Source organism: Micromonospora sediminimaris (genome assembly GCF_016863575.1).
Lineage (GTDB): Bacteria > Actinomycetota > Actinomycetes > Mycobacteriales > Micromonosporaceae > Micromonospora > Micromonospora sediminimaris.
Window position 1 is genome coordinate 56850 of record NZ_BOPD01000026.1, and the last position, 57671, is coordinate 114520.

56 protein-coding genes (1 of these 56 only partly in view) are annotated in these 57671 nt (G+C 66.9%); 29 read left to right on the plus strand and 27 right to left on the minus strand.

What is annotated here, in order from left to right; all coding sequences use genetic code 11:
- The 4 genes from Vse01_RS20815 to Vse01_RS20830 form a co-directional block, all read left to right on the plus strand.
- Positions 1-336, plus strand: the 3' end of a protein-coding gene (locus Vse01_RS20815) for a DNA-methyltransferase (protein WP_093407837.1). Its footprint begins 762 nt before the window's first position; only the last 336 of its 1098 coding nucleotides appear in the window; its start codon lies beyond the left edge, outside the window; its stop codon occupies positions 334-336.
- Between the two features lie 188 nt (positions 337-524).
- Positions 525-944 (plus strand): hypothetical protein, encoded by a 420-nt coding sequence (locus Vse01_RS20820; RefSeq protein ID WP_139233192.1) that lies wholly within the window; start codon positions 525-527, stop codon positions 942-944.
- Positions 941-2041 (plus strand): tyrosine-type recombinase/integrase, encoded by a 1101-nt coding sequence (locus tag Vse01_RS20825; protein WP_093407831.1) that lies wholly within the window; start codon positions 941-943, stop codon positions 2039-2041. The genes Vse01_RS20820 and Vse01_RS20825 overlap by 4 nt, the downstream gene beginning before the upstream one ends.
- Before the next feature lie 431 nt (positions 2042-2472).
- Positions 2473-2943 carry a hypothetical protein gene (locus Vse01_RS20830; RefSeq protein ID WP_093407829.1) on the plus strand — a complete coding sequence of 157 codons (471 nt, stop codon included), beginning with the start codon at positions 2473-2475 and terminating at the stop codon, positions 2941-2943.
- A 188-nt stretch (positions 2944-3131) separates the two neighbouring features.
- On the opposite strand, the gene Vse01_RS20835 is transcribed toward Vse01_RS20830, so the two are convergent.
- Together Vse01_RS20835 and Vse01_RS20840 are read right to left on the minus strand one after the other, a co-directional pair.
- A complete protein-coding gene (locus Vse01_RS20835; RefSeq protein ID WP_198413216.1) occupies positions 3132-3383 on the minus strand; it encodes a hypothetical protein in 252 nt (83 codons plus the stop codon).
- Between the two features lie 648 nt (positions 3384-4031).
- Positions 4032-5351 carry a hypothetical protein gene (locus Vse01_RS20840; protein WP_093407825.1) on the minus strand — a complete coding sequence of 440 codons (1320 nt, stop codon included), beginning with the start codon at positions 5349-5351 and terminating at the stop codon, positions 4032-4034.
- Between the two features lie 340 nt (positions 5352-5691).
- Here Vse01_RS20840 and Vse01_RS20845 point away from each other — a divergent pair, with 340 nt between their 5' ends.
- Positions 5692-6171: a YfbM family protein gene (locus tag Vse01_RS20845; RefSeq protein WP_093407823.1), complete on the plus strand. Its 480-nt coding sequence runs from the start codon at positions 5692-5694 to the stop codon at positions 6169-6171.
- A gap of 91 nt (positions 6172-6262) precedes the next feature.
- Here Vse01_RS20845 and Vse01_RS20850 read toward each other — a convergent pair whose 3' ends face one another.
- On the minus strand, positions 6263-6535 hold the full coding sequence (locus Vse01_RS20850) for a hypothetical protein (protein WP_093407820.1): 273 nt from the start codon (positions 6533-6535) through the stop codon (positions 6263-6265).
- Positions 6536-6656: 121 nt separating this feature from the next.
- A complete protein-coding gene (locus Vse01_RS20855) occupies positions 6657-6827 on the minus strand; it encodes a hypothetical protein (RefSeq protein ID WP_198413215.1) in 171 nt (56 codons plus the stop codon).
- Between the two features lie 285 nt (positions 6828-7112).
- On the opposite strand from Vse01_RS20855, the gene Vse01_RS20860 reads away from it, so the two are divergent.
- Both Vse01_RS20860 and Vse01_RS20865 read left to right on the plus strand, forming a co-directional pair.
- Entirely contained in the window at positions 7113-7643 is a 531-nt protein-coding gene (locus tag Vse01_RS20860) for a pyridoxamine 5'-phosphate oxidase family protein (RefSeq protein WP_093407814.1), read from the plus strand.
- Between the two features lie 286 nt (positions 7644-7929).
- Positions 7930-8289: a hypothetical protein gene (locus tag Vse01_RS20865; RefSeq protein WP_093407812.1), complete on the plus strand. Its 360-nt coding sequence runs from the start codon at positions 7930-7932 to the stop codon at positions 8287-8289.
- A gap of 271 nt (positions 8290-8560) precedes the next feature.
- Here the strand turns inward: Vse01_RS20865 and Vse01_RS20870 are convergent, their stop codons facing one another.
- Positions 8561-9184: a hypothetical protein gene (locus Vse01_RS20870; RefSeq protein ID WP_093407809.1), complete on the minus strand. Its 624-nt coding sequence runs from the start codon at positions 9182-9184 to the stop codon at positions 8561-8563.
- Between the two features lie 9 nt (positions 9185-9193).
- On the opposite strand from Vse01_RS20870, the gene Vse01_RS20875 reads away from it, so the two are divergent.
- Both Vse01_RS20875 and Vse01_RS20880 read left to right on the plus strand, forming a co-directional pair.
- Complete coding sequence (locus Vse01_RS20875) at positions 9194-9910, plus strand: hypothetical protein (RefSeq protein ID WP_093407807.1); 717 nt, start codon at positions 9194-9196, stop codon at positions 9908-9910.
- Positions 9911-10076: 166 nt separating this feature from the next.
- Positions 10077-10859, plus strand: coding sequence for an ATP-grasp domain-containing protein (locus tag Vse01_RS20880; RefSeq protein WP_232511351.1), 783 nt, complete (start codon positions 10077-10079; stop codon positions 10857-10859).
- Positions 10860-10978: 119 nt separating this feature from the next.
- Here Vse01_RS20880 and Vse01_RS20885 read toward each other — a convergent pair whose 3' ends face one another.
- From Vse01_RS20885 to Vse01_RS20895, 3 genes are all read right to left on the minus strand, one after another.
- Positions 10979-11638 carry a hypothetical protein gene (locus Vse01_RS20885; RefSeq protein ID WP_093407802.1) on the minus strand — a complete coding sequence of 220 codons (660 nt, stop codon included), beginning with the start codon at positions 11636-11638 and terminating at the stop codon, positions 10979-10981.
- Positions 11613-12011 carry a PadR family transcriptional regulator gene (locus Vse01_RS20890; protein ID WP_093407799.1) on the minus strand — a complete coding sequence of 133 codons (399 nt, stop codon included), beginning with the start codon at positions 12009-12011 and terminating at the stop codon, positions 11613-11615. Before Vse01_RS20890 ends, Vse01_RS20885 begins: the two co-directional genes overlap by 26 nt.
- A gap of 309 nt (positions 12012-12320) precedes the next feature.
- Positions 12321-12683 carry a cyclic-phosphate processing receiver domain-containing protein gene (locus Vse01_RS20895; RefSeq protein ID WP_093407797.1) on the minus strand — a complete coding sequence of 121 codons (363 nt, stop codon included), beginning with the start codon at positions 12681-12683 and terminating at the stop codon, positions 12321-12323.
- A 385-nt stretch (positions 12684-13068) separates the two neighbouring features.
- Here Vse01_RS20895 and Vse01_RS29440 point away from each other — a divergent pair, with 385 nt between their 5' ends.
- The 3 genes from Vse01_RS29440 to Vse01_RS29825 all read left to right on the plus strand — a co-directional run bounded on the left by Vse01_RS29440 (position 13069) and on the right by Vse01_RS29825 (position 15982).
- Positions 13069-13566, plus strand: a complete 498-nt coding sequence (locus Vse01_RS29440) for an IS110 family transposase (RefSeq protein WP_232511350.1) — start codon at positions 13069-13071, stop codon at positions 13564-13566.
- Between the two features lie 17 nt (positions 13567-13583).
- Positions 13584-14123 (plus strand): transposase, encoded by a 540-nt coding sequence (locus tag Vse01_RS29445; RefSeq protein ID WP_232511349.1) that lies wholly within the window; start codon positions 13584-13586, stop codon positions 14121-14123.
- A 1052-nt stretch (positions 14124-15175) separates the two neighbouring features.
- The gene (locus tag Vse01_RS29825) at positions 15176-15982 is read left to right on the plus strand and encodes a PD-(D/E)XK nuclease family protein (protein WP_373870696.1); all 807 of its coding nucleotides are present in this window, start codon (positions 15176-15178) and stop codon (positions 15980-15982) included.
- Between the two features lie 785 nt (positions 15983-16767).
- Here the strand turns inward: Vse01_RS29825 and Vse01_RS20910 are convergent.
- Positions 16768-17979 carry an ImmA/IrrE family metallo-endopeptidase gene (locus Vse01_RS20910; protein WP_093407792.1) on the minus strand — a complete coding sequence of 404 codons (1212 nt, stop codon included), beginning with the start codon at positions 17977-17979 and terminating at the stop codon, positions 16768-16770.
- Positions 17980-18296: 317 nt separating this feature from the next.
- On the opposite strand from Vse01_RS20910, the gene Vse01_RS20915 reads away from it, so the two are divergent.
- On the plus strand, positions 18297-19130 hold the full coding sequence (locus Vse01_RS20915; protein WP_139233190.1) for an IS5 family transposase: 834 nt from the start codon (positions 18297-18299) through the stop codon (positions 19128-19130).
- A gap of 24 nt (positions 19131-19154) precedes the next feature.
- Here Vse01_RS20915 and Vse01_RS20920 read toward each other — a convergent pair whose 3' ends face one another.
- On the minus strand, positions 19155-19727 hold the full coding sequence (locus tag Vse01_RS20920; RefSeq protein WP_093407789.1) for a hypothetical protein: 573 nt from the start codon (positions 19725-19727) through the stop codon (positions 19155-19157).
- Positions 19728-20748: 1021 nt separating this feature from the next.
- Between Vse01_RS20920 and Vse01_RS20925 the strand changes: the two genes are divergently transcribed.
- Positions 20749-21924 carry a hypothetical protein gene (locus Vse01_RS20925; RefSeq protein WP_170863523.1) on the plus strand — a complete coding sequence of 392 codons (1176 nt, stop codon included), beginning with the start codon at positions 20749-20751 and terminating at the stop codon, positions 21922-21924.
- A 382-nt stretch (positions 21925-22306) separates the two neighbouring features.
- On the opposite strand, the gene Vse01_RS20930 is transcribed toward Vse01_RS20925, so the two are convergent.
- The 8 genes from Vse01_RS20930 to Vse01_RS20960 all read right to left on the minus strand — a co-directional run bounded on the left by Vse01_RS20930 (position 22307) and on the right by Vse01_RS20960 (position 28537).
- Positions 22307-23170: an EcsC family protein gene (locus Vse01_RS20930; protein ID WP_093407784.1), complete on the minus strand. Its 864-nt coding sequence runs from the start codon at positions 23168-23170 to the stop codon at positions 22307-22309.
- 59 nt (positions 23171-23229) lie between these two features.
- Complete coding sequence (locus Vse01_RS20935) at positions 23230-23994, minus strand: hypothetical protein (RefSeq protein WP_093407782.1); 765 nt, start codon at positions 23992-23994, stop codon at positions 23230-23232.
- Between the two features lie 305 nt (positions 23995-24299).
- Positions 24300-24707, minus strand: a complete 408-nt coding sequence (locus Vse01_RS20940; protein WP_093407779.1) for a VOC family protein — start codon at positions 24705-24707, stop codon at positions 24300-24302.
- Positions 24708-24824: 117 nt separating this feature from the next.
- The gene (locus Vse01_RS29830) at positions 24825-25409 is read right to left on the minus strand and encodes a DUF6308 family protein (RefSeq protein WP_373870694.1); all 585 of its coding nucleotides are present in this window, start codon (positions 25407-25409) and stop codon (positions 24825-24827) included.
- A gap of 137 nt (positions 25410-25546) precedes the next feature.
- Complete coding sequence (locus tag Vse01_RS20945) at positions 25547-26575, minus strand: tyrosine-type recombinase/integrase (RefSeq protein ID WP_232511348.1); 1029 nt, start codon at positions 26573-26575, stop codon at positions 25547-25549.
- The gene (locus Vse01_RS20950) at positions 26572-26898 is read right to left on the minus strand and encodes an AbrB/MazE/SpoVT family DNA-binding domain-containing protein (RefSeq protein WP_139233188.1); all 327 of its coding nucleotides are present in this window, start codon (positions 26896-26898) and stop codon (positions 26572-26574) included. The genes Vse01_RS20945 and Vse01_RS20950 overlap by 4 nt, the downstream gene beginning before the upstream one ends.
- Before the next feature lie 193 nt (positions 26899-27091).
- On the minus strand, positions 27092-27580 hold the full coding sequence (locus Vse01_RS20955) for a hypothetical protein (protein WP_093407774.1): 489 nt from the start codon (positions 27578-27580) through the stop codon (positions 27092-27094).
- 135 nt (positions 27581-27715) lie between these two features.
- Positions 27716-28537, minus strand: coding sequence for an IS5 family transposase (locus Vse01_RS20960; RefSeq protein WP_093407772.1), 822 nt, complete (start codon positions 28535-28537; stop codon positions 27716-27718).
- 841 nt (positions 28538-29378) lie between these two features.
- On the opposite strand from Vse01_RS20960, the gene Vse01_RS20965 reads away from it, so the two are divergent.
- The 3 genes from Vse01_RS20965 to Vse01_RS20975 are packed head-to-tail and all read left to right on the plus strand — an operon-like array spanning position 29379 to position 32012.
- A complete protein-coding gene (locus Vse01_RS20965) occupies positions 29379-30437 on the plus strand; it encodes a relaxase (protein WP_232511347.1) in 1059 nt (352 codons plus the stop codon).
- A 49-nt stretch (positions 30438-30486) separates the two neighbouring features.
- Positions 30487-31521: a hypothetical protein gene (locus tag Vse01_RS20970; RefSeq protein ID WP_139233187.1), complete on the plus strand. Its 1035-nt coding sequence runs from the start codon at positions 30487-30489 to the stop codon at positions 31519-31521.
- Entirely contained in the window at positions 31518-32012 is a 495-nt protein-coding gene (locus Vse01_RS20975; protein ID WP_093407766.1) for a DUF4913 domain-containing protein, read from the plus strand. Before Vse01_RS20970 ends, Vse01_RS20975 begins: the two co-directional genes overlap by 4 nt.
- Positions 32013-32287: 275 nt before the next feature.
- On the opposite strand, the gene Vse01_RS20980 is transcribed toward Vse01_RS20975, so the two are convergent.
- Positions 32288-32842, minus strand: coding sequence for a helix-turn-helix domain-containing protein (locus tag Vse01_RS20980; protein WP_093407764.1), 555 nt, complete (start codon positions 32840-32842; stop codon positions 32288-32290).
- Between the two features lie 315 nt (positions 32843-33157).
- On the opposite strand from Vse01_RS20980, the gene Vse01_RS29835 reads away from it, so the two are divergent.
- Positions 33158-33313 (plus strand): DUF6011 domain-containing protein, encoded by a 156-nt coding sequence (locus tag Vse01_RS29835; RefSeq protein WP_373870695.1) that lies wholly within the window; start codon positions 33158-33160, stop codon positions 33311-33313.
- 3 nt (positions 33314-33316) lie between these two features.
- On the opposite strand, the gene Vse01_RS20985 is transcribed toward Vse01_RS29835, so the two are convergent.
- From Vse01_RS20985 to Vse01_RS21015, 7 genes are all read right to left on the minus strand, one after another.
- Positions 33317-36349 (minus strand): AAA family ATPase, encoded by a 3033-nt coding sequence (locus Vse01_RS20985; protein WP_093407761.1) that lies wholly within the window; start codon positions 36347-36349, stop codon positions 33317-33319.
- 126 nt (positions 36350-36475) lie between these two features.
- Positions 36476-36775 carry a hypothetical protein gene (locus Vse01_RS20990; RefSeq protein WP_093407759.1) on the minus strand — a complete coding sequence of 100 codons (300 nt, stop codon included), beginning with the start codon at positions 36773-36775 and terminating at the stop codon, positions 36476-36478.
- Positions 36776-36864: 89 nt separating this feature from the next.
- Positions 36865-39609 (minus strand): AfsR/SARP family transcriptional regulator, encoded by a 2745-nt coding sequence (locus Vse01_RS20995; protein ID WP_170863522.1) that lies wholly within the window; start codon positions 39607-39609, stop codon positions 36865-36867.
- A gap of 289 nt (positions 39610-39898) precedes the next feature.
- Positions 39899-40390, minus strand: coding sequence for a toll/interleukin-1 receptor domain-containing protein (locus Vse01_RS21000; protein WP_093407754.1), 492 nt, complete (start codon positions 40388-40390; stop codon positions 39899-39901).
- Between the two features lie 9 nt (positions 40391-40399).
- Positions 40400-43126, minus strand: coding sequence for a tetratricopeptide repeat protein (locus tag Vse01_RS21005; RefSeq protein ID WP_093407751.1), 2727 nt, complete (start codon positions 43124-43126; stop codon positions 40400-40402).
- Positions 43123-43248: a LuxR C-terminal-related transcriptional regulator gene (locus tag Vse01_RS29840; RefSeq protein WP_093407748.1), complete on the minus strand. Its 126-nt coding sequence runs from the start codon at positions 43246-43248 to the stop codon at positions 43123-43125. The genes Vse01_RS21005 and Vse01_RS29840 overlap by 4 nt, the downstream gene beginning before the upstream one ends.
- Before the next feature lie 302 nt (positions 43249-43550).
- Positions 43551-43721: a hypothetical protein gene (locus tag Vse01_RS21015; RefSeq protein WP_170863521.1), complete on the minus strand. Its 171-nt coding sequence runs from the start codon at positions 43719-43721 to the stop codon at positions 43551-43553.
- A gap of 104 nt (positions 43722-43825) precedes the next feature.
- Between Vse01_RS21015 and Vse01_RS21020 the strand changes: the two genes are divergently transcribed.
- The gene (locus tag Vse01_RS21020) at positions 43826-44725 is read left to right on the plus strand and encodes a toll/interleukin-1 receptor domain-containing protein (RefSeq protein ID WP_170863520.1); all 900 of its coding nucleotides are present in this window, start codon (positions 43826-43828) and stop codon (positions 44723-44725) included.
- Here Vse01_RS21020 and Vse01_RS21025 read toward each other — a convergent pair.
- A complete protein-coding gene (locus Vse01_RS21025; protein ID WP_093407737.1) occupies positions 44694-45512 on the minus strand; it encodes a hypothetical protein in 819 nt (272 codons plus the stop codon). The genes Vse01_RS21020 and Vse01_RS21025 overlap by 32 nt on opposite strands.
- Positions 45513-45557: 45 nt before the next feature.
- Between Vse01_RS21025 and Vse01_RS21030 the strand changes: the two genes are divergently transcribed.
- The 10 genes from Vse01_RS21030 to Vse01_RS21075 all read left to right on the plus strand — a co-directional run bounded on the left by Vse01_RS21030 (position 45558) and on the right by Vse01_RS21075 (position 57342).
- Entirely contained in the window at positions 45558-46970 is a 1413-nt protein-coding gene (locus Vse01_RS21030; RefSeq protein WP_093407734.1) for a hypothetical protein, read from the plus strand.
- Complete coding sequence (locus Vse01_RS21035) at positions 46958-49120, plus strand: hypothetical protein (protein WP_093407732.1); 2163 nt, start codon at positions 46958-46960, stop codon at positions 49118-49120. The genes Vse01_RS21030 and Vse01_RS21035 overlap by 13 nt, the downstream gene beginning before the upstream one ends.
- 78 nt (positions 49121-49198) lie before the next feature.
- Positions 49199-50653: a WD40 repeat domain-containing protein gene (locus Vse01_RS21040; protein ID WP_093407729.1), complete on the plus strand. Its 1455-nt coding sequence runs from the start codon at positions 49199-49201 to the stop codon at positions 50651-50653.
- Positions 50654-50788: 135 nt separating this feature from the next.
- On the plus strand, positions 50789-51946 hold the full coding sequence (locus Vse01_RS21045; RefSeq protein ID WP_139233186.1) for a polymorphic toxin-type HINT domain-containing protein: 1158 nt from the start codon (positions 50789-50791) through the stop codon (positions 51944-51946).
- A 20-nt stretch (positions 51947-51966) separates the two neighbouring features.
- Entirely contained in the window at positions 51967-52425 is a 459-nt protein-coding gene (locus Vse01_RS21050) for an SMI1/KNR4 family protein (RefSeq protein ID WP_139233185.1), read from the plus strand.
- A gap of 299 nt (positions 52426-52724) precedes the next feature.
- The gene (locus Vse01_RS21055) at positions 52725-53900 is read left to right on the plus strand and encodes an IS701 family transposase (RefSeq protein WP_093408105.1); all 1176 of its coding nucleotides are present in this window, start codon (positions 52725-52727) and stop codon (positions 53898-53900) included.
- Positions 53901-54945: 1045 nt separating this feature from the next.
- Positions 54946-55488: a hypothetical protein gene (locus Vse01_RS21060; RefSeq protein WP_139233183.1), complete on the plus strand. Its 543-nt coding sequence runs from the start codon at positions 54946-54948 to the stop codon at positions 55486-55488.
- Between the two features lie 259 nt (positions 55489-55747).
- The gene (locus tag Vse01_RS21065; RefSeq protein ID WP_093407718.1) at positions 55748-56059 is read left to right on the plus strand and encodes a transposase; all 312 of its coding nucleotides are present in this window, start codon (positions 55748-55750) and stop codon (positions 56057-56059) included.
- Entirely contained in the window at positions 56056-56982 is a 927-nt protein-coding gene (locus Vse01_RS21070; protein WP_093407715.1) for an IS3 family transposase, read from the plus strand. Before Vse01_RS21065 ends, Vse01_RS21070 begins: the two co-directional genes overlap by 4 nt.
- A gap of 111 nt (positions 56983-57093) precedes the next feature.
- Positions 57094-57342 carry a hypothetical protein gene (locus Vse01_RS21075; protein WP_232511346.1) on the plus strand — a complete coding sequence of 83 codons (249 nt, stop codon included), beginning with the start codon at positions 57094-57096 and terminating at the stop codon, positions 57340-57342.
- The last annotated feature ends 329 nt before the right edge of the window (positions 57343-57671 follow it).

The following is a 57671-nucleotide window of genomic DNA, read 5'->3' on the forward strand; positions in this document are numbered from 1 at the left end:
AGCAACACGGCCCGCAACAACCTCCTCGCCAACGGGCGCGCCCACCGCAGCCACCACCCCCGAGGCAAGAGCCCAGGATCAGTTTGCTCGATTCCCACCCGCCCCTTCCGGGAAGCGCACTTCGCCGTCTACCCGATCGACATACCCCTACGCGCCATCATCGCCGGCTCTCCGCCCGGCGGTGTCACCCTCGACCCGTTCAGCGGCGCCGGCACCACCGGCCTCGCCGCACTGCAACTCGGCCGTACATACATCGGCATCGACATCAACGCCGGCTACCACGACATAGCCCTCGACCGAATCGATACGCCGCGACAGCACGGCAGGCATCCGTGACCGGCCGCTCCCAGCCCACCCAAACCGTCAAGCGGCCCGATGGCATCACAGACGCGAAAACCCTTCCGACCCGAGGAGCGTTGAAGGGGAAGGCCGTAACTGGACCGGACGTCGCTCCGCTGGACAGAGGTTTCGTACTGCACGAACCACTGCCGCATGGGCGGAACGCTGTTGGTGTAGGTCGGTTCGTGCAGGCATCCGCCGGCGAATACCTACAACCGTCACCGGCGCTGCCGATTCCAGCGCTTGTGGACACTGAGCGCGGAACTGACGTCCGCTGCGTAGTCACACCAGTCGACCGCGATGGACGGCTTGCCGATCGATCCGTACTTGCGTTCATGGGTTGGCGCGCAGGGCAGGCGGTGATGTTCGTGAATGAATTTGGCCTGATTGTCGTCGCCCGCACCAGTGGCAACGGCCGAGTCGACCGGCGCGGCCATCTGCGACTTCCGCTCGCCGTCCGCCGCAGATGCGGGATCGTCACCGGAGACCGGGTGCTGGTCACCGCAAACCGGCAGCGCAACGAACTACTGGTGATTCCGATGGCCGCAGTGGACGCCATGGTTGTCCTCTACCGCCAGCCAGACGACAGCCAGGCGCGACGATGACCACGCCGATGGATCACCGCAATGCACAGTTGGAGACACTGCGGAGTCTGCTCAAGCAACTGGGTATCACCCCTGAGCAACTGCTCACCGAGACGACGGCGGCGTCGGTGGCGGTGCCGACGTTCGAGGAGTACGTCGGCCAGGTTGCCGAGGCTGTCTCACCCGGTACCCGCCGGGTCTACGGCTCGTACTGGCGACGCATCTGCCACCACTGGGGCAAACGGCGAATCACCGAGCCGACGCCCCTAGAGATCAAACGGCTGGCCGAGAACATCCGCAGCGATGTGGTCGTGCGCCGCAACACGCGCGGTGGCCGTACCGCAGCCGAACACCTCATCGCCGCCATGCGCTGCATCTACCGGCATGCGGTCATGGATGGGCTGATCCGGGAAGCCGACAACCCCGCCGCCAAGGTGGCCAAGCCCCGCCGGCTGGCCAGCATCCGCCGTGCTGTCCCGGAGGCGCAGCTGGCTGAGATCATCCACATCGCCACGACCACCGGCAACGACCCACGCCTGGATGGCCTGCTGATCCGACTGCATCTGGAAACCGCCTGCCGCCGCGGCGGGGCGCTGGCGCTGCGCCCGCGAGACCTGGATCCGGACCAGTGCTTGATCTACCTACGAGAAAAGGGCGGCACCTTCCGCTGGCAGCCGGTCTCACCGCCCCTGATGCAGCACCTGCTGGCACACCACGCCGAACGTGGCGATGATGACCGCAACGGAAGTCTGCTGCGCTACCGAAACGGCCGACCGTTGACCTACCGCCGTTACGACCATCTGTGGCAGCGCATCGGCGCTCACCTGCCCTGGGCTGCGGCGCAGCAGGTCAGCACCCACTGGCTGCGCCACACCACCCTCACCTGGGTCGAACGCACCTTCAGCTACGCGGTAGCCCGCGCCTACGCCGGACACGCCGGCAGCAACGGCGCCAGCACAACCATGACCTACGTACGCGCCGAAATCCAAGAAATCGCCACCGCCCTCGCCGGCCTCACCGGGGAGCCGCACCCGCTGGCCACCTCCGGCACCAGCATCCACGATTCGCCAAGGGTCCGCCTCGCCACCTTGACAAGCCCACCTGGCGACATTGAGTAACGGGCCGCGCGATGGTATCCCCGGCCGCGGCGCGATGATCGGGCCTGTTGGCACAGGAATGCCTACCGCCATCGCTGCGGTCATCATGATCCACCGGGACGAGCGCCGCGCACGCCAATAAGGAACACCGCCTCCACCACCGTCGCCGGCACAGGACCCGCTGTCGGCGTACAGGTTCGAGTACAGAGGTAGGTGCGACCGGAATTGCAACACACGCCGAGATGAGCCGCCACACGACGAATGGCACCTCGACCGGGCGGCGGTCCAAGTCGGTGGCGTTGCGTGAGGGCTTGCTGAGCCCAACCGATCCCGCGACGTGCGGATCTGCCGATGAGCGGAAGCCGACGGACTGGCTGTCTGCACGGCGCCGGATCTACCCCTGTACCCGCCGGCCGACTACGGTGCCGTCGGATGGGTCATAGGCTCGCCGGGTGACGGACGAGGAGACGACGGAACGTGTCATTGATCGCCTGATCCTGGCGTTGGCGGCGCAACTTGACAGGTCGGGGGGACCGGCCCTGGCGGCCGGTGCGGCCGAGGCGCTCGCCGACGTGAGCAGAGCCGAGGCCGATGTTATCTTCGGCCAGGCGGGCCATTTGGTTCATTACGGCACAGACACCGAACCGCTGAAGGCTCTTATCCACGCGATCACGGCCATCCAACGCGATGAGGCTCCGGCGGATGCCGCGGTCAAGCCGGGTGACGACGTGCGACTCGTGGGTGAAGTGCCGGAGAGTCTTGCCGGCTATGACGAGGCGTGGCTGCGCGAGACCTCGTTCGTCGTCCGCTACGTCGACAGGAACGCGATGGTCGGCGTGCAGCCGGACCTGACCGAGGATTACGTGATCGCGACGGTGCCGGCCGCCAGCGTGGAACCCGTGCGAACGGAGAGCGCTCCGTAGCATCGCCGCATCCGCTCAGATACGACTGTCGTCCATGCGTCCGGTGGATACGTCGGCGACAAGACAGCCCGGGCGCCTCGACCGAGGCCGGGCCGCGCGGTCGCGGTCGTAGGTCTTCGAAGGGGTGAAGCGAACGTCGGTAATCCTTGCGCCTCGGGGCGATGAAGGGAAGCGGCTGGTGTGAGGCCCTACATCGAGCCACTGGTGTTCTGGATCAGCTGCCGGAGTACCTTGAGGGTCGTGACGTAGTCTGCGTCATCGATGCCCTTGTGGATGTGGGCTCGGATCGCCGGTGCATGTCGCTTGAGGCTGAGGCGGGCCTCTTCCCCTGCTTTGGTGATCCATAGCCTTCCTTCTTGGTCGCGGATCAGCCATCCGCGCTCCAGCAGAGCCTCGGCTTCGGCGTCCAGATCGTCTTCGGCCCTGAGGTACGAGCTCATCGCCTGCTGGAGTTCAGGGATGGTCAGCCCGCCGCCATCCGGCAGGAGGTCGTTCTTGGAGAGGTTGCGAAGCAGCCAGAACTGAGGCTGAGTGAAGCCGTGTTCGGCATGTCGAGCTCGGGTGAAGGCGATGGGCGACTCATAGGCAACGCCGGTCCAATAGGCGGCAGGCTAACCTGCAAGTTCGGCGTCGGACAGCTGTTGCTCCACAGGGTCTACCTCCGGTGGTGAGCGGTTGAGAACGAAAGGTAGAACTTCAACCTTGGTTCAGATCAAGAGCATGGCCGGAATGACTGGGTGGTCGGGGAGGGCACCCGGACCTCCGCCGACCGAGCGCTGCCTGCGGGTGGATTGCACCCGCCGAACTCGGTGGGGCTTACCAGGCATGCTGATCATCGGCGTCGGAGTAGGCGGCTGGGCGTACTGATTCCCGGCGCCATCGAGGAACATGTACAGCCGGAAGCAGAACTCGTCCCGGCGCTACCAATGGTCGTGCCGCGCATCGTCCAAGGCCAGACGCACGGATCTGGCGAGTCGTTTGCCGCCGAAGGTAACCCCGGCCCTCGATCTGGCCGATGAGCGGATGGCCGCTCCGGTACTCGCCGTAGAGGCCGCCCTTGCGGAGCGATTCATGGTGATCTTGCGCCTTCAGCTTGAGTTGAGGCGTGCGTTTGCGGCCCGACGCACGGATGCCTCTTCAATAGGGTCGTCGCGTAGCGTGAGCAGCCAGCGTCGTGTCTGGTCGGCAATCGGGGCGTGTTGAGCGGCCAACAGCCGGACATCCGTCTCGCAGTCGAGGAGGTAGGACGGCAGCGCGGCTGTCGTCTTGTCGGGATCGAGGAGCAGCAGGCTGCGTAGGTAGCTGCCTCGCTCGTAACTGTGTGGCGATGCCCGGGTCAACCAGCGCAACCGGCGGATCAGGGCTGCCCGCACGTCGGCGTGAGGGGCTGATGAAGAGCTGGCGAGAATCCTGGCCAGGCCCTCGGTGAGCCGGTCGTGGCCGCACCACTCGTCGGTGAGCCGGTCGAGTGCGGCGCGGATCGCCGGGATGTCCTGCTCGTCGCCGTGTTCCGCGAGGAGATGCGCGGCAGCGTCAAACAGCGGGTGCTCGGTGTCGACAGCCCAGCCTCGTGCAGCCGAGAGGACCTGCGGGCCGAGGACCCGGAGCGCACCGAACAGGCCGGCTTGCCGTTCGGCCGCCAACTGCTCGACCGCGTCGAGCAGTTCCGGTACCGGCCGTGCATTGCGACGGATCTGGTGCAGTGCGGATACCTTCACGGCACGGCCGGTGTCCGCCGCTCGCAGGAGCGCGACCAGTTCGGCATCACTGGTGGCCGAAAGATCGACCGGGCGATCTCGAGCATCCTGTCGGCTGCGCTGAGCGGTGTTCAGCACAGTGTCGATCCTCGGATCCCGACCCCGCCAACACAGCCACGGCTCAGAGGTTGGCAGCACCTCGGCCGCATCTTCGGACCTGATACGCCTGGCCGCGGTCTCCCACAGGTCATCCCACCACTCCGCCGGCCAGCTGCAGGCCAGCGTGGAGAGGGCATCGATCCAGCGGACGCCGTCGCGGATATATCCTCGCAGCGTCTCGGTTGCCTGCGTGTTCCCTCTGCGGGCGAGCACCTCCAAGATGCCGACGGCAAGGTTGAACTGGTTGTCATGATCGGTCGGGTCCGCTTGAGGCCAGGCACGGTACGGGCCGCAGGCGCGAAGCTGCGTGACCAGTGGGGCCGTGTCGAGGCGCAAATCGTGCAACAGCCGGGCCAGGTATGTGTAGCGATCGTCGACCTGCCAGTCCCACCGGGTGTCGCGACCGGTGCAGGTGTAGACCAGGTGTCCGTGATCCGGCTGATCCTGCAGCCAGGCCGCCGCGGCACCCTGGCCGCGCTGCAACGCGCCCAGCCCGGTGCGGTACGGCGCATAGTGCCACTCGTGCGCGCAGTCGTCGTCTTCACATCCCATCACGAACAGAATGAGACCGGCGGGCTGCTCCGCTCCACCGAATTCGTTGCGATGAGCAGGGTACGCAGCACAACTCCCTACGTAGGGGCCCAATGACCACGCTCGCGAGAACGGAGCCAGGTGCTCTCGTCACGCGAAAATCGGCGCCACGTTGTTGGCCGAGCCTTGGCAGGGCGGCAGGTCAGCCACGACGCAGACACTCCACGTCAGCACAAGTTCAGGTTTGCTGCCCGCGAGTGCACGGATTTGCCGCGGACCGAGCGCGGCCGCCCTTGCTGCTCCTTCGTGCCGTGGTCCGAGGTGAACCTCCGCAACCTGAAGATCGGCATAGGATCTCTGCGTGTTGGGAGTGCACTTCGCGATCACGCCGGAGCAGGAGCGGTCGCTGCTCGCGGCCGGCGACAGCGACGCGGTTGACGAACTTATCGAGGAGATCGAGGAGTCGTGGGCCGAGGACGGCCTGAGGGTCGACACCGACAAGGCATGGGACGGCATCCACCGGTGCCTGACCGACGGCACCCTCGAACCTGACGGTGGTGAGTATCCGTTGAGCCATGCGGTGCTCGGCGGGCGCCGGCTGCACGACGAGTACGTCGTGGTCTACCGCACGGTGGACGAGGCCCGGGACGTGGCCGCCGCTCTGCAGTCCGTCGACCAAGGCCAGCTGCGCCAGCGGTTCGACGCCATCGACGACCCCGACTACCGCGGTGCCCTCGACGACGCCGACTTCGACTACACCTGGGACAACTTCGTCGAGGTGCGGGCGTTCTACCAGCGGGCCGCGGCCGCGGGGCGTGCCGTGGTCTTCACCGCCACCTGAACTGGGCACTGATCTGCCGCCAAGGCGGGCACTGAGGAAACCGCGCCCTTGAGGCAGCCTTCCCGTAGCTGGTCGACGGGAGAGCCGACTGTCAACGACCGGTCGCGACGATGGTGGTCAGCACCAGCAGGACGCCGATCGTGATCTGTGCGCACAAGGCACCGAAGAAGAGCTTCGGGTGGTTGACGAACAGGCGAAGCGCTCGGGATGGTCCCGGCAGCGTTCTGCCTGCTCGTAGCCGGCGCTTGGTCCACAGCCGCAGGACGACGTTTCCGAGGGCGAACGTCAGGAACAGAACCCCGAGGACCCCGAGCGGAGCCTGCAGTGATGCGTCTGCGGAGTTGCTCAGGCCAATGGGGAGCACAGCCCGACGCTCGCACGACTTTCGATCCCTGTAAAGATCATCAGTCCGTCACCGTCGCTTATCGACGGACGGCGGCGTCCGTCCTGACGATCGACGTGGGCTGGCTGACCGCTGTACTGCGTTACCGCTTCTGTGCTCGGTACTTCCGGAGCAGCGCCGTGATCTTGGTGTAGTCACGGGCGCCGTTCAGCTCGTTGAGCAACTCGTCTGGGTAGAGCTCATAAAGGTCGCCCCACCACCGGCGAGCCCGGTTGTCCCAGATCCGGTAGCCGCCCTCAACGCCCCTCGCCAAGTACCTTCGCCTCGCCACCGCTGGCAAGGTAGCAAAGTCGTTACCCGACCGCATGCGGTTTGCGGCCACCCAGCTCGGCACGCTGATCTGCCGCAGAGCGTGCGCGTCGCCGGCCGGGAGCCATTCACGTCGCCCAGGCTGCCGTGCGGCCCGCTGGCGTCCGCAAGCCAGGTGAAGAAATATGACGCAAGGTGTCAGGCTTTGGGTGGAGCATGGGTTCATCGGCCGGCGCCGGTGACAGGCGCGGAGCGCGGCGCAGATAGATGCGGAAAGACAAAGGCCTCCATGCGCGAAACCCCAGAAGATCTCGACAGGCTCCAAGCCCTTCTTGACGCCTCCCTCGCCGGCTCCACCTCCCACCTCCGCTCGATCAACACCACCGCGCGCACACTGAACGCGAAGCAGCTCACCCAGGTTCTCACCGGCATGTGCACCCTCGCTCTGTCCAGCGTGACGGCGAAGGGTGAGCCGCGGATCAGCGGTGTCGACGGGCACTTCCTGCGAGGCAAGTGGTACTTCGGCACGGCGCCCGACGCCGCCAAGGCGCGCCACCTCGCGGCGCGACCCGCCGTCAGCGCCGCCCATATGCGCGGTGAGGACCTCGGCGTCTTCACGCACGGCAAGGTGGAGATCCTCAACCCCCGAAACGGCGACCAGGCCACCGACTGGCCGGACGTGCTCGCGTACGTGAAGGACTTCTACGGCGACGACCTCTTCGACTGGGACAACGACGTGGTCTACTACCGGCTGCATCCGCACTGGATGACCGTCTACGCCCCAGACATCGCCAAGCTCACCGTGGCGTCCCAGCCCTGATCCACAGCACCGGCCAACCGCACGCGTCCAAGAGCCGCTTCGTCCACCGGAGATCGGGGAGCAACGGGGGGAGCAGCCGGGTGCGCTGAACAGCTCTGCACCGCGCCCAACTCGTCGAATGGCACTCAACTGCTCCCACCATGACCGGCGGGTTCTCGCTTCTGCAGGTCAGAGTCGGCGCAGCGTCCCGCTAGCCTCCGAAGTGGTCAAACCGACGGCAGTATCGGGTTGGGCCCTATACGGCGCCTGTTTGACTGGTGATCCCTGATTGAGGAGGTTTCGGTAAATGGATAACTCGTCGTATCGCGAGAAAGTTGCCGTGGTTAGGAGGCGTAAGTCATACCGCTTGCTGGTGCTTTCGTGGCGCGTGGCATTTCTGGCTGTGGGTGCGGGCGCGGCGGTTATAATCCTGCGCGAGAATAACTTGATCGGCCATTCGATGCTAATTGCTTTTGCGGTGCCGATCATAGTGGTCTTCTGCGTCTCGTTCATCGTGGTGATCGTCGTAGGGGCGATTGATTCCGCCCACTCCTCGATCAATCCTCTGGGAAGAGGGTTGATTCAGCGGCAGTTGCGATTTAGTTGCATGTTTCTCTCAGATTTGTTTACCCTTTCGTGGAGGTGGTCCAAGAATTCTGATGAGTGACGTGGGGTTATGTCGTCGGTCAGCAGCACCGCTGCCATGAACGGCTTCTTCTCCTACAGCCACGATGGCTCTCCGGTCTTACAGATCGTGCGCAACGATCACTGGCGACTGGTGTCGCCACTGGGAAAGCTACCCGGGTTGCAGCCCGATGATGGCTCCATCAGTCACACCCCGCATCCGTCTATGCCGCGCGGAAAGTGACTACGACGACGCAGCGTCCGCAGCTATCCGGATCTGCCGCCGAGCGGGCGGCGTTGCCTGCGGTGCTCCGTCAGTAGTGGCTGAAGACCTGGCGAACCGTGATGCCGAGCACGGTCGACACTTGCGCTGCCTCGTCGGGCGACAACCAGCCACGGCCTGGATCGCGAACTTGAAGTTCGAATCGCGCAAAGGCGGCTGGCCAGTAGTACTCCAAGTCGTTGAGCGAAACGGTGGCGCTGCAGCACGGTGTCACAGCGTCCAATGTTGCAAAGCGAGTGGCATAGGCATCGTCCATGCGCTCCTGCCACCAGTCGGAGTCCAGCGGAGCCGCGCAGACCGGGCAGCCGACTGCCTCGAAGTTGACGCCCTGGTCGATGAACGTAACCTCGGCGTACCGGCAGGCGACCAGCTCTCCCGCACCCGGACACATCGCCGAGACGACCTCGGCCGCAGCATCCGCGGCGTCCTGGGCCGGCACCCAATCTGGCACGGTCGGCACGACACGAAGGAGACTTTCGCTCACGCCCATATCCTGTACCAGCTGACGCCAAGCCGATATCCGCACATGCCGCTGATGGGGCGTCGGGAGGAGGTAGACCTTGTAGGTCCAAGAGCGCGGATGGTGCTGCAGAGCTGAGAACCTCGATCTCGAGGGCGTGCCCTGCGGCTTCTTCATGGTGGCGATCAGGGGCATGATTGCTTCGTGCAGGGCTGGACCGATGGTGACCTTGAGACGGAATTCGAGCAGCGGCTCGATGAGCTCCTGGCGGAGTTCTGCCCGGGCTGGCGGCATCCAGAGTTGCCTGAGCCGTATCGCAACAACGATCGTTTCGTGGCGTACGACCGCCGGAACGCCAAGCGCCTGTACCTCGGTGACTTTCTGGCCGCACGGCCCGAGGTTGCCGCTCCGTTCGCTGATCGTGTGTTGGCGGTGATCGTGTGCGATGAGGATGTCTCGTTCAACAAGCAGCTGATCCACCCGCTGCTGGTGGCGCTCGGGCGACGCCACGTGCAGCGCTACCTGATCTCGGTGATCGAGACGGGACCGGAACATAAGAAGGTGTGTGCCGTCCGTGCCTGGTACTGGTCTCAGGTCAGCCTCGTCTACGAGTCCGTCGAGGCCCTTCGTGCGTGCCGGCCAACCCCGACGAGCCGGGCTGCGGACGACGAGGTGGCCGATCTGCGTGGCCTGTATCGGATCGCCTGCCTGGCCGCATTCCTTACGTGCCGGCATGTGGCCACCCGGGAGTGGTTGGCCCGCGGATTCATCCTCAAGGACGAGTACTACCCTGCAAACCTGCACGATCTCGTGGCACAAGCCCGCGTGATCGCCGAGCGAGACGCGCATCGGTACAAGGACCTGCTCGCCAAGGACGACGACGGAACGAACATGGCGCAACTTCGCTTCGACGGCCACTAGCTGGCAGAGTAAGCCGCACTCTCGTGCCGCTCCCCGTGCGCGATGCGGGTGGAATATGGCGTGGAGGTTGCTGGCCGGGTCGGGCACGATGCGGGGTGTGATGCTGCTGGTTCCTGCGGATCCACTGCGACCGCGCCGTCCTGACGAGCATTTCAGGGCGGAGGCGGTGGCTGCTGGTGATGCCGGGCTTGACGTGGCGGTGGTCGACCACGACGCGCTGACCGGGCCGGGGCGTGCGGATCAGGCGGTGGCGTTGGTGCCCGCCGGCGGTGAGGCGGTCTACCGCGGTTGGATGCTGCGCAGCGAGCAGTACGCGGCCTTCGCTGAGGCGCTGTCCCGGCGCGGCGTGACGCTGCGAACCTCGCCCGAGCAGTACCGGCAGGCCCACGAACTGCCCGGCTGGTACGCCGCGCTGGCGGCATACACCCCCACGTCGGTGTGGACCGGGGGCGACCTGCGCGCCGATTTCGATCGGGTACGCGTCGAGTTGGGCAACGGCCCGGCCGTCCTGCGTGACTACACCAAGTCGATGAAGCACTACTGGCACGAGGCGGTGTTCATTCCCGACCTCGCCGATAGCGAGACGGCGTGGAAGGTGGCGAGCCGTCTGCGGCATCTGCGTGAAGACGATTTCGTCGGCGGGTTCGTGCTCCGGCGCTATGAGCGGTTCACCTCCGTCGAGGCGCGTACCTGGTGGGTCAACGGCGTTTGCGTCCTGGTCAGTGCGCATCCCGACACTCCGAACGACGTTCCGCACCTCGACGTGGACCTGGTCGCGGTCACACCGGTCATCGCCGCACTCGGCCTGCCGTTCATCACGGTCGACCTCGCCCTCCGCGACGACGGAGTCTGGCGGATCATCGAGATCGGCGACGGCCAGGTCAGTGACCGCCCGGCCACCACTGAGCCCAGCTCGCTGGTCACCGCGCTGCTCGCCGGCACCAGCTGACTGTCGTATGTGCATCCCAGATCGGGGCATCCTGATCTGCCGCTTCGTGCGCGTTGGCTGGTCGTCGCTGCCCGCGTCGTGGTGATCTTCTTCTTTGCTGATGCGTCACATCGGTTGGCTTAGCCGGCCGCGGTTACGGAACTGCGGCGGGCCAGCGCCGTTGCGGCGAGGAAGGCGGCGAGGACGATCGCCGCTTCGGTTCCGATCGCCAGTGGGGTGAGCGGGAAGCCGAGCGCCCAGCCGAATGCCGCCGCGGCAGCGATCGCGAGGGCGATCGTGGGTGGCAGGAGCAGTGTCATTCGTGTAGCGGTGTGTGGGATGCGGGGTACGTCGCGCAGGGCGATGCGCACGGCGAGGACGGCGCCGGCGACGACGACCGCTGCGACGCCGGCGTAGAAGACGCCAGCGGCGAGCCACACCGGTACGCGTACGTCGCGCGGCAGGTCGAATGCCGCCACGAATGCCTGGTGCAGGCCGATGACCAGGATGTATCCCACGATGAGGGAGAGCACTGCGCCCGCGCTCGCCACGCCAAGCACCTGGCCGTAGCGCGGTGGGATCCGCTGCACGCCGGCTTCCTCGGCGATCCTCAGGGCGAAGCCGGTGGGGTCAGTGCCGAGAAGCTGCGCAGGATCGATCCCGTCGGCAGTTGCGGCGTCGAGTTCGCTTCGCAGGTCGGCAGCCAGAGTGGCCCGGTCGCGGCGGTGTATGCCGAGAGCGCGCCATTCTCGGTCGGCGGCGGCGAGGAGGTTGTCAACGGCCGGCGTCGACGTGCTCATGGTCATCTCCTGGATTCAGCGGACGGACGGCGAGGGTTTCGTTCACGACGCTGGCGAACTGGGTCCACTGCTCGCGCCAGACGTTCAGTCGGTCATGGCCGGTGTCGGTGAGCCGGTAGACCTTGCGGGGTGGGCCGTTGGGGCTGGGCTGCATCGCGTTGGCCACGAGTCCTAAGCGGTGCAGTCGGGTGATCAACGGGTAGACGGTGCCGTAGCTCACCGTTCCGAATCCAGCGGCGTCGAGTCGGCGGACGAGTTGGTAGCCGTGCGCAGGCTCGGCGGCAAGTAGCGCGAGCAGGCACATGTCCAAGCAGCCGCGCAGGAGCTGGGCCTGCCGCTCGGCCGATTCGCCCGACTCGCCTTTCACTACCATGTGCCACATAGTACGGCCGGTACTATGCGTCGTCTAATAGGTGTCCCAGAAGAGGTCGTCCAGGCCGACCTCGCGACCGTCTCTCACCGCCGTTGAACAGCAAGAATCCCGACCTCAAGATGCGACTTGCGACCGAGGTCAGCGCCGAGACGGCCTGCCTCGACTGCGCCCTGCGATACGCCCGCTGAAGATTGGACCCCACGGGCTGCGGGGCTCCCGGTGGCCTGTCATCGTCGCCTGAACAGGGATCCGGATCTACCGCCCGTGCGAGTGTGGTGGCCGTCGGACGGGGCGTTCGAGCCGGTCAGCTCATGCGGGGCCGTCGAGATAGCCGACGTCGGTAGACCCCGACGCGACGCGGACGCGATACCCCCAGTGCCGTAAGACCTGGGCGATCTTCGCGGCGCCGGTCGGGTTGGCGGAGTGGACGGTGATGACGCCGACGTCAAAGGGACGCTTGTCGAACGCGGCCCGCTCCAAGACCTCCACGACCGGCCAGATCGTGTCGTCCCCACCGAGATCGTGGTCCAGCCACAACTCGTCCAAGCGCCGGTCCCGGTACCGATAGAGAAGTTCAACCCCGGCGGCGCTGGTACGGGCCACCTGGGCACCACGGCCGTCCACGAACGAACGAAGGTCATCGACCAGGACGATCGTTCGGCGGGCATCCACGCGATGATGATGCCTGACAGCATCGTGATGCGACATCGGAATTTGCCGCAGGGTGTGCGGTGGGTGAGTTGCGCTTCCACGAGAGCCTCATGGGGCGCGAACCATCTTTTCAGGGACTACGGTTTGCTCATGGCTGTCCGAGGAGTCCGTCGAGGAAGCATGTCTCCTCGTACGCCTCGCAAGCCCATACCGGCCGCGATCATGACGCCCGCAACCTTGCCCGAGCACGACCTCGTGCTCTGCCTCAAGCCAACCGCGGAACTCATCGCTGGGTGACCTGATAGGAGCCTGTGCGAGAGGCGCCCACCACTGTGTTGTCCGTACGGCCTGACCGGTGACGTGTCGACGGATCTCGACGCCGACGAGAAGGGCGGACCTCAACAGCATGGCAGTCAAGAAGCGGTCTGTTATCGGTGGTGTCGACACCCACCGCGACACGCACCACGCCGCGATCATCGACAGCACTGGCGGACTCCTGGGCGACGCCGAGTTCCCGGCGACCACCGCCGGTTATGCGGATCTGCTGGCCCGGATGCGTTCCTTCGGGCGGGTCACGGCCGTGGGCGTGGAGGGCACCGGCAGCTACGGCGCAGGCCTGGCCCGCTATCTGACTAGCAAGAAGCTGCCTGTCGTGGAGGTAGATCGGCCGGACCGCCGAGCCCGCCGCGACCAGGGCAAATCCGACCCGATCGACGCCATCGCCGCCGCCAGGGCCACTCTCGCCGGCACCGCCATGGGCACCCCGAAGACCCGCACCGGACCGGTCGAGGCCATCCGCGCCCTCAGGGTCGCCCGTCGAGGAGCGGTCAAGGCCCGCACCGCCGCGCTCAATCAGATGCGCGGCCTGGTCGCCGCCGCCCCGAACCCCTGGGAGCCCACCTGACCAGGGTCAGCGCCGCCGTGCTGGTCAGCCGATGCACGGCATTGACCTACGACCCGGCAAGACTTCACGAGCCGGAGCACGCCACCGCGGCAGCCCTGGTCGGACTCGCCCGACGGGTCACCGCCCTCACCGAGGAGATCACCCTCCTCGACCGGCAGGTGACACCCATCGTTCAGAGCGCGGCACCTCGCACCACCGCGTTGTTCGGCGTCGGCCCCGAGGTCGCCGCCCAACTACTCATCACCGCCGGTGACAACCCCGACCGACTGCACTCCGAAGCCGCCCTCGCCCACCTCTGCGGCGCAGCACCCACCCCCGCCAGCTCCGGACGGGTGCGCCGCCACCGCCTCCACCGAGGAGGCGACCGCAGCGCCAACCACGCCCTACACACCATCGCCGTGTGCCGCATGCGCTACGACCCACGCACCCGCGCCTACCTGCACCGACGCATTGCGGAGGGCCTCAGCAAGCAGGAGATCCTCCGCTGCCTCAAGCGCTACATCGTGCGAGACGTCTACACCACCCTACGCGCCGACTTCGCCGCCTTGACCGCTTGACCTCCATAGGAGCATCGGGATGGCAGGGACGCAAGGGTGGCTGGTTCGTGGGTGACGAAGTGAGTGTTGTTCGTAAATTGCCCGATTGCGAGATCGGACACGCGTTCGAAGTTCGCGTGGTTGCTTGCATGTAACCGTCGAGAGGGCTTTACAATGCAGGATCGGGTATTCTCAACGAACGCGATAGCGATTGGCCGGTTCTTGGCGTCGTCGCGTCCGAGCGAGGTAGGACGGTCTTGAACTGGAACCCCGGAATTCCGCTTCGGGAAGACGCCCAAGTCTTCCGCGTGAGTGCAAGCGATGCGGAATCCGCGGCGGGCGAACGCTCGTGCCCTTTGAATCTGGCGCTTAAGGTGCGGCCCGAGACGATCCCAGAAACCGGTGGGTGGAGGTCGCGCAAGGGGCCTTTCGCGTTGGGCAGCCTGGCTGAGGCAATCAAGAGAGTTGGAAGGCTGACTAACCGCGGCAGCGAGCTCTGGTCGTCGGTGGAGGCCCAGAAGCGCTTGTTCATAGACTTGCATGATGGTGTGCGTCAATTTTTTGAGCACGGTCTCGATCGGTACTTTGAGTACCATGAGGCACGCGAAGAAGCAATCGGGCAGCTCCACTTTCTAGATGGTTGGGTTGAGCTCCTTAAGGGACCAGACGCCAAGTTGGCGGCGTGGGCGTTCTTGTACGAGACAAGCGATGGCCTTCGGGAAATACGCCGGCTGCGGCATTCTAATGCCCAAGTCGCCGCGACCCCGTGGGCCTACGTAGCGGCCCATGCCGCAGGAGAATATGCAAGTCGGACACCAGTTCAACGCATATGGGTGACCGAAATTGGTCTCGTTGACGGCATTGAACACCACATTCTAGACGGAATTTCCCGGGATGACGCGCGCATTCTCTATGAGGAGCGAGCCAGGCCAAATGTGTTTGCGGCGATTCGCGGGGAAGAACGAGTGCCCGGCAGGTGCTGCGGTGAATGCAAGTTCACCGGATCCTGCGAGTCTCTAGTGCGTGTTGACGGGTTTCTTCAAGTGCGTGAACCTGGCCCCTGGACGAGGTCTGTGTCGGCATCTGATCTCGAAGGCTATGAGCGATGCCCTGCCCAGTGGTACATGGAGCGTCTCGTCCACTTGCCTCGCATTGAAGAGGGCAATCAGGCGTTGCTGCGAGGACTGGCAGTCCACCGTTGGATCGCCGAAGCTCACTCGCGAGGTGTTCCTTGCTCGCCGGATGACCTCCCTGACCCCGCAGATCTGGACCGCCTTAGTCTTGTCGGAGGCGGGGAGATAGACCCAGCCGACTATGAGTTGGCGTATCCATTCCTTCGATCCCACATCGAATGCTGCCCACTACAGTCTAATGACGCGAGGTCACTCACGGCCGAAAGGACGCTTTACGCCTACGATGGGATAGCCGACGTAGTGGTGGCGACCAAGTCAGACGCTTACTGGAAGAGCGATGACACTCTGACGATGCGTGAGATTAAGACTGTCCAGGTACAGCCAGTGGCTACCGACGATGAAATATTCAGCACTTATCTTGCCGTAGCGTGGGATCTTGTCGCCCTAGAGGCAGGGCTGGCGAGGCATTACGGCGCGATTCACGGTGAGGTTCAACTGGAGATTCTTTCGCCCGAGTCGGCCGTGGTTCACAGCTATTCCACACAAGATTTCATGATTATGTCGATGGCTCGGGGGCGTGTGCGTCGCCTCGCGCGCCGCTGGCTCGCGGATACCCAATGGGACTCACTTCCTGGACCTGGCTGCAGCAGGTGCAGTGTGCGGCGATGGTGCGCTGCCCGGGACGCCTACGAGGCGTCTGTTGGGAGTAGAGTGTCCAGTGGGGCGCAGGGGGCGCAGGCAACGTAGTAACAGGAGGGGGCGGGTGATGGCGGCCGAACCACCCAGAATATCTCCGAATATGATGCCTCGTCGCACGAGGTCGATCCCCCCTGCCGCCTCTACGCCCCAACGCCGGCACGCGTTCAGCCCTCTAGTACCTCAGCGGGGCTGGCCCAACTCAATTGTCTACGCGGACACTGGGATCCTCGTTAGCGTCGGTCGTAATAGGAGCTGTATACCTCGGTTCGAGGCGCATTACGCGGGACGACTGAGAATCGCCGAGAGCGTGGCAATGGAGATCGAGAGAAACGCCGACCCTGCTACACCTGTTGACGGCAGACTTCGAACGGCCGCAGCGTTGGCGAAGACCACACTCATTGATGGCGGATCGTGCGCGGTTGATTCCGACGACAACTATGATAGTCGGACGTTTGACGAGGTCCACGCCAAGCTCAAAAACCTGCCGCGCCGGAGTGATGAGCCGAACCATCCGTTAGCTCATTTGGGGGAGGCGGCTTCCATTGCACTATGCATCGCTCGGACGTCCCAGGGCGAGCTAGTAGTGTTCCTGGTGAACGACGGGGGTGCGAGTGTTGTCGCCGCCCAATACGGCATTCCAGCGCGTCACTTCGGCCAAGTCCTGGCCGAGCTAATCTGTAGTGGGCATTTCACAAGTAGTGATGCCTTCGACGCCCTGGCGATGGCAACAGCCGTGACCGGCATCCCGCAGGGCGCGGTGCCTATGAGTGCGTCGGCTCTCGAATGTCGTAGAGCTGCGGATGGTAGATCTTGTGGTGCGTGCGACGCTTTCGCTACGGCTGTCGCGGCCGGACAAGAGTAATTGACTGGTGGTATCCCTGAGACAGCAACTCTTGCTCTACGCTAGCGACATCGTCGCCACGACCGAGTACGCGGGCGACAACCTCCGAGGAAATCAAGCCATCACGGTAAGCGTCGAGCGCCATGGACAATGCCCAATGGGAAGCCGAGGTATTGCCCTGGTTCTCGCATGCGGCGTTCCACTCTCGGCTGAGCCGCGCTTGCCTCATGATGTCCGAGATCCGGACAGTCTTGTAAGGTTCGAGGGCCCGTTCCGGCACGCCCGCCGCCTCTATCAGCGTCTTGATGCTTGCTTGCCGACTTAGGCCAAAGTGCATCATAAACTTGGCTAGCGGCACCCCGTAACCATCCGTCGGCCGTTTGGGGCCATGCTCAGACCAGAATTCTTGAACTGCTATGTCTGGCGCCAAGAAATGCCGAGCAAATGCTTCGGCTCGAATCTCCTCAAGATCTTGATCGCCGTAATGCTTTCGGTTGACGTAAAAAGACTTGTCGTCCTTGTAAAGGAAATGGCACAGCTCGTGCGCAAGCGTAAATCGCTGTCTACCCCACCACGTGTCGTTGGTGTTGACGACAATGATCGCTCTCCAAGCCTCTTCGGAGGGATCGCGCAGTGTTACACCCTGGACCGATCCAGGCATGCTTTCGAAAATCACCGCTACGCCAAGATCCTCGATTAGTTCGACGATATTCCCGACCGGCTGCTCATCGTCTAGGCCCAGATAATCGCGAAGTCGCTCGGACGTACGTTGCGCCGCTCTGATGTAATAGTTATCGCTCGCGACAGCCCTGCGGGCGTCCTTAGCCAGGGCGCTAGTTCGAGCGACTTCTTGCGGGTACCATGACAGGAGAAGCTCTAGGTCCTGAAGTGCCGTCTCTGCTCGTTGGGCAGCTGAGGCAATGTCCTCGTCGGTCGCGCTTACTCCTGCACGCAGGGCAACGGCGAGGCTTTGTTGAATGGGCGTGTCGCCAACGAGCACTGCAAGCGGGATCCCACAAAGCGCCGAGAGCATCGCCAGCTGGGACCGAGCAGGTGGAACGCGTCCAGCTAGCGCATCGCCGAGCCATCCTCCACCCTGCGGGAGTCCAAGGCCGGCGTAGATGTCTGATGTCGAGATTCGCGAGAGCGTGAGCGCGTCGCGCAAGCGCTGCACCCAGTTGGTCGGTTCCTGGCGCTCCAACATCGCTACCTCTCGTATTGGCGGTTACGTGGGGTAGTCGGTTTGCAACTCCCTTGCTGCGGCTAGCATACTTGGCACCCCTGACACGCGAAGTCCCTGCGGGCGTGTTGACACGATTTCAGCCCTTTGTTCAAGCTACGCGGTCGGGTGTCCAGGTGCTCGGAGACTACTCGCCAGCATCCACCACGTCACCGTCCGGGACGTCGGTAACTGACGCGGTTTCCCGACAGCTGGAGCCAGACTAAGAGCGTGTTTGAGAAGGTCTGCTGTGGACGGTGTGACGGCATGACATCCACCAGCGGGACGGGCAGGGTGGCGCGGTGTCTACGCGTCGTGGTTACCCTTCTGACCTGACTGACGCCCAGTGGGCGCTGATCGAACCGCTGTTGCCGGAGCCGAACACGGACGGCCGCAGGGAGAAGCATCCACGGCGGGAGATCGTCAACGCGATCCTGTACGTGGTGCGTTCGGGGTGTCCGTGGCGGTTCCTGCCGGCGGATCTGCCGCCGTGGCAGACGGTGTACTGGTACTTCACTCGGTGGGAAGAAGCCGGCGTCACCGAGAAACTCATGCACACGCTGCGGCTCAAGGCCCGGGTGCAGCAGGGCCGTGACCCGCAGCCGTCCGCGGGGATCATCGACTCCCAGAGCGTAAAGGGCGCCGACACCGTCGGCCGGGACAGCCGGGGCTATGACGCGGGCAAGAAGATCAACGGACGCAAGCGGTTCATCGTCACCGACACCCTGGGACTGCTGGTCACCGTGACCGTCCTCGCGGCGAGTTGGCAGGACCGCGACGGCGCCAAAACTGCCCTGCTCAGCGCGTACCTGGCCACACCGATCCGGCATGTCTTCGCCGACCAGGGCTTCACCGGCCGACTCGTCGACTGGGCACGCGACATCCTGCGCACCACCGTCGAGATCGTCCGCAAGCCCACCGACCAGCGCGGATTCGCCGTGCACCCGCGACGGTGGGTGGTCGAGCGGACCCTGGCCTGGTTCACCAACTGCCGCCGACTCGCCCGCGACTACGAACGCCACCCCGAAGTCTCCGAAGCCATCATCCGCTGGGCCGCAATCGCCGGCATGACCCGCCGCATCACCCTCGGCCAACCCGCCCGCCGGCAACCCCGCCGCACCTTCACCTGGCGCTAACCAACCCCCATCTCAAACACGCTCTTAGGGGCCAGGGAAGTGAGGTCCGGTGAGCTTCGGGCGGGTCACCTCCGTCACCGTCCCGCTGACCACGCCCGTGATGGCCGCCTTCACCAATTCCCGCGTGATCGGCTCCTGTACGGCGAGGGCGGCGATCGGTGCGGCGGCGGTCGCCGCTAGGACCGTAATGCCGACACCCAGAGCGATGCTCACGAGCGGGTGCCGTCGGCCCGGACGGACGTCGCGATCCGGAACCGTCTGACCCTGGCCAATCGTCCTACGGCGGAGCTGGTCGTCAAAGATTCTCCGGAGCGCCGCCAGCGCTGCGTCCTGCTTCTGCATGAGCCCCGGTGTGAGTAGACTTAACGCCTCACTTCGGCCGAGCTGCGCTAGTTCGTTCACCGAGACATGCCGACCCAGCAGTCGGCTCAGCCGCTCTGCGGCGCCGGCCAAGACTTCGAGCGCCAACTCGTCGCGGGCCTCGATTCCCCTGTTGAACCACTCTGGTCGGACAGACGCCCTTCCGAGGAATTCGAGCGTCAGGTGCACGTCGTATAGCTGCTGCACCAAGAGGGGAAACCGGTCATCGCCGTCCATCTACCTATGATGGCAGGCGGACGCAAGCGGATCGACCATGAGGCAGATGCCGCGGTCAAGCCGGGGGGCGGTAAGGGCCTCAGGGATTTTCACGCCTTGCAGGTGGGTGCAGATTGGGTGCAGGTGGGCGAAGTGGTCACCGCGCCCGAAGTGCTCACCGACGCTGCGCAGAGTCGAGGGCCATGACCTGCGGCGATGCAGAAGAGCGGTTCGGCGTGACCTCCCAGAGAAGACCGAGGTGGTCAGGCTTCGCTGCTTCCCGCCTGGCTGGTGCCGGCTGTCCGCCTGGGCCTGTCGATGCCGATCACGACAGCCATACCGCTTCAGCGCACGGCTTTGGGTGCCGTCGTGGTGGCGTCGGCATGGATCCCGCGAGTTGAGACCGAATCCCATCGGCGAGCCTCTGAGCAGGGCTTCCTGAGCCGTGACCTCTTCGGCGTGCCCGAAGAGCCAGGCAATCCGGTTTCCTGATCGACCCGACGCTGTCCGGCCGGTGGAGTTCAGCTAGGCCTCGAGTCCTAATGTCGCTGGGCAGGCGCTGCTGTACAGATAGTCGGCCGTGCTTTCAGACGCGGGGGCGGATGGCTGTGACAACTGCTATCGTCTCGGCGGCCCGACGGCAGGGGTTGGTATGGACCGGGGAGACAGGCGCAAGCGCGGAGTGGCCGTGGCCCGGGCGAGGGTTGCCGTAGTTGCATACGCGTTGCTCGCTCTGGCCGGCAATCTGGTCACCAATGGCGTCGACCTGCCCAGTCGGCGATGGCTGCTTGTTGCGGTCGGAGTTTTCCTGTTGCTGCTTGTGGTGGTGGCGAGGATCGAGGTTGGTTCCCGCCGCGACGGGCCGGCCGTCGGTCCAGGGGTGATAGCCGAGGGGCCGGTTGGCGGTCGGTCCGATGGATGTACTTGTGCTGTGCCGCATAAAGCGGTCCAGGTAAGTACAGCTCCTCACCGGGCTGGCCCGTGGCCGCTACGGAGCGTGGCCGAGTTGGAAAGCAGGCGGTACTCGATCACAGACAGTCGCGTGAGGAAAGTTTTCGGCGCAGCGGGCTGGGAAGGAACGCTGCGGAGGCTGTACCCCGAAGCCCCGCTGGTGTCGCTGGGCGGCTTCACCTTTCCGATCTGGGCCGAGGTCGCGGCACCCGAGCTGCGGGGCGACCTCGACTCGGCGATTGGAAACATCATCGATCACGTACGGCCCGACAGACGTCGGTACGACGCGGAAGGCCGTGGCTTCGACAACCGTGGCAGGGCGGAGTTCCGACGCACCTACTGGCGGCGCGACGAAGTTCGGCGGTTCAACGCGGAGACGTTTGCGCTCGACAAGATCGAGCGTCATGGCCCCGGGAGGTTCAGCATTCATGCTCGCTACGGCACCTACTTCCAGTCGGTGGCGACCTCCGAAATGCTCGAGCGGGAGTTCGTCAACGTCGTGAGCCGCCGGCCGAATGCCGTGTGGTCGTTGAGCGACTTTCCGCGCCGTGCCTGGCTGCGAGAACGGGCTGGCGGAAACGAGCTCTTCAACGGCGCCCACCGGGCGGCCGCCTTGTCGGTGGCGGCAGTAATGATCGTGAAGGAGAAGCGGGGGTACAGCGCGCTATTGAGCCGGAGATCCGGGGACGTCAAGACCCATCCGGGCTTCCAGCACGTCTTTCCCTCCGGAATCCTCGCGCCGACCAGTTCCCGGTACGGCAGTGAGCGCGCGGAGTACTCGGTGAAACGGGCCTTCCTTCGCGAGTTCGCCGAGGAGTTGTTCGGGTATGACGATTTGGCCTACGACAGCAGGGACCTCCGCGATGCGCTCGGGGGCATCTGGCCGATCCAGCACCTGCTGGACGCCACTCAACCCGGACCCATGGGGCAGCGACCGGCGGTCGAGGTTAGGTACACCGGCATCTCGGTGCCGCTGCTCACCCTCCGCCCCGAGGTGTACGTGCTCGTGCTGGTCCGCCAGTCAGGCTGGTTTGATGAGCTGGTGAGCGGATCGGAGTTCAGGTGCCGCCAGCATGGATTCAACCTGAACTGGGAGTTCGAGGACGACCGAGACGACATCGACGGCAAGAGACTGGACTCGATTCGCGTTGAACTCGACGATCGGTTCGAACTCACCGGTAGGCAGCGGTTGACTCCGCTAAATACCGTTCCTCACGCCGCCGCGGCACTGTGGCTGGGTACGCAGGTTGCCCGTGAACTGGTGTAGTGACGCTCTCGCGCTGACCGCCGATGCACCCGACGCCCCGACAGCGCCTTTGGCATGATGAGCTCTTCGGCGGGCTCGAAAGTGTCAGCGTCTGTGGCTCGCGCAGGTCAGTCGGCGGATGCCCTCGACTGCGGGCCACGCTTGGTTAGGGTTTCCTGCTCGGGGACCTCTTCGGCGGACCCGAAGGCGTCGCCCCTGGAAGGTTTAGGTCATCGCCCCGGGATGCACGCTCGCTCATGGCCGAGAACAGTGCGTCTGACCTTGAGACGTGCAACGCTACTGCTGGTGACCGTCTCCTCGGAGACTTCGGTTGCTGGTGGGTGAGCTGGCAGCATAGGTCGTACGGTCAGCAAGCTGAGTCACGCTCCTGCCACTCACCCCGTTACGTGGCGTCGGCATTGTGGTCGACGTCGTCCCGGCTGGTGGTCAGTGCGGCAGGCATCGGCAGCCCGTACTTGTCGCACAGGAATCGGGTCTGACAGTACCGCTGGGCGTCGGCCGCCACGTTGCCGAGGACTGCAGAGTTCATCCCGGCACCGATGAGGACGCCCACGAATGGCACCACCTTGGCGACGTTCTGGACGGGAACCTTGGCACCGGCCGGACCCACGTGCTGCAGCAATTTCTCAAGGGCGGCCACGAGGCGATGGTCCGCACGGAGCTTGGCTGACCATCTCACGCGTCCCTTGATCGCGTTGGCCGCCCGTGCGGTCTCGCGCAGCGGACCCACTTTCGCCGCCTGGGCCATGAAGGACCGGTGTACGAGACGCTCGATGAAGAGCTGCTCGGCGGGATCTTTGGCGTCGTAGCCGTAGGAGTAGGCGATGCGAGACGCGATCGACGCGCTCAGGACCTGGATGACGAGGATGTCTGCGGTCACTGCGGCGGGGATCCCGGCGACGGGGACCATGGCCAGCAGGCCCATGGCGCCACCTTCGACCGCGCCGGCGGTTCGCCACCTGAGTGTGTTGCGGGTCAGGAGCCGGTCGCACACCTTGAGGTCCTGCTGCCGCAGCTCAGCGAAACTGCCTAGTTCGAGGCCACGCTTACGTGCGACCTTCTCGACGCCCTTCGGGTCGTTGAGCTCCAAGGCCCAGGCATTGACCAGTTCCAGCAGCGCTACCGCGCCTTCGGCCGCCGGCCGCAGGGCCACGCTGGCAACCGCGTCACCGCCGCGACGGACTGGCTCCTTGATCGCCTCGGGTACCGCCCTGGCGGCCCGGCTCGCGGCGAGGTGCGCGCACATGCCGCGACTCGCCTGCTCAGTCTTCGTTGCGCGATGGCTCTCGTGGTTGCCGGGCTGAATCAGACTGCCTGCGACGGTGTCTGCGCGGGTCCTTGTGGGGCAGGCAAGGCGAGCTGGTCAGGCCCGATGTCGAGGGTGGATCGGCGGTGTGGGTTGGCGAGGTAGAACTCGATCGCCTCGGCGAGACGCTCGTCGGAGACGGCGCAGTCCGGGCCGCTGAGCCCGACGTATCGCGGGTTTTCTGGTGTTTTCAGGCGCAGGTGAACGCCCTCCTTGTCGTGGTAAACCGCCCCGATCTGCTCCCAGAGGACGATGTGGCCGCCGACCGCGACGCCATGCGAGGTGATGACCACGTACCCGGAGCGGCGCAAGCGCCCGAAGGCGCTCGCGGCGAGCGCAATGGCCGCCGCGCCAGCGAGTATCGACCCGATCGGGCCGGACCACACCCTGCCCGCGCCGACCTGCCCGCCGAAGAACAGCAGCCCACTCCCGACGAAGCCGGTGGCCGTGACTGCGCCGATGGCGAGGGCGGACCGGGACCACCGGCCCTGCAGACCAGGGTGTACGCCATTGGGCAGGACCAATGCTGCCCGCCAGCGAAAGTCCGCGCGCCGGCCCCGCCTGCGCAGCCAGCGTGTACCGGCGAGGTGCACACCGGTGGCGACGAACAGGATGCAGCTGACGTCAGGGACGGCACCACCTGCCCGGCGCCCGTACTCCCACAGGGCTGCACCTGCGGCCACGATGGTGGACGCTGCGAAGGCCGCCACTACGATGCGAATCCAGCGCAGCCGGTTCCGGCGCGGCTCCTCAATGATCAGCATGGAGCGTCACACACGGCCGGTCGAGTCCGCCCAGCCCGCTGACGAATGGAGATGCCACGGACGGAACGCAAGGAGCGGCCGCGTCTGGACGTCGACGCCATGTCGATGCGGTCGGCCGTCGGCAAGGGCTGCCCCTTGCACCTACCAGCCCTCCGATGTCCGAACCTTGCAAGCACCGACACATCGTGGCGGCTGTGGCCCCCAGACATCAAGACCAGCACGGCCGGGCACAACGACATGTCCGGCGCAGGGCCCATACCGGATCAAGGCGGATGTTTGCGGTGGAACTCAGCCCCTGGTGCGGATCAGTGGTCGGTAGGTGTCGTGGGTGGCCGTAGCACACAGAATTCGTTGCCGTCGTGGTCGGCGAGGACGTGCCAGGCCCAGCCGTCTTCTTCGATGACACTGTCCGTGATGCACCGCGCTCCCAGAGACAGCAGTCTGGCCACCTCCGCCTCAAGGTCGGGAACGCGCAGATCCAGGTGCATCCTGTTCTTGTGCGTCTTTGGCTCGGGGACCCATTGCAACAGCAGCTCAACGCCGTTCCCGTCGGCGGGTAGCAGCCGCCGGTAGCGCCCTGGCGAGAGCGGTTCAGCCACGTATCCGAGCACCCCGCACCAGAAGGTCCCTGCGCGATCCAGATCGGCACAATCCAAGACCACCGCCAGGACGACGTCGCTGCGTCCACCAAACCGAGCCGGCCCCTCAGTCATTGCTGCAGGCTATGACAGCGACCATCTGCTCCACACAGGCGCCTCGGCCGGAGGTACTGCGCTACCGGCAGGCCATCCCGATCTGCCGCCGCGCCGCGCGTGCGGCCTCCGGCGTCGTCACGATTTCAGGGGCGGAAATGGGCCAGGTTCGGGTACCCCGACTGCACGGCGGGCATTGCGGGCGTTGCGCGAGCGGCTATGACGTATCCAGATCGCGACATCGAGCAGCCGTAGCAAGCTGATTGACTCGTCGCCCGCTGGGCGGAGATCCTCAATCGCGTCACGGAGTGCGGAATCGGTCAGCGCGGCTGCAAGCGTCACCCAGAACTTGTTCCGCGGCGGAGCGAGCACACGAAACACGACGTCGTCATGGATCGGCACAAGCCGGGGGCGCTTGCGGGCAAGGTGGTTGCGAGCAGATCGTCGAGGGTGAGCACGTAGACGGGTTCTCGCCGAGCAGGTCGAATAGCGTGCCGGCGAATGGCCCATCGGAATTGAAGTAGGCGACGAGGTCGTCAACGCCGGGGGCGGCGAGCACATCCCGGATCCGGACGCGGGCCAGCTCCTCAGGCTGCACCGCGAGAGCATGACACACCGTCGGTCTCGCGCGTAGATCATGCAGGGTTCCGCCGGACCGTGGGTAAGGGTACTCATGATGCGGATCTCGGTCGGAGACGGTGTCCTGGATACGCTGCGCGTCATGCCCTACGTGCCGGGTCTCGACGAGGACGCTGGTGGCGTGGCCACCATTGCCGAGCCAGCATGCCTGCGGCCCGGAAGCGGTAGGAACGGCTGGTCTCCCTCGCCACTGGCGAGGGAGACCGCAGACCGATCATTGTCTAGGGTTCCGCAGCGAGCGGATGCTCCTCACCAGTCAGATCGGCCAAGGCAATCGCGACCTCGTGCAGTGTTGCGCGTACGTAGGTGGCCGTAGAGCCGTTTCCGGCGCCTTCTGTGTGTCCGGCATAAGCGCGGGCCACGGCGTGACCATGGGTCCGTTCTACCCAGGTCAGGGTGGTGTGCCGTAGCCAGTGTGTGCTGATCTGCTGGGTGTGCACCCAGCGCAGATGCTGTCCGATCCGCGACCACAGGTGGTCGTAGCGCCGATAGGTCAGCGGCCGGCCGTCGCGGTAGCGCAGCAGGTTGCTGTTTCGGTCACCGTCGCCTCTCTCGGCGTGATGCGCCAGCAGGTGCCGCATCAGCGTTGGGGAGATCGGCTGCCAGCGAGATGCGCCGCCCTTTTCTCGCAGGAAGATCAGACATTGGTCGGTGTCCAGATCCCGCGGGCGCAGCGCCAGGGCCCCGCCGCGGCGGCAGGCCGTCTCGGTGTGCAACCGGATCAGCAAGCTGTCCAGAGCCGGGTCGTCTCCGGTGCTGGCCGCCGCCTTGTTGATCTCCGCCAAGCGGGCGTCGCCGATCGCCCGCCGCGTACTGGGCAGCCTGCGCGGCTTGTCCACCTTCAACGCCGGGTTGTCAGCCGCGTCGAGGTACCCATCCGCTACGGCCCGCCGGTATAGGCAGCGCAGCGCGGACACCAGATGTTCTGCGGCGGATCGTCCGCCGCGGTTGTTGCGTCGCATCACCACGTTGGCCTGCACCTCGGCGCGCAACTGCTCAATCTCGGAGGGAAGGGGCTCGTCGATGCGCCGACCGCCCCATGCTTGCACCACCCGTTTCCAGTAGGAGCCGTATGCCCGGCGGGTGCCGGGCGACACGGCTGCGGCGACGATCGGCACGTATTCGGCAAATGTCGGGGCTGGGGGACGGGCCGGCTGTACCCCCAATAGATCGGCGGGGGAGATGCCCATTCGCTCCAGCAACAAGCGGGCGGCCTCCAACTCCGGCCGCCCAGCGGCGGTCTGGCTCACGCCGTCTCACCCCTCTTCACAGCCGAGTGCGTGCCAGCCATCAGGCGGTCGAGCACCGCAAGGGGATGCGCCGCCAGTACATCTGCGGAAAGGTTGGCGACCAGCAGAACGCGATCCCCGGCCTTGAGCCGGCACCAGCGTCGCACCGTCAACGGCAGAAGTACGTAGCCGCGGTCGCCGATGCGGTGGACACCATCGGCGGTCGCGCAGACCAGGATGACTCCGGACTGTTCGCGGATGTCCAGGCGGGTTTCCGGTGCCCAACCGAGCGCTCGGACGATGCTGCGGTCGGCGATCCGGCCGCTCTTGTCCACCGCGCTCAACGCGTAGGCGGTGTCGGCTGTTCGGGCGTACTTGGAACTCAAGGCTGGCAAGGGAAGCGGCCGTCTGACTCTACCCAGTGGCCCTGGGCCGGTGCCGGCGTTTGCGGGGATCACCCTGGGAACCACGGGTGGCACGGACGAGGTGCTCATCGCCACCACCCCCGCCCCTGCTCGGCGAGTGCTCGCAGCAACGTCAGAAGGTAGATGGGGTGTTCATAGTGGTCTGAACACAGGTACGGGTTGTTGCGCACCGGTGCGGACCGTGGGGGTTCAAGTCCCCCCTCGGACACAATCTAGTACATGATCCACTCGGGGTCGCCTGAGCGGACACCGTTCGGGTCGTCGGCCGGTAGGTCAGGGCGATCCCTAATTCGCGGTAGACCAATGCCTTGTCGGCGGGGTCAGCGTCGCGGAGCACGGCGGCAATGTTTCCCAGAGCCTCTACGACGCGGTGGATCTCGTCAGGGCTCATGGTCCGAGGTCCGGTGAGGCGACGCAGGTTGGCCTCGGCGGTGACCTGTTCGGCCTGGATGTCGGCGATCCATCGTCCGACGACGGTGGGATCGACGCCGCTGTCCAGAGCGGCGCGATAGCGGTCCAGCCGGGCGGTGCAGGTGGCGAGGGTTGCCCGTGCCGCCTTGATCGCCTGTTGGTCGACGTCATCGTGCTGTGCGTCGGCCATGGCCTGGACAGTTGCGGTGAGTCGGCTGGGCTACCTGGGCTCCGCGGTGGTCGCGGGTGGCCTCGGTGCTGTGCTGTGGAGCCTCGTCGACGTGGTTCGAGGTGCCGGCTTCGGCCTATAGAGCCTGTTTCTGATCTATGGGGCTGGGCTTGTGGTACGGGTACGAGCGTGGCGGCGGGTCATCTGGAGGATCGCGGCCCAGTAGATGATGGTTTCGTGGTGTTCGGGTAGGCGTTCGTAGTCGCGGGCGCAGCGGCGTCGGCGGGTGAGCCAGGCGAAGGTGCGTTCGACGACCCAGCGGCGTGGCAGGACCTGGAAGCCTTTGCCGGCTGGGCGGGGCACGATCTCGATGGTGACGTCGAGGTCGGCGGCCCAGGTGATCAGGTCGCCGTGGTAGCCGTGGTCGGCCCAGATGTGTGCGATGCCGTGCAGGGCGGCCTGGTGGACGATGGGGCGGGCGTCGTCGCGGTCTTGGACGTTGGCCGCGGTGACGTGCGCCGCGATGAGCAAGCCGAGGGTGTCGACGATTATGTGGCGTTTACGGCCGTTGACGCGTTTGTGGGGGTCGTAGCCGCTGGTGTCGCGGCTGACGGTGGCTTCGGCGCACTCGTGCACCGATTGGGAGTCCACGCAGCCGGCGGTCGGGGTCGCGGTGCGGCCGGCTGCGCAGCGGATCTGTTCGCGGAGCCGGTCGGTCAGAGTGAGCGCGGTCAGATCGTCGTGCCAGCGGGTGAGGAATCCGTAGACGGTTCGCCAGGGCGGGAAGTCGGCGGGCATGGCCCGCCATTTGATGCCGTTGTCGACGAGGTAGAAGATCGCGTCGATGATCGCCCGCCGGTGATGTTTCTCCGGCCGGCCACCGGTGCGGCGACGACAGGCAGGCGGGGCCAGCAGCGGTTCGAGGATCTCCCACTCGGCGTCGGTGGTGTCGGAGGGATAGCGGCGGGGACGGGTCACGCAGCCACAGCCGCAAACGGCATGGGGCTGCTGGCCAGCTGCACGCTGGGCAGGGTTCAATGTCACGGCGGGCTCTTGGGACAGCAGGGGTGTAGGAACCGTCTGCCTACCAAGAGCCCGTCACCGATTGATAGCCGCCACGCCGAGCTCCCTGGCACCTACCACAACGCTCGTCAGGAAGATCAGAAACAGGCTCTATAGCAACGGGATTGACGCTGCCAGCGTCGGACCCGGTTGGGTTTTGGTTTGTGTTGTCCCTCGGACACCAATTTGCAGCATCCATGCTGTGTTTCGCGTACTGGTGGTCAAGCGCACTTGACCACGCAACTCTCAGCTCAGCGACTCCCTCGATCGACTCTGTCCCGATCGGGGGCGATTGTCGTGTCTGATCGTTCTCTGGCACCCGTCATCCCGCCGGTGACGCTGGCCGGCCGGGGGCAGGGTTCCCGCAGGCTTCGGAGTGGAGTGACTCGCCGCCCGCCGCTGCCCCTGCCGGTGCTGCCGTCGCCGCGCGCCGGCACGATGGTCTACGGCCTGGCTGCCATCGACAGCAGTGGCCGGATCGCCGACCGGGCGGTCATTCGAGCCCTCGGCTGGGCACCGGGCACCCGCCTGCACATCCGCGAGGGCGCCGGAGTCATCGTCATCCGGCTGGACCGGCAGGGCGTCTTCACCGTCAGCGGCCAAGGCCATCTACACCTGCCGGCGGCCGTCCGACACTGGTGCGAACTCACCGCCGGCGACCGCGTGTTCCTGGCCGCCAACCCTACTGACGGCTTGCTCGTGGTGTATCCTCCCTCCGCCCACCACGGCTACCGATCCGGGTCTGCGGTGGATCGCCATGCGGCACGCCGCCGATCACGTGCACATCGTCGCCACCCTGGTGCGGGAGGACGGCCGAACGAACTGGATGCGCAACGACTACCCGCGCTGCGTCAAGGCCACCTACAACGTCGCCCGCCGCTACAACCTGCACCGCCGGGTCCCGCCGGCTGACCGGACCGCCCACCGCCGCCCCCACCCGGTCGAGGTCAGCAAGGCCCGTCGCGCCGGCCGCGCTCAGACGCCCCGCGACGAGCTGCGCCGCCGCGTACGCACGGCCGTCGCCGCGGCTGCCTCCGAGGAGGAGTTCTTCGCCCGGCTCCGCGACGCAGGGGTCCTGGTCCGACTCCGGCGCAGCAGCACCGATCCCCGGCAGATCACCGGGTACGCGGTAGCGCTTCCCGGCGCCCGCACCGCCGGCAGACAGCCAGTGTACTTCGGCGGAGGCCGGCTGGCGCCCGACATGACCCTGCCGAAGCTGCGGCTGCGCTGGGGCACCCCGACACTGCTACCGGCAGCGCCAACGCCCGGTCGGATCGAGCGCATCGAGGCGATGCGCCAGGCCGCCACGGTGGCCACTGCCGCCGCCGACGATATCCGCCGCGACGCCTGTACCGAACCCGGCCGGGCGCAGGCGACCGCGGTCGCTGCAGCGGACCTGCTCACCAGCCTGGCGTATGCGATGGAGCGTGACCGGCGCGGGCCTCTGCACCGGGCCGCCGAGGTTTTCGACCGGGCAGCCCGGGACCTGTACGGGCGGGTCCATCGGTCGACCAGCCGCTCTCAGGAGATGCGGGCCATGTCGCGGCTGGTAGCGCTCATGGGCCGTATCTCCGGCAACGACGACGCCATCGCCGCCCTTGCACTGGTCATGGACCTGGCCCGGCTCGCCGACACCTTGGAGCAGCTGCGACGAGCCCAGCAGCGCCTCCACCAGGCCGACACGGCCCGGACCGCCGCGAAGGCGCTGCGGTTGGTAGCGGGCGGCTCGCAGCCGACGGTAACGCTGCCGCCAACTGTCACACCTACATCCGCGCCGACTGTGGGAGGCGGCCGGCGTGCTGCGCGCGGCCGCTGACCAGACAGGGGAGGTGCACGTGCCGCACCCGCAGCAACATGAGGACCCGATGGCCGAGACCCGCCAGCAGTTCCTGCAAGGGCTGGCGACGATGGCGACCGTCGGCGAGGCCGGCGCCCGCTGGGCCGCCGTCGGTATCCAGAACAAGGCCGCCGAACGGGAACGCCAGGCCCAACAAGACGAGGCCGCCGCGGCGGCACGGCGTGAGGCCGACCGCCTGGCCGCCAAGGTACGCGCGGACCGCGAACGGATGGCGGGATCCCTCGACGGTGGCTGGCTGGTCAACAAGGCCACTTTCGCCGAGCAACGACTGCGCCAGTTCCGCCCCGACCTGATGGCCGCCTACAAGCGCCACAGGCAGGCCGGAACCTCGACCCCCGAAGCCATGCGCGCCGCCGCTCGGGAGGTGTGGGAGAGCGACGCCCGTACCAGTCACCGCCACCGCGGCGCCCACGCTCACGGCGGCACCCCCGACAGGCCGGGGATCACGCCTGACGGGCCGGTCGCACTGCCACACGGCGGTCGTGCGCTCGTTGACGACTTCGACGCCGCTGTCCGGCAGGAGGCGATGAAACTGGCCGAGCACGTACGGCCCGAAGCCCTCGACGAGCTACAGCGCCAGTGGCGTGCCACGGGCAAACTGCCCGCAGGCGAGCCGGTGCAGCTCCTGCGCGACCTCGCCGCGGAGATGAATCAGGCCGTCAGGGCCGGCGAGGCTGCCGGGCGGCCGGTCGAGGCGATCCGCCTGGCTCGCAGCCACGTGGAGGAGGCCCTGGCCCGTGACCTGCAGAGCCGAGCGGCTGCTGAACGCGGCGAGGGGGTCCGCGACGGCGGGACAGTCGACGACCCCCGCACCCCTGCAGACGAGCATGCAGCCGGGCAGTCGGCGAGCATCCTTCACGACGACAACGCCGATCACACCGTCGCCACCGCAGCTGCGCTCCATCATGCTGACACGCTTGCGACACCGGCCTGGGCACAGGCCTTCCCGAAGCTTCGCGTGGTGCAGGTCAACACGGCGGTCGCCGGAAAACAATCCGCGGCAGCGGTCGTCGCGGTGCCGATGCGAGGCAGGACACGATGACGTCGATCCGCACGGACGCGGCTACCCAGCTCGACGAGCTCGCTGCTGAGGTAGCGAGGCTGGCGGCACACGTTGCCAACCTGCAACAGACCCAAGCCGAACGTGCCCACGCTGATGACGGGGATGATCAGCCGCCGCTCTACTCGACCGTCGAAGACTGGGTGACCATGTACCTGCTGCCGACCTTCCCGCGTCCGGTCGGCGAGGTGGGAATGACTCGCTGGCACTGGTGCGAGCAGTGGTGGCGACACGACGAAGCAGTGACCCGGCTGACGGCCCTGTGGTATGGCTGGGAACAGGCCCGGCTGCAGATGACCGGCATGCTGCCCTGGCTGCGAGACCTCGATCACCAGCTGCCCATCCTCTGCGGCGACGACGACCCGTTCCGCAACTGCACTCCAGCCGGCGATCTCGGGAAGCACCAGCACCGCTCGTCGCCGGAGGTGCCGGCTCAGCCAGCGCCAGAAGACTGGTGGAAATGGTGGGACTGATGCCGCGTGGGGCTCTGTAGTGGGTGATTGAGAGAAGGACTGTTCCGTCGGCGTCGCGCGCCGGGGGCAGGATCCGCGCGGAGGCGCCTCGACGCGGACGTTGGAGTCGCTCACGCCGACATGCCTGCTGCGGTCGATGGCCACGTACAGGTGCCCGTCGCGGGCACCTGTATCCGCAGAGGCGAGCGCGTGACGCGCCCGCCCTGCTAGGTGGCCCGCCTTCCCCGGCGTATGCCTGGTAATTGCATGAGACCTCAGACCATTCGGTACGCCAGTCAGACCCATCCCTCGTCGCGAGCCATGATCATGGCTTCGGTGCGGTTGGCTGCACCGATCTTGGTGTAGAGGTCGCGTAGCAGCCGGAACATCATGCGCTCCGAGTAGCCGGCCCGGGCCGCCACCGTGGCGACGTTGTCGCCCCGGGCGAGAAGGCTCAGCCACTCCCGCTCGGCGGTGGACGGGTGCCCGGCCGCCGTCGCCGGTTCGCCGGCGGGCTGTCGCTCGGTCAGGGCCCGTAGCACGGACGTCGGCACCAGACTGTCGCCGCGGGCGGCGGCCCCGACCACCTCACGCATCGTGGGCAGGGTCGCGTCGCGGGGCAGGATCCCGGCCGCGCCGGCGTTCAGCGCCCGGACCGAGGCCGGCATGCTGGCGTCCTCCAGAACCGCGATGACCGTGGTGCCGGCGCGGGCCTGACACAGCTCGGACAGCAGGTCCCAGTCCTGCGCGGTCCGTACGGTGAACAGCAGCAGCCGGGGCTCGTCGATCCGGGCCCAGGTCAGCAGATCGGTGGGGGACTCCGCGTCGAAACCCGCCTCGGCCAGAGCCATGCGCACGCCATGGCGGAACAACGGGAACGGATCTGTGACGGCGACTCGGAGCACGATCCGATCTTCGTCAAGTGCGGATGTCATCGCCAGTGGTGGTGCGGGCGTGGCCGGGATGTGCCGTCACAGAGCGCGATGCTGCCGCCGTCGACCTGGCAGGGCGCTGCCATGGTCGGCGGAGTGGGGCGGTCTGGGGCCTCGGCAGTGGAAGCGGGCGAGCGGGTCAGGCAGCCGCCCGGGCCCGCCATTACCCCTGGGGATCATGCGACTACTTTGCGTCATGGACACGCGCTGCGATGCGGGTCGATTCTTCCCGACATGGTGGAACGAAAGGGCGACATCCCCAACCTGAAGTTCCGGCAGCTCGTCCCACGGGGCAGCCCGGCGAAGTTCTGCAGAGTCTGTGGACGCAAGCTGCGGAGTAAACGGAGCATCCGGCTCGGTGTCGGCCCCGTCTGTGCCAGAAGAGCCTGACCGTCAGGCTCCATCCAAGCCGACCGCAGCCTGCATGGCCTGCCGGGCCTGAGGCGAATCGTCCCCGTCGAGCAGTTCGTCGAGCAACCTCACCGCCCGCAGAACCACGCCCGGCGCGCGAGTCCGCCTACGCGCCTGTCGGTATGCGCTGATCGCCGGATCCAAATCCCCGGTACCCTCCGCGCGGGCCAGACCTGCGAAGGCGAGACCGTTGAGGTCTAGTAGCTGGACGGCGGGATTCTTCGGCCGGAGTAGCGGACTGATGTCACGCTGCACGCGGCCGAACGAGGCTTCCGCCGACTCCATCTTCTGCAGGCGTACCTGGGTGATGCCGAGCAGAGCGACCGCTGCGAACGGGCGGCTGTTCTCGAAGAATCGCGTCGCGGCGTGGGCCGTATCATGGGCCGCGACGAGGTCACCGCCGAGGAGCAGCGCCAGCGCCCGGGTGGAGTAGGTCTCCCGGCACAGATCCGCGTTCCCGGCGTCGGCCGCGGCCTTGATCGCTTCGTCGGCGAGGCGCCGTGCCCGGTCGAGTTGTCCCATGTCGATGTGAACCTGCGCCATGGCGTCGACGCACTTCGCGGCCAGTTGGGCGTCCGAGTGCCCTTCGGCCAGGCGGCGTGCGCGCTGGATCAACCGCAGTGCAGTGAGCGGCTGGCCGAGTTGCTGTTGCAGCAGCCCCTGGTTGAGAAAGACGGACGCCGCCTCCTTTTCGGTGTCGTCGATGACTTCCAGGGCGGCGGCATACTGATCCAGCGCCTTGTCCACCATCCCGAGCTCTGCCAGGCAGCTGGCCAGGCCGAGGCGGCTGATACCGAGGACCAGCGGATTGCCTTGATGGAGCAGGTTCCGATACAGCGTGGCGGCAGCGTCCAGCTCGCCCTTTACCAGGCGTGCCTTGGCGAGCTGCACCCGAAACGCGTCCTCCGCCTCCGGCGAGAGAGCAGACGCGCGTGCCTTCGTCAATAACGCGATGGCCCTGTCCGGTTCACTAGCATCGAGATAGGCGCTGGCCAGCTCGTAGCGGTTCTCCAGGTCGGAGTACACGTCGCCGAGCTCGCCGAGAAGGCGCTCGCGGAGGCGGATGATCAGGGAGCGGTAGCCCCACAGACTGAGGTGCTCGTCCACTTCATTGATCAAGGTGGCGGCCCCGGGGTATTCGCGCCCGGCCAGCCGCAACTCGATCTCGCTGAAGTGTGCGCCCAGGTCGTTCAGGTCCACTACCCGGATCTCCAGCTCACGGACCCTACGGAAGTACTCGGCTGCACGATGCCAGAGGGCGTAGCGGGTATAGCGGGTATAGCGGGTCGGGTCCACTTCGCGGTCGCCGGGCGAACCGAGCTGGATGGTGTCCAGCACGGTTCGCCCGTTAACCGCGTCTTCATCGCCGCGTGGCAGGTGATAGAGGTCGCCGTCGCGCCGGATGAGCCGCCGATCGCAGAGCAGCTCCAGGACCCCGGCACTGTCCAGGCCGGTGTCGTACGGTGCGAGCAGCCAGCTCACCGCCGACGCCCGGACCGGCCGGTCGTAGACGGCCAGAGCCTGCAGAACCCGTTGCATTGGACCTCGCAGCGCTAGCGTGGCTCGGCGGATCAGGTACACGCTGCCGTCGCCCTTGCCGGCCGCCTTCGTCGCCGAGGTCAGCAGCTCATCGAGATCCGACCCGGGTTCACTGCGCAGGACGGCGTACAGGAGTTCCATCGCTCTCGGGCGCCCATGGGTCAGGCGGTGGACACGCCGCATCGTCGCCCCGCTGACATCAGCCAGGCGGGCAACTCCACCCTCGTCGAGACCGCGGAAGAAGTCCGCCGCGAACTCGGGCGGAAGGCCTGGTGGGATGTCCACCTGCGGCGCGTGGACTGGCGGGTTCGTCAGGCGGCGGATCTCCACCTGGGAGACGAAGAGCACCCGCACGCCGTGGCCCGACTTACTGCCTATGATGTGCGCGAACTCGCGCAAATGCACATCTGTCAGCCGGTAGTCGGCGACGAGCTCCTCAGCGTTGTCAACGATCAGCAGCAGGGAGATGTCGCCGAGCGCGTCCAGGATCGCTGCCATGTTCTGCCGCCAGTCGTGCGATTGGTCGCCGACGCGTTCGAGCATTCGTTCCCGGTCCCCAGCATGGGGCATCATCCGGGCGAGCCTCTCCAGCAGCAGGTGTGCGGTCACCCGGCGCGGGCCGTGCGTGGATACGTAGGCCACACCTGCGTAGCCACTCTTCTTCAGCTGCGGGATGAGGTCGTTGAGCAGCGCAGTCTTGCCCGATCCGCACCGCCCGCGGAGGACCACCAGCCGAGTCCGCGAATGGTGGAGGTGACGGAGCAACAGTTCACGTTCGGAGTGGCGGTCGTGCACGCCGGCGCTCGTGATGGCCGGTGGTGCCTCAATGATTTGGAAAGTGCCGTCGATCGTCTCCCGGCTCGGCGGCGCGGCGTCTTGGTGGCGGCCCTCGTCGATCTTCCGCCGCACGTCGGCGGCGGCCTCGGCCGGGTTGGCGGCCCGTCGCCGTTCCCACTGGATGACGGCGTGGAGCCGGCCAACCATGGCGGACAGGGTCTTCCGCTCCTCGCCCTGGGCGCGGTCGGCCTGCTCTTCCAGTTTCTCTACCTGGGCGGTCAGCATCTCGACCGTGCGGTTGACCGGCCGGCAGAGCCGTAGCTCATGCTCGAGATGGTCCCAGCCGCCGTGAGGCGAGTCCACGTCGATCGGAGTGCCCTGCACGGTCACCGGCGGGTCCGCCTGGCTCCCGGGCGGCCGCACCGCCCAAATCGGCTTGCCCCAGTTGCGAGCCACCCTGAGTTCGTCGCGCGCGTAGGAGTTCTTCGCGGCGGAAGCGTCGGTGAGCACCAGGAGCACCAGGTCCGCGCCGAGGATGAGGTCTTCGATCCGCCCGTCCCACGCCTTGTTCTGGATGTTGTCGCGGTCGATCGAGGCGTTGATCGGTGGATCCCGGCTCTCCAGCCAGGTGACCAGTTCACAGGCGAAATCGAACCCGTCGCGGCTCGCGTAAGCGACGAAGACAATGAACGGTTCCATCCGGTCACCCCGACCCGAGCCGCACGCACATCAATGCCCAAGGCTACTGATTGGATGCTTATCGTAGTTGCACCGGTGAAGGAAAGCGGCTGTCCTTTTTCGACATCATCCGCCCTGACGATCACGTTACGAGCGGCGCTTACGCCCGGCCCGCCGCCGCGCCCGGCTCTTCGCACCGCCCGGTTGCCGTGCCGGCCCACCCGGGCGGCGCGGCGCCACGGGGCTCCGGTTGCCACGGTTCCGGCGGTCGCCGGACTGCGGTCGCGCGGCCGATTTGATCGAGCGGGCCGGCGAGGTCGCCCGGCGGATCACCGCCGACCGTGCCCGCCGCCACACTGTCCGCACGATTGCCTCGGCCAGCCAGCCGATCAGCCAGCGGAGGGCGTACTGAAGGATCTGGTCGAGAATGTCCTGGTCAGGTCCCATGGAACGATCGTCGGAAGTCGACTTGGGGATCCGGCTGAACGTCCTCGACCGCCAATTTGAAACGTCACTGACCGGGTTTCAGATCACCTTCAGAGGCCGTCCAGCAGCGCTTCGACCTCGGCGACCTGTGCCGCACCGAGCTGACGATACCCGTCCACCGCGAGACTCCACTGCTCACGCGCCCGCCGCGGGTCACCATCGGCGGCGGCGAGCTCGCCCAGCCGGTGGTGGGCACGCGCCTGCTCGTACCCGCTGCCCGACTGCTCCGCCGCGACCACCGCCTGCTCGAACCGCTCAACCGCCGACCCAAGGTGACCGGTGCGCTGGTAGATCTCGCCCAGTGCGTTGAGCGCCATCGCCGCGTCCAGCCGCAGGCCGAGCCGTTCGAAGACCTCCAAAGCGACCAGCAGGTCGGCGACCGCCTCGGCGGCCCGGCCCAGCTCAGCCTCGGCCAGCGCGATGCCGCGCAGCGTGATGGCCGCATTGCGCTCGGACTTCTCCCTCCGGTAGAACTCGTAGACCGGCCGCATCTCGTCGAGGAACCGCACGAAGTCCCTCTCGTCGTAATACAGCCAGGCCAGGTTGGCGGCCGCGGTGTGTTCCCCATGCGCGTCGCCCACCTCGCCGAACAGCTCCCGGGCCCGCCAGTAATGCGCGGCGGCTCGCTGACGGTCGTGCTGTTCCAGGTACGCCAGGCCGAGGTTGTTCGCGGTCATGGCCATCGCCCGGCGGTCGCCGAGCCGGGTCGCCGCGGCCAGCGCCGCCTCGTGTGTGACCGTCCACGGATGCCAGCGCTTACTCAGGAAGTAGTAGCCGCGCAGTGTGTAGGCCAGCTGCCAGCACAACCGGTCCAGCCCGGCTGCTGCGGCGTCCAGGCAAACCTGCTGGAGGTTGCCGTCCTCGACGGTCAGCCACCGCAGGGCGCTGTCGTAGTCCGGCAAGGACGGCACCGCGGCGTCTCGGTCGAGCAGTTCGAGCGGCACCCGGTAGCGGTGCGGGGTGATGATCCGATCGGCCAGGTCGGCGGTCCGCAGCAGGTGGTCGGCCAGCCGGTGCAGCGCAACGGCCCGCTCGCCGGCCGGCACCGCGGTCGACGAGTGCTCGCGGGCGAAGAGCGCGATCAGGTCGTGAAACTGGTAGCGGCCGGTCAGCCGTTCGGACACCAGATGCCGGTCGGCGAGCAGCCGCAGCTGACCGGTCACCTCGTGGACCGGGAGGTCGGCCACCGCAGCCGCGGCGTGAGCGTCGAAGGCCCCGGCGCAGGTGGTGCCGAGCAGCAGGAACGTCTTGCGGACCTGGCCGGGCAGATCGTCCAGCGAGATCCGGAAGCAGGCCGCGACGCTGCGTTCGTCGTCGTCGAGATGCCCGAGCCGCGACGACTCCATGGCAAGCAGCGCCTCCAAATCCGCCGGTGAGATGCCGGGGTGAGCGCGGTACCGGGCGGCGGCAATCCGGATCGCCAGCGGTAACCGCCCGCAGAACTCGACGATGCGCGCCAGCACGCCGGGATCAGCGTCGTCCCGCTCGCCTCCGACGACGACCTGGAAGAGCCTGATCGCGTCCGGCGGATCGAGCACGTCCAGCGGCACCGAGCTGCCCTCCAGGGAGATCAGCCGCCGCCGGCTGGTCACGATGGCCGCCGAGGCGCCGGCGCGGGGCAGCACCGGGCGGACCTGGGCGGCGTCCTGGGCGTTGTCGAGTACGAGCAGCAGCCGCCGGTCGTCGATCAGGTCGTGGAAGTAGGCGGCCAGCTCCTCCGGGTCGACCGGGATCTGCGCGCCGTCCACCCGCATCCGGCGAAGCAGCCGGTCCAGTGTCTCGGCCGGGGTCAGCGCAGTGTCCCGCCCGGAGTAGCCGCGCAGGTCCAGGAAGATGACGCCGTCGGGGAAGGAGTCCTGCAGCTGCACGGCGGCCCGGACTGCGAGGGCGGTCTTGCCCGAGCCGCCCATGCCGTGGATGACGCAGAACGAGGCGTCCGTGGAACCGTCGAGGGCGGCCCGGACGCGTGCCAACGCCTCCTCCCGGTCGGTGAAGTGCGGGTCGGCCCGGGGCAGCCCGGAGAGTGGCCGATCGGCGGTTGCCGCCGGCGCCGGCTCCGCGTCGTCCCGCAGACTCCGCCGATGCGCCGCGATAAGCCGGCCACCGGGTTGCCGTCCGTGGGCGTCCAGGCGGCGGCGGACCCGGGTGAAGACCTCGCCCGCCTCGTCGCGCCGGCCCACCGCGGTGAGCGCGTCGATCAGCAACGCCGCGGTGCCCTCCCGCAGTGGGTCGGTGCCGACCTCGTCGGACAGCAGCTGGACCACTTCGGCGTACCGTCCCAACCTGTGCTGCGTCTCAGCGAGGAGATCGACGGCATGGCGGCGGCTGTCGGTCATCTGCCGGCGCAGCGGCTCGAGCCGGTCGTTAATGTCCGCCAGCGGCTCGGCGCGCCACAGGTCGAGGGCGGCTCGCAGCCGGTCCGCCGCCAGCTGCCATCGGCCCGCCTCGCGCGCCGCGCCGGCCTGCTCGACGAGCCGGCGGAACTGATGCCAGTCCACCTCGTCGCGCTCGACCGCGACGTAGTAGCGGTTCTCCCTGGTGACCAGGTCGGCTCCCGCCTGCCGGAGTACTTTCCGGACGGCGGAGACGTGGTGGTAGGCGGTGTCCTCGGTGGCCGCGCCCTCGCCCCACACCGAGCTGATGATCTCGGACAGCGAGGCGCCGATGCTGCCGCGTGCCAGGAGCAGGGCCAGTACGGCCCGGGGGATTGGACCGCCGGCGCCGACGACCCGGCCCCCGTCAGCGACGACCCGCACCGGACCCAGGATGGCGAAGCGCACAGGGACGTCGGCCATCCACCATCTGTACCGCATGCACCACGCGATGTTAAAGCTTCTGATCGATGACGGCCGAGAGGTGTTCCTCCCTTTCGCCGCGCTGGGCTCTTCTACGGCCCATCGCACTCGCGGCGGCAGGAGAGTGCGTTGAGTCAGGCAGGCTAAGCCGCACAGATGTTCGCCTTCAGCGTTATCCCGCGCCGTAGTCTCGACCTGTATGCGGAAGGAGCGGCTTCTCGCCAGCTGGAGCAGATGGCCGAGGCCGGAAGCGGGATCTCGTTCAGAACCTGGACACCCGGCCCGCGTGTTATGGGGTCGCCGGGGAGCCGCAGGCCGGACGTAGCCCAGACGTTTTGGGCTGAGGCTGGTTTGTCACACCGACCCGGTCGGCGATGATCTGCGCGAGCCGGGCGGGCTCGTAATCCTCCAGGCGGAGGTAACCAATCGCCGGGCTGAGTAGCTCCGCCGGTACCTCGACCGGCCCTACGAGGATCGGCAGGAGGTAACTGTCCGCGCTGATCTCGATGGCGCGCACCAACGCGGTCTGGTACTCGTCCATCGGGTACGCGCTCGCGAGGTATTCCCTGGACAGGAACGGCACGACGTAGCGGGTCGTCGCTCCGTAGACCGTGCGCATACCGGTGATGAAGTTGCGCCCCCAGAACTCGACCGTCTTGTCCTTGTCGTAGAAGACGTTCAGTCCCAGGGCCTGACAGGCCCGGACGATGGCCTCGACCTGGTCCCGCTGCGCCCCGGCGAACGAAACCGCGATGTCGTAGACCTCGGCATTGTTGGTCACGGAGCCATTCTATTGTGCGGGCGAGTCGATCAGGCGGAGCACCCAGCGGGGCAGCAGGGGCAGGAAGAGGACTGCGATCAGGCTCTGGCCGAACATGTCGGTCCGGACGCCGACCACCGACGGCGCCGTCCGCAGCACCTGCCAGATCAGCCCGATTCCGTCCCACCTGGAGGTGGTGAGAACGAGTGCCACTCCGAGCCCATACTGCGCGGCCAGCGTCTCCGGGTGCCGCGGCCCGAGCGTACGGCGCAGGCCGTCGTAGGCGGTCTGAAAGAGCTCGCGGGCCGAGTCGTAGTCGCGCAGCTGCGCCCCGGCTTGGGCGAGCAGGAACGTCGTGCGCATGATCGTGTAGTGCCCCATCGGGTACCGGCGGCGCAGTGCCTCGATCGTCTCGCCGAGGTGGGCCTGCACGTCCCGCGGGCGGCCGAGGCAGAGCAGGGCGAAACCGTACTCCACGTCGGTGCCGAGGGTGCGGGCGTTGAGCGGGCCGTGCGACCGGCGGAGCTGTTCCCGGGTCGCCCACAGCTTGCGCGCCGACTCCTCCCACTTGCTGCGGTCCGGATGCAACTCGAAAAGGTGCAGGGTGAGCCAGGCCTGCGCGAGTACCGCCTGGGCGGCGACAGCGTTGTCGTGCTCGGGCAGTCCCAGGCGGGCATAGTGAGCGACCACGCTGGTGGCCGTGCCGCGGGCCTCGTGCTGCTGGTTGGTGGACAGCTGGATGACCGCCAGCTCGATGCGGGCGGACTGCAGCCGATCGTCGTCCAAGCCGACAAGCCGGGCGACGAGAGCCTCGGCCCGCTCGCGGGCGTGGCGCATTTCGCCGCGCAGGCGACGACTGCGGATGTAGGCGATCTCGTCGTCCGGCGAGGCGGACACCACCCCGACCTGCGACCACCAGCCGTTGGCCTCGCCGAACCGGCCGAGGGCGTCCAGTCCCTCGGCCACCAGCCGCCGCCCGGCCGGCACCGGGGCTCGTCGAGCCAGCGTGATTGCCCGCTCGAACGTGCCCGCCGTCAGATGCGCGGTCGCGGCGGCGACCAGATCGGCCGTCGTCTCCCCGCCCGCCGCCAGCAGCCGGTCCCACTGTCCGGCCGCGGCCACCGGCTCGCCGTGGTGGCGGTAGTGCTCGACCAGCCGGCGGCGCAGCCGGTCCGAGTGTGGGTCGTCGAGCACGTCGCGGTCGGCGAGCGCGGCGAGGTGAGGTGCCACCGGTGCGGTCGGCGGGTCGGCCGACAGCAGGTCAGCGGCGACGGCGGCGAGGTGCCCGGCCGGTAGGACCGGCGGACGCCGCCGCACCGCGTCCAGCACGATGGCGTGGACCTGCCATTGGTCCACCGTGCGGCAGACCAGTTGCCGGCGGCGAAGCTCGACCAGGTCGTCGACGGGCGTGCTGCCGGGTTCGACCGCGGTCGCGATGTCGGCCAGCACCCGGGCCGGGATCGGAGCGGGCGCGAGCAGCGCGGCGATCTGCAGCATGAGCTCCGGGCCGTGATCCAGCCCGGAGAGGACGTCGTCGAGCAGGGCGACGGCGGGTTCGAGCGTGGCGGGATCGCTGTCGATCCGCTCGAGCTGGTCGGCGTACGAAAGAAGGCTCTGCCGATCCGTCAGCCGGGCGGCCACGAGTCCGAGGCTGAAGGGATGACCGCCGAGGCGGCGCGCGACGCGTTCGGCGGCCAGATCCTCCTCGCCGTCGTCGGGCTCGCGGGCCGAACGCAGCACCGCCACCGAGTCCTCCGTCGACATCGCTCCGATCTCGACCACGGGTGCGCCGCACTCGAACATGTCCCGACGGCCGATCATGAGCGTGCGCACCGTCGTGCCGGCCGGCAGCACCAGTTGCTGGAGCACACCACGGTCGATCCCGTGCGGGACGTCGTCGATGATCCACAGAGCCGGCCGGCCGGCGGTGCGCAGGTGATCGGCGACCGCGGCGCTCAGCTCCGCCCGACCGGCGCGATCGGCGAACGGCAGCCGCAGCGCCGTCGCGATCGTGCGCATCTCGTCGCCGTACCGGGTCAGGACATCGGCGCAGGCCGCCCCGGACAGACTCGTGCGGAAGACGCCACCGGGGAATGCCTCGCCGAAGTTCCACCCGTACGCCGCGGCAAGTGTCGACCCGCCACTTCCCGCCATGCCGACCAGCCCGGCCACCAAGCCGCCCGCGACCGCGGTGATCATCGGGACATCGGCCCGATGCAGCGCGGTGTGCAACTCCCACTGCTCGCGATAACGCCCCACGAACGACGGCACCCCCGCCACCCCGTACGGATACCAGGTGGGGCGCGCGGTGAAGCCGATGTCGCCAAAGGTGCCCTCGACCGAGGCGGCCTTAGCGGCCACGGCCTTGACCAGGGCCGCCATATCCCGGGCGTTGGAGGGCTGCGGCCAACGGGCGAACTTGACGTCGGCCAGCTGCACCGGCTGCAGATGATGCTCGTACGCCTCGGGGTTGACCACCAAGATCCGCCGGAGCGGATCCCCCTCGCGCGCTCCGGCCAGAAACGCCGCGGTCAGCTCGAACTGGCAGGCCGACCGCGACGGATAGGCCGCCGAGTAGAGAGTCACCATGATCTTGGACCGGTTCAGGTGCTCCTCGATCTCGGCCGTGATGCCCCTCCCCACCGGGAGCTTCTCATCCAGCCAGACGTCCACACGCCGGCCCAGAGCCTCGGCGAGACGCTGGGCGCTCCGGCGGTCCGGCCCGGCAAACGAGAGGAAGACGTCGTGGTCCGTCATGCTCGGTCATGCCCTTCGTGATCGGAGCGGGCAAGCATGGCGAGGTGCACCCGGGAGCCTATCGCCAGCTTTCGGAAGATCTGTCGAAGGTGGTAGTTCACGGTGTGCGGCGAGATGTTCAGCCGGTTGCGATCTGCTGATTAGCCAGAGCCTGGCCGGGGGCGAGGGCGGTGCCGGCCTCGAGCAGATCATCTCGTCGGTCTGGGGCTCCACCTGGGCCGGCCCGACGAGGTAGTACACCTGCTGCGGGACCGAAGTGTCCGCCGGACTGATGCGAGAGGGCCGAGGATCGTCAGGAGCAGCCCGTTGTCGAACTGGGTCAGCCAACTGTCATCGCCGAAGCGGCGAGCGCCGGCCGCAAACCCGTTCAGGTCGAGCTCGACGATGAGCACCCGTTGGCTCAGCTCGGCCATCCGCTGCGCCATCAGCCTGTTCCCGGTGACCAGCCGCTGAAGCTAGGGCCAGAGCCTCCGCAACCGGTGGCCAGGCCGACCCGGGCGTAGTCACCCATCTCAGCAACAAGATCGGTCTTGCGGGGCCGGAAGGCCCATCCCTCGGCGATCTGGGCGAGCAGGTAGTCGACGCTGCTGCGCACCGTTTGCTCGACTGGCGAGAAGCCCCACAAGGTCACGCCGGTGGCGAGAAACCGTAGATTCCTCGTTCGTCGGCACCCGCCAATTGCGCACTATTATTGCGTCCGTGGACGACCCGGCATACACCTATGATGTGGCGGTCTCCTTCGCCGGCGAGCAACGCGCCTACGCCGAGCGGTTCGTCCGCGCGTGCGAAGGGCTCGGCCTCAAGGTGTTCTACGACCGCAACATGACGACCGAGCTCTGGGGACGGAACCTAATTCTCGAGTTCCGCAAGACGTATGGCGGCGCCCAGCCCCGCTTCTTCGTGCCGTTTATCTCGAACGAGTACCTGGTTAAGCCGTACCCGAAGGACGAGTTCAACGCCGCCCTCGAGCAGGCTCAGCAGCGCCCCGACGTCTACATCCTTCCGGTCCTCGTCGGCGACGTCAGCGTGCCCCGCGAGCTACTAGGCCCCGCGATCGCCTACCTACAGGCCGACGACCACTCGCCGGCCGAGCTGGCCGACCGGCTGGCCGCAAAGCTGAAGGAGACCCGCGCGAACGCGTCGGCACCGCTGAGAGCTCCTCGCCTTGCACCGACATCGTTCGCCCCGCGGGCGATGCTTGAATCCGCACTCGACACCGTCGAATCGCGTTTCCGCCGGTCGGCCGCGGCTACGCTCGAACCCTTCGGATACTCGTGCGAGGTCGGCCGGGACGAGCTCGGTGTCGACATCCGGGTCACCCGGGCCGTGGAGCCGGCGTGCAGCCTGAGCCTATGGTTCGACGTGAACGGCGTGTTCCGCGACCGTGACCGGCTCTCGATGAGCTTCGGGTGGCCGAGCGGGACGAGACACGGCGTCAACGGCTGGGTGTCTGCTGTCTGGGACCGGCAGGCCGGGTTGCCCAAGGTGCAGGTGACCGACCTGAGCCTGGGTGGCAATGAGCAGGTGCTCCCCGTCGACGAGTTCGTCGAGGCGCTCTGGGGTAAGATCATTGACTACCTCGAACGCCGCGCACGATGACTCCGATGTCCCGCGGCTCGACGTCGCTGGCGCGGGATGCCGCGACCTTGGCCCGCAGCGCGGCCGCCAGTTGCTCCGGGGAGTGCTCGTCGGCTCGTAGGTACCCGATGTTCGGTCCGAGCAGGTTGGCCGGAACGCTGACATCGCCGACAACGACCGGGAGGATGTAGTCGTCACCGCGCTCGACGGCGGCGGACATGGCCCACTCGAGGGCATCGCGCGGTCGGGGCTCACTTAGGTACTCCTCCGAGAAGAAGGGCACGAAATACCGGGCGCTCCGGCCGTACACCCGGCGCCCTTCCACAATGAAGTTCTTGCCCCACCATTCGTATGTCATCTCCTTCTCGAAGAAGACGCACAAGCCGGTCGCCCGCACGGCGGACACCGCCAGTTGAACGTATTCCGTCTGCCGTTCGGCGCAGGAGAACGCGACGTCGTAGACCGGTGCCCGCGCGACCTCGTCCCGGTGCATCGCCACGGCGGCGGGTGCCGCGATCTCCCCCGGCACACCCTTCCGCAGGAGCGCGGTCGCCAGGTCATCGGCCTCGATCACCTGCTCGGGACCCGCGGTCTCGGCCCAGATGCGATATGTCTGCGTCGCCCGCGCCCGCTCCCAGAGCTCCGCCGTCTTCGCGTCGAGCCACCGCCGGGCGAACCGGCGCAGGCGGCCCGGATCGACCGGTGAGACGTTGAGCCCGGATCCGTCCAGAGCGGAGCCCAGCGCGGCCAGAAGCCGATCGTCCGAAAGCTCCTCGCAGAGCTGGACCAGAACCCGGATCTCGGTCAAATGCCCTCCCCGGTACGCGGCCTCCCCAGCTTATAAGCTGAGGCTATGATCGAGGCCCAGCGCCGCTTCGACCTGCTCACCCAACGGGCGAGGCACGATGTGATCGAGGCGAGCGTCGAGCACGCGCGAACGCTCTACCGGCAAGACCAGATGGAGCCCGGCCTCGCCGCGCAGTTCCGGGCAGCCGCAGCCGCGCTCGCCGGCGAGGGCACCAACGCCGACGACACGCGGCGCGCGTGGTCGGCCCTTCGCGAGCGAGTCAGGGACGTCCACGTCTCCCGCCGCCTCGCGGAGATCACCGACTCGCTGGTCCTCGGAGCTACCAGCGGCGGTGAGGTCTCGACCGCCACCCTAACGTTCCCCGACAACTCGTATCTGATCATGATGGATCATGGGTTGTCCAACCTGACCTGGCTCATCGCCCAGCTGTTCGTCGTGAGCCGCCGAACCCCGCTGCTGGGCCATCCGCCGCCCGGCAACCCGGTCGGCATCACGGCGGCCGCGCAAGCTCTCCGGTTGACTACTGCACGGATCGCCGGGGGCGGCCGGGCCGGGGTCAACCCGTCGCTCGTGCTCGGCCGGGACGAGCTTGCACTGGCCGGAGCCCTGGTACGCGAGATCGACATCTTCGTCCTGGCGCACGAGGCGGCGCACATCCTGCTCGGGCACTTCAGCGAAGACCATTCCGGTCTGACGGCCGTCGGCCATCCGAGTCAGCTTCTCGGCCGCCGCCCGCACGAGGAGACCGCGGCCGATCTGTTGGCGGTGACGCTGCAGCTCGACGACATGCTCTCCACCGGAGAAGGAGACGACCGAGTCATCGCCCTGCGACTAACCGCGGTACGCCTATTCCTCGCCCTGCTCGAACTGTACGAGCGGTCGATGTTCGTTGTGCAGCCGACGAGCCACCCTCCCGCCGCCGCCCGCTGGCGGACCATTGTGTCGGAACGGCTAACGCGCTGGTTCGACGACTCGGGCAGGCTGCAGTACGACGACATCGAGCTGGTCCGGACGCTCCGCGAGCTCGACGCGATCCCGCGGCTCAGCGACGCGGCCGCCGTTCACAGCGGCATGGGCGAGCGACTGGACCGCGCGCTGTGGAGCTTCCATGAATGGAGCCAGGTGGCCGCTCTGGGGCACTTTCTCATGCCGGCACCGGCCGAGGCTCTTGCGGCGCTGACCCGGTGGCCGGGCTGGCCCGCGGACGCCGACGTCGAATCCGAGATTGCCGGCCTGGTGGCCGAGGTCCTGGCCGCCGAGGAGGCGCGGGCGATCGTGCGGGCCGCGGTCTCCGGTGAGCAGGTGGTCAGCCGCCTGGCTGCGGCGGCCGGCCTGACCGCCCGAGCCGATGCGGCCAGGAAGGATGCGACCACCCACACGGATCCGTTCCCGAGTTGGGCGATAGCCGCGATCGCGATCGACGCCCTCACCGAAACGATTGCCCGGTGGCAGCGTTGACCGCCATTGCCCGGCACTGGGTCGTGTCGGCTCGTGGCACCGATGCCTCCGCGACCGAGTTCTGGTTCACCGGCCGGCGTCGCTCCCTCGACCTGATCGGCGAATTCACCCGCGAGCGTCGGCCCGGGCTCCTCGTCGTCACCGGCATGCCGGGTGCCGGCAAGTCCGCGATTCTCGGCGTGTGTGTGTTGAGGAGTTTAGCGCCGTCGGCAATGCCCGAGGCGATCCGGCTCTCGACCCCAAAATGCTCGATCGACGTGGCCGTTCACGCGCGCGGAAAGGACGCCGACACCGTTCTGGCTGAGGTCCTTCGCGGGCTCGATGCGCAGTCGAACGCCGTCGAGATACGCGACCGGATCGACGAGACGATCGAGCGAGGTGCCACGCCGGTCTGCGTGATCGACGCGATCGACGAGGCGGAAGATCCGGACGGTGTGGCGGAGGCGGTCGGCTGGCTCTCCCGGCGAGCCACCACGGTGATCGCCGTACGACCGCACGCCCCGGCTGCAACGAATAGCGAGGTGCAGCTACCGGCAAGCCTACAGATTTGGCACCCGATCGTCATCGATCTCGACCGCGATGAGCATGCCTCCGCCCGCGACGTCGCCACCTACGTCGCACGCCGGCTGCGAGCCGACACCGGACGGCCGGACGGGTACGGCACCACCACCTGGGAAATGGATGTCCTCGTCGATGTGATCGGTGGGGAAGTCCACGAAGAGGTCGCCGCCGGAAACTTCCTCGTCGCCCAACTCGTGACCGAGGAGATGCTGGTCGTTCCTGTGCTCGGTGATCGTCGCCGGGGCTGGAGCGAGGCACTGCACTGGCCGAGGAAGCTGGAGGACTGGATCGGGCGCGACGTCTCGCGCCGGCTGGGTACGGCCGGCGCGGCCGACGCGCGGTCCGCGCTCGCGCCCGTGGCACAGTCGCTGCGTGGCGGTCTGCCGCTTGACCTCTGGCGGGTATTGCTGCCCATGTTCGGCTCCACCGGCAATCCGGACCTAACCATCGCGTCGGTGACCAGGCAGCTCGGTTTCTATCTGACGACACCCGCGCCCGGGCGATACGCGATGCGCCATCAGCAGTTCGCCCGGCACTTCGCCGCGGGACTCCCGCCCGGCCGCGGCGACGAGATCTTCGTCGGTGTCCTCGTCGACCGCGTCCCCCGTGCCGGCGGTGAACGGCCGAACTGGGCGAAGGCCGAGGCCTACACGGTGCTCAACCTGCTCGGCCACGCCCACGGCGCCGGCCTGCTCGGCGCGGTGATCGACGACTATCCGGCCTGTCTGGCCCGCGTCGACCGGCTCTCGGCCACCACGGTGCTGTCGTCCGCCGTCGAGCCTCAGTGCCGGGCCGCGGCCGATGTGCTGCGCCGCGCCGCGTACGAGTCGTCCGACGACTACGGCCGGCGTGCGGCCGCGCTTCAGGCCCACGCGGCGCTCGCCGGGCACGACGAGCTCGCGAAAGCCCTGCTCGACCAGGCGGGACCGCACCTGCCCTGGTCGGTCAGATGGTCGGCGGGCGCGCCAGACACCTCCCCGATCGCCGTCGGGGTCGCCCGGCGCTGCCAGGCCGTCATTCCAGTCGCGGCCGGTGCCGCCGCCGAGCCGCCGAGCGTGATCTTCGCGCACGCCGGCGGCCGTTGCTCCCTGCACGAGGCCGCGAGCGGTCACGAGCTCGCCCCAGACATCACCATCGGGCCCATCGCCGCCACACCGCCAGTCCTGCGCGCCTGGCGGACGCCGACTGGCCTGGTGCGGCTCGCCGTTGGCTGGCCCGACGGTCGCATCGCCGTCTGGGCTCTGACCGGCCGCTCGGCCGGATCGGTAATCTGGCACTGCTCGATCGGCGCCGAGCTGAGCGACCTCGTCCGGATACCGGGGCCACAGGGCACGGATCTCATCGCCGCGCTGGCGGGCGGCGCCCTCACCGTGCACCCGCTGCGGCCCTCCGAATCCGCCGCCCCGACACCTCTCTTGCAGGACAGGTGCTCGGCCTCGCTGATTCTGCCGTTGGAACCGGCGGGCGGAGCTGCTGCCTTCCTGACCGCCGGCGCCGACGCCGACCTGATCGCATGGCGGATTGGCTCGACGATCCAATCGTCGGTCCAACGCCGGGCTCCGGTTCGGCACGATCGTGGCGGGCGGTGATGCGGATCCTGCGTCCTCAGCAACGCTGGTGAGTCCGTCGAGGCCGTCTGGCTGAGCGCCCAACTGCGGGACACCGGATTGCCCGAGAGACTCGACGACGGCGGACGCACCGTGCCCATCGCGCTCGCCGTTCATCGCGGGACCGCGACCGCCGCCTTGGCCGACGGCAACGGAATCGTCCAGGTCTTCCGTCTCCGGCCGGGTGTTCCAGCCAGCCCAATCGGCCACCACGACACCGGGCACGTCCCCTACCGCCTCGCCTTCGCCGACCCGAGGGCCACCACGCTGGCGGTCGGAGGCTGGTCCGGCTCCATCACCATCCTGAGGTCGGCAGTCCAGGGCCGGCCCGCGGTGCTCCGCATGCAGCACGGCGAGCCCGCCGTAGACCTCGTCCCGCTCGGCGAGACAGATCAGTCGATGCTGGTGGCTTCCCGTGGAATCACCGGCCTGGCCCGGGTCTGGTCGGTTCTGGCGTCGTCGGGTGCCGCCGCCGAGCCGCCGGTCACCTCGATGACCGCAGTTGCGGCCGACGAGCGGCAACTGTTGTTGGTTGCGGCCTCCGCCGGGGCGGAGAGGCTGCGCTGCTGGGCGGTCGACCCGGGGCGGGGACGGGCCGAGGCGTTGCCGGATATTCACCATCTCGGGGGCGCCTCTGTGGTGACCGCGGCCCGCCTCGGTGACCGGGCGTGGCTCGCCACCGCCGGCGAGACTGGCACGGTGCTCTGGACGGTTACCGAGCGCCTCGATGTCCGCATCGAAGATACCTATCCCGCGGACCAGCCCGACGTCGAGCATGTGGTACTCGGCGCGAACCCTCGGCTGGTCCTCGGCACGGCCGGGCCGGAACATCTGCGCCTGCGGATCGCCTCCGGCCCGAAGCTGGTCGATCCGGAGGACGAATGCGTGACAGCGCTGGTCGCCGAGCAGATCGGCGACCGCCTGCTGGTCGCGGCGGGCAACGACGACGGTGAGGTACGGATCGTCGAGTTCGACGCACCTGCCGTCCGTACCGTGCACCAGGGTCGCCCGGTGGCGGCCGTGGCCCTGCTACTGGTCGGCGGCAATCTCACTATTGTTGCCGCGGACCGCTACAACGGGCTGGTGGCCGTACCGGAGACGGCCATCGAGGGTATCCCCTGGCAGATCAGCCACCTGGTCACGGTGCCGGCGTCGCGAGGCCGGCGCCTGTTCGGCGTCGCCGACCGGCCACCGCGCCTGTTGAGCTGGGTGATCGGCGAAGACGGCCGGCTCCGCCTCGACCGCACCTTGTCCGGCGAGCTGCGGGGCGATCCGCGCCAGGTTGCGCGAACCGAGTCCGCGATGGCGGTGGCCGACGGCGGAGGCCAGCTACTACTGGTCGACGGGGACGCCGCGGAAGTCACCGCCGCGAACCTGAACGTCACCATCGACGCGCTCGCCGGCATACCCGGCACGGAGATGTTCGTCGCCGCCCGGGGCGGGCGCCTGATCTGCGTCGCCAGGAACGACGGCGGCGCTTCAGCCGGGAAGAGCCAGGCGGCGGGCCCCGGCTAGTCGGTCCTCGTGCTCGTCAGCGGCCTGCCTACAGCCGTTGGCGCCTGACTGTCCCGCTCGACCACCACCACCCCTCCCGCCAACCCCACCCCTCCAAAAAAGAAGACCACCGCGAAGAAGGTCTTCGGCGGCTTCTTGACCGGTGCCAAAAACGCAATCGTCAGCCCGATCGTCGACACCTTTGACGCCATCAAGAACAGCTGGGTAACGACCTACAACAACGCGAACGCCGTATACAAAGGCGACATGTCCCTCACCGACGCGCTGTGGGACACAGGCAAAATTTTCGCCGAAAACTACGTTTCCGCTCTCATCAGCCCGGCTGTTGCGATCAAGGACATCTACGTCGGCTGGTGGAATGCATGGTCGAACCTGGCCGAGGGAGACGTCGAAGCAGCCGTAGCAGCCGGCACGGAATCAGGAATCGGCGCGGCAACTCTCGCAGGTGGCGCTCGCTTCGGATTCAAAGGCAAAGGTGCGTGCACACACAGCTTCGCACCAACTACCGGCGTCCTCCTCGCTAATGGCACCACAAAAGCCATCGCCGAGGTCAAGGTCGGGGACCTCGTCCTCGCCACCGACCCCGAAACCGGAAACGACGAAGCCAAACCCGTCACCCAAACCCACACCAACCAAGACACCGACCTCACCGACCTCGACCTACGCCTAGCCGACAACTCCACCACCATCCTCGAAACCACCCAACACCACCCCTTCTGGAGCCAAACCAGAACTGAATGGATCAGCGCAGCTAAACTCCACCACGGCGAGCAGCTCTCGACCATCGACGGGGCCAGAGTCACGGTCGAGGCCGTCCGCAACCACCGCGGCGATGAACAGATGCACGACCTTACTGTTGCCGACATCCACACGTACTATGTGATCGTCGGGGACACGCCGGTCCTCGTCCACAACTGCGGCAACACTCCTCCGGGCGTTAGTTGCAGTTGTTCACCGGCGACCGGTGCGGGCCCGAATGTTCCGCCAATTCGGGTTGAGGGACCGTGGACTCGTGGCGATATTGGCCGCGGTGCACACGGCTTGCGCCCGAATCATCTGGGCGACCGGATTGAGATTCACCACGCGGATCAAATGCCCGGATCGCCAATTCATGAATTGGATCAAGTTGTGCATAGAGGGCCCGGATCCCAGCTCCATCCGAACGCGAATAATCAGGGCGTTACCGGGGCGATGCGAGCGGAAGACACGCAACTACACTGGTGGTACCGCTCGCAGGAACAAGGGTGGGGACAGTACGGGCCTGACCTTTGGTTCGATAACTGGCCTGGCTAGAACGCGACAGGGAGACAGTGATGGAGTTCGAAGAGTTTGAAGTCCAGGTTAACGCCTTCCACGCAGAACGGGCGGGTAGGAAGTACCCTCCTGGATTTCAACTCTTCGACTCCTGGACCGCGACAGATGATGATCTTGCTGGGGTGGAAGCGGAACTAGGGACGCAGCTGCCATCGAAATACAAGCGATTCATGCGAGTGTTCGGCGGCGGTGTCTTTTCGTTTGTAGAGTTGCTGCCCGCCAAATCGCCAGATGGCCGCATTGAAGATCTATTGTCTGTGAATGCAGGGGCATACGCTGTCCCAAATTTTGTAGCGGTTGCGCCTGTCGGCACCGGCGACTGGTGGGGATTCGTCTCCGAGAATGGTGTATGTCGTGACCAGGTGAGCTTCCTTGATCATGAAGACGGCAGCATCCGATATGACTCGGATGACTTCTATGAGTTCGCCTCCATAAAGGGACTTCGGATGGGTCGCTGATATCGAATGAGTACCGCGTTCGACCGGTCCTGACGTCGTTGCGAACCGTAGTGACGTCGCAACTTGGCGAGCTGACCTGCGTGATTGTTTGCCTGGGGCTGGTCTCACGGATGCTGCCGTACTAGTACTCCAGCCGCACTTGCCTGATCTAACGTTTCAGCAGCTCACGGTGATGATCTACGTCGGAGTTGCGGCTGCCGTGTAGTTGCGGATGTCGATGCTATCCGGCGGGCGGGTATGCGGTCGCACCGTCTGTCTGTTGTGGTTGGTTGTAGGGCGGGCAGGCTGCCGTGCTTGTGTTGATTGATGAGATTGTGGGCTGGCGGGTGGGTCTGGATGATCTGCTGGCGCGGTTCGCGCACCGGTTCGGGCGTGCGGAGCCGCGCCGGCAGGCGCTGGCCTGTCTGGTCGGGTTGCTGTCGCCGTTGGCGAGCAAGAACGGCTGGACCTTGGCCGAGGCCGCCGGCGACACCACGCCGAATCGGATGCAGCGGCTACTGAACCGGTCTGCGTGGGACCCGGACGCTGTTCGCGACGACTTGTTCGCCTACGTGTCCGAGCACCTCGGCCATGACGACGGGGTGTTGATCGTCGACGAGACCGGGTTCCTGAAGAAGGGGGTCAAGTCGGCGGGGGTGCAGCGCCAGTACTCCGGGACGGCCGGGCGGACGGAGAACTGCCAGCTCGGGGTGTTCCTGGCCTATGCCAGCCCGGCGGGGCGCACGCTGATCGACCGGGAGTTGTATCTGCCCCGCCGCTGGTGCGACGATCCCGCCCGCCGCGCCGAAGCTGGCATCGAGGCGGGCGTCGGGTTCGCCACGAAGCCTGCGCTGGGGCTGCGGATGCTCGAGCGCGCTCTCGCGGCAGGGCTGCCGGCGCGCTGGGTGACCGCGGACGAGGCATACGGGCAGGACTCGAAGTTCCGGACATGGTTGCAGCAGCAGCGCATCGGCTATGTCCTGGCCGTGCCCCGCAACCAGCGGATCCCGACCACGGCCGGCAACTCCCGTCCGGACGTTCTCGCCGCCGCCGCGCCGGCTCTGGCGTGGAAGCGTCGTAGCTGCGGCGACGGCGCGAAAGGGCCACGGCTCTACGACTGGGCCGTGGCCTCTCTGCCCGGCACCGTCAGCGGATACGGGCATTGGCTGTTGATCCGCCGCAGTATCACCGACCTCACGGACCTGGCCTACTACCTGTGCTTCGGCCCCGCCGACACCCTCGATGAGGACCTGATCCGCATCGCGGGGACCCGGTGGGCGGTCGAGGAGTGCTTCCGGACCGCCAAAACCGAGGTCGGTCTGGATCACTACCAGGTGCGTCGGTACGACGCCTGGTACCGGCACATAACACTCGTCCTGTGCGCCCACGCCTACCTCGCCGTCACCGCCGCACAGGCCAAAAAGGGGGCGCTGGATCCGATGACGGCCTCATCCCTCTCACCCTCGGCGAGGTTCGACGTCTCCTGGCACACCTGATCACCACCGTCCGACCCTTCGACCACATCCATCGATGGTCACGATGGCGACGACGACACCAGTTCCGCGCCAGAACAGCCCACTACCAGCGAAGACTCCAACTTCACCAGGTGCGGCTGGAGTACTAGACAACCGCCGATCTACCAGAAGCTCGCTTCGTATCGATTCCACTACGCCGCGCTTCATCGCCTTGCGACTACGCGCCCTGCCGAGTCCCCGGACGCTCACTGAGGATTTTGTCAAGGTGCGTTGCTGTCTGCACCGAGCCATCGCGATCGCCGAAGCCATCCTCGTCCTGCACCACGTCGAACTAGCCGCTACGCAGGATCGAGTGGCTGACGAATCCAGACATCGGTAGTCGAGTCTGTTGCAGCTCTTGTCGACAGAGAATACCTTACCGCTATAAGCGGCAAGGAATAGCGTGAAAGTGGCGGACTCTCGACAAGCTGGGCGTGTGGTTGTAGGTCATCCTGGTATGGTGATGCCCCCTTTCTTCCCTGCGTCCAGGCCGAATAGATGCCTAAATCTCTCTCAACTTTGTCCCGATTCGTTCTGCCACTTTTATGGCGATTCGCTCCATAGGTGAACGGGGCATCCCCATGCAGGATACGGAAAACACAGAAACGTATCGCGAAGAGACTCTAAATCGGACTAGGGGTCACAGTGGGGGGCGTGCCGGTATGCCGCTGCCTGATGTGACTCGGCGTGAACGTCAACCACCTGCCCACTATGTCATATCGTCTAGTGACTCCAGTGGGCGTCTTGCCGACCGTCGTGTCGTGCGCGCTCTTGGCTGGGCGGCCGGCGACCGAGTCACCATCGCCTGCCAGGACCACCGAATATTCGTCCGGCGTTATCAACACGGCACCCTCACGATCGGAAGCCACGGATACCTTCGGATCCCTGCAACCATTTGTCACCGCCTCCGGATCAAGAAAGGGGACCGGCTACTAGCGCACGGCGACCCGCAACATGGCTTACTAGTGATCTCTACCGTTGATCTGCTGGAACACTACGCCCGGCAGTGTCAGTAGGTGGTGCGATCGTGGACAAGGACGGTTCAGAAATCGCAGCCTTGGATGCTGCCCGGCTGCTGCTCGCACGAATGGGCATTTCTCCAGACCGGTTGATAGCAACAGCGGCGTCGCCTCAGCTGATTCCGACCTTCGACGACTACATTGAGCGTGTGTCGAAAGCCGTCTCGCACGGCACCCTCCGAGTCTATGCCAGCTACTGGAATAAAGTGCGGGAGGCGTGGGGAACCCGCCCGATCACCGAACCCACCCCACTGGAGATCCGACAGCTCGCCGAAACAGTCAAGGAGCAGCGGACGATTCGACGCAACTCACGCGGCGGACGGTCAGCGGCAGAACACCTCATCTCAGCACTGCGATGCCTCTACCGTCACGCGGTAGCCGACGGCCTGATATCCGACCACGACAACCCCTCGAAACGGGTCCCGAAGCCGCGACGCCAGACCAGCATCCGTCACGCCCTGTCAGATGCCCAACTCCGATCCATCAACGAGGTAGCCGTCACGACCGGCAACGACCCTGACCTCGACGGCCTGCTCCTGCGGTTCCACTAAGAGACGGCCTGCCGACGCGGTGGAGCGCTCGCCCTGTCCCGAGCCGACCTTGACACAGACCAGTGCGTGGTGGCCCTACGGGAGAAGGGAGACACGCTCCGCTGGCAGCCCATCTCACCGACGCTGTCCGCCCGGCTGTCCGAACTCGCCGGTGAGCGCGGCGGCGTGAACCCTGCCGACCGACTATTCAGATACTGAGGTTCCCCCGGTAGCTCGGAGGCTTTCGATCATGCTCTGATGGAGCTGAAGGGAGTCATCCGTGGCAGCACCGAAGAAGTATCCCGATGAGCTGCGTGAACGTGCGGTGCGGTTGTATCGGGAGTCGGACCCGAAGCCGGTGATCCGCCAGCTGGCGCGGCAGCTTGGGGTGCATCACGAAGCGTTGCGGAACTGGATCCGCCAGGACGAGGCCGACCGGGGTCATCGTGATGACCGGCCGACGACCTCGGAGGTGGAGGAGTTGCGTCGGCTGCGGCGGGAGAACGCCGAGTTGAAGCGGGCGAATGAGATCCTGAAGGCCGCGTCGGCTTTTTTCGCCTCGGAACTCGACCCGACCCGGCGACGGTCGTGACGCTCGTCGACGAGCTACGCGACCGCTTCGGGGTCGAGCCCGTCCTCCGGGTCCTCAACGTGGCCGTGTCGACCTACTACGGGTGGCTCGCCCAGGCAGCGAACCCGTCACCGCGACGGCGCGAGGACGCGGACCTGGCGGTGAAGATCGCGGAGATCCACGATGTGTCCGGCGGCACCTACGGCAGTCCGCGAGTGCACGCCATGCTGCGGCGCCAAGGCCGCCAGGTGGGCCGCAAGCGGGTCGAGCGGTTGATGCGTGACGCCGGCCTGCAAGGGGCGTTCCTGCGCAAGAAGTGGCGCATCCCCTCGACCCGGTCGAACCCGAAGGCGACACCGGCACCGGACCTGGTCAACAGGCACTTCACCGCCGCGGCACCGAACCGGCTGTGGGTCGCCGACGCCACCCGTATCCCCTGCGGCGAGGGCGTGTTCTGGCTCGCCGCGGTGCGAGACGTGTTCTCCAACCGCATCGTGGGCTGGCGGTGCTCCGACCGCTGCGACACCGACCTGATCCTCGGTGCTCTCGAGTACGGCATCTGGTCCCGCGACGTCCGCGACGGCCAACTGATCCACCACTCGGACAGGGGCTCGAACTACACGTCGTTCCGCTTCGCGCAACGCCTGGCCGACAACGGGATCCTGCCCTCGATGGGCTCAGTCGGCGACTCGTTCGACAACGCCCTGATGGAGAACTTCTGGTCGACGTTCAAGATCGAACTGGTCTACCGCAACTCCTGGCGCACGCGCGACGAAGCAGAGAACGCGATCTTCACCTACATCGACGGCTGGTACAACACCCGCCGCATCCAGAAAGACCTCGGCTGGCGATCCCCAGACGAGTACGAAACCGCCTGGCGCACCCACCAGGCCCGACAGGACCAGACGGCTATCGTTCAGCCTGAGCCCACCGGCGCCAGGTAACCAACCCTCCGGCAAACCGGGGGAACCTCATACCGATCAGGTAAGCCCATCACCCACCGCCGGTACGACCACCTATGGCAGCGCATCGGTAGACACCTGCCGTGGGTGCGCGTGCAACAAATCAGCACCCACTGGCTCCGTCACACCACCCTGACGTGGGTAGAACGGAACTTCGGATACGCGGTCGCCCGGGCGTTCGCCGGACACCACGGCCGGTCGGACGCGGGCACGACCATCACGTACGTGCGGGCCGACATCTACGACATCGCCCAGGCCCTGTCGGCGCTCACCGGCGAGAATCACCCACTCGCCTGGCAGGCACTGGATGAGACCGTGAGGAAACCGACGCCACCTGCCTGAACGGCCGCACGATGGAAAGCGTTGGCGTCGTGTGCGCCAGGTACTGAGACGACTGTTTCGGCCCGTCCGGGGGATTCCACCGATTCATTGAGCGCGCGGAGACTGGCGGCGTGAAGTCCGTCGCGTGGTACGGGGATCCGGCTGGTGAGGTGGAGGGACTTGTTGCGCGGCTGGCGGCGCTTGACGGTGATGCCTATCGCGAGCGTCCGCCCGATCGGGTGAGGGTTGTTGTCGGTTCTGACATGCCGGACGCCGAGCGGCGGTGCCAGGCGCTTGGCGGACGAATACCGGTCGCCGCCGATGTGGTCATTAGCGCGTGCCCGCTCGCG

Coding starts and splice junctions, on each gene's coding strand:
- Vse01_RS20825 (WP_093407831.1), top strand. CDS start 941: ATGACCACGCCGATGGATCACCGCAATGCACAGTTGGAGACACTGCGG.
- Vse01_RS20835 (WP_198413216.1), bottom strand. CDS start 3,383: ATGAGCTCGTACCTCAGGGCCGAAGACGATCTGGACGCCGAAGCCGAG.
- Vse01_RS20840 (WP_093407825.1), bottom strand. CDS start 5,351: ATGGGATGTGAAGACGACGACTGCGCGCACGAGTGGCACTATGCGCCG.
- Vse01_RS20860 (WP_093407814.1), top strand. CDS start 7,113: ATGCGCGAAACCCCAGAAGATCTCGACAGGCTCCAAGCCCTTCTTGAC.
- Vse01_RS20865 (WP_093407812.1), top strand. CDS start 7,930: ATGGATAACTCGTCGTATCGCGAGAAAGTTGCCGTGGTTAGGAGGCGT.
- Vse01_RS20870 (WP_093407809.1), bottom strand. CDS start 9,184: ATGCCCCTGATCGCCACCATGAAGAAGCCGCAGGGCACGCCCTCGAGA.
- Vse01_RS20885 (WP_093407802.1), bottom strand. CDS start 11,638: ATGAGCACGTCGACGCCGGCCGTTGACAACCTCCTCGCCGCCGCCGAC.
- Vse01_RS20890 (WP_093407799.1), bottom strand. CDS start 12,011: ATGGTAGTGAAAGGCGAGTCGGGCGAATCGGCCGAGCGGCAGGCCCAG.
- Vse01_RS29440 (WP_232511350.1), top strand. CDS start 13,069: ATGGCAGTCAAGAAGCGGTCTGTTATCGGTGGTGTCGACACCCACCGC.
- Vse01_RS20910 (WP_093407792.1), bottom strand. CDS start 17,979: ATGTTGGAGCGCCAGGAACCGACCAACTGGGTGCAGCGCTTGCGCGAC.
- Vse01_RS20920 (WP_093407789.1), bottom strand. CDS start 19,727: ATGGACGGCGATGACCGGTTTCCCCTCTTGGTGCAGCAGCTATACGAC.
- Vse01_RS20930 (WP_093407784.1), bottom strand. CDS start 23,170: ATGTGCGCGCACCTCGCCGCGAGCCGGGCCGCCAGGGCGGTACCCGAG.
- Vse01_RS20935 (WP_093407782.1), bottom strand. CDS start 23,994: ATGCTGATCATTGAGGAGCCGCGCCGGAACCGGCTGCGCTGGATTCGC.
- Vse01_RS20940 (WP_093407779.1), bottom strand. CDS start 24,707: ATGACTGAGGGGCCGGCTCGGTTTGGTGGACGCAGCGACGTCGTCCTG.
- Vse01_RS29830 (WP_373870694.1), bottom strand. CDS start 25,409: ATGACGCGCAGCGTATCCAGGACACCGTCTCCGACCGAGATCCGCATC.
- Vse01_RS20955 (WP_093407774.1), bottom strand. CDS start 27,580: ATGGCCGACGCACAGCACGATGACGTCGACCAACAGGCGATCAAGGCG.
- Vse01_RS20965 (WP_232511347.1), top strand. CDS start 29,379: ATGCGGCACGCCGCCGATCACGTGCACATCGTCGCCACCCTGGTGCGG.
- Vse01_RS20970 (WP_139233187.1), top strand. CDS start 30,487: ATGGCCGAGACCCGCCAGCAGTTCCTGCAAGGGCTGGCGACGATGGCG.
- Vse01_RS20975 (WP_093407766.1), top strand. CDS start 31,518: ATGACGTCGATCCGCACGGACGCGGCTACCCAGCTCGACGAGCTCGCT.
- Vse01_RS20980 (WP_093407764.1), bottom strand. CDS start 32,842: ATGGCTCTGGCCGAGGCGGGTTTCGACGCGGAGTCCCCCACCGATCTG.
- Vse01_RS29835 (WP_373870695.1), top strand. CDS start 33,158: ATGGTGGAACGAAAGGGCGACATCCCCAACCTGAAGTTCCGGCAGCTC.
- Vse01_RS20985 (WP_093407761.1), bottom strand. CDS start 36,349: ATGGAACCGTTCATTGTCTTCGTCGCTTACGCGAGCCGCGACGGGTTC.
- Vse01_RS20990 (WP_093407759.1), bottom strand. CDS start 36,775: ATGGGACCTGACCAGGACATTCTCGACCAGATCCTTCAGTACGCCCTC.
- Vse01_RS20995 (WP_170863522.1), bottom strand. CDS start 39,609: ATGGCCGACGTCCCTGTGCGCTTCGCCATCCTGGGTCCGGTGCGGGTC.
- Vse01_RS21005 (WP_093407751.1), bottom strand. CDS start 43,126: ATGACGGACCACGACGTCTTCCTCTCGTTTGCCGGGCCGGACCGCCGG.
- Vse01_RS21030 (WP_093407734.1), top strand. CDS start 45,558: ATGATCGAGGCCCAGCGCCGCTTCGACCTGCTCACCCAACGGGCGAGG.
- Vse01_RS21050 (WP_139233185.1), top strand. CDS start 51,967: ATGGAGTTCGAAGAGTTTGAAGTCCAGGTTAACGCCTTCCACGCAGAA.